Consider the following 56,801-nt stretch of genomic DNA (forward strand, 5'->3'; position numbering starts at 1 on the left):
ACTTCGGGCCCTCCCAGTGCTGCCAGGTCTGCCCGGCGACCTGCTGCGTGCGCCCGGTGTTCTTCGCGTCCTGGCTGACCTCGGCGACGTACTTCCTCGCCGGGGACGTGGACTGCTCCACCGCGACGTACCCCCCGTCCGGGTCGAGGAAGCCCAGGTGCCAGCTGGCGCCCGCCTGGCCCTCGTAACTGACCGAGGTCGGCTTCCACTTCTGCGTCAGACCACTGGGGGCGGCCACCGGGTACGGAGCCGCACGCCGCGCGGTCAGGAGCTCGACGCGGTAGTCGACCGCCTTGACCGGGTCGGCCTTGTCGTCGTGCGGAACGAAGATGTAGACGACGCCCGCCACGGCGGCGATCACCGCCATCGACAGGAACATGTCCCGCACTGTCTGCTTGCCTCGCTTGCTTGCCACGGGACCATCGTCGCATCAGCTCCGGCGGGACAGAATCGGGGGCGGCCGCTCATCCGTGACCCGGTCTGCTCATTTTGTCGACCTGACGATAGAGTCACAGCACCCTCATCCGGTCGTCGTCGTACAGAAAGGTGCGCTCCGATGTCCGAGCATCATCTGCCGTCTCAGCTGGAGGTCTCCCCGGAGGCCCCCGACCGCAACCTTGCCCTGGAACTGGTCCGGGTCACCGAGGCCGCCGCCATGGCCGCCGGGCGCTGGGTCGGCCGCGGGGACAAGATCGGCGCCGATGGCGCCGCCGTGAAGGCCATGCGCACCCTCGTCTCCACCGTTTCGATGAACGGCATCGTCGTCATCGGCGAGGGCGAGAAGGACGAAGCCCCCATGCTGTTCAACGGCGAGCGGGTCGGTGACGGCACCGGCCCCGAGGTCGACATCGCCGTCGACCCGATCGACGGCACCACCCTGAACGCCAAGGGCATGCCGAACGCGATCGCCGTGCTGGCCGCCGCCGACCGTGGCGCGATGTTCGACCCGTCCGCGGTCTTCTACATGGACAAGCTGGTCACCGGCCCCGAGGCCGCCGACTTCGTCGACATCAACGCCCCCGTCTCGGTGAACATCCGCCGGGTCGCGAAGGCGAAGAACTCCATGCCCGAGGACGTCACCGTCGTCATCCTGGACCGCCCCCGCCACGAGGGCATCGTCAAGGAGATCCGGGAGACCGGCGCCCGGATCAAGTTCATCTCCGACGGCGATGTCGCGGGCTCGATCATGGCCGCCCGCGAGGGCACCGGCGTCGACCTGCTCATGGGGATCGGCGGCACGCCGGAAGGCATCATCTCGGCCTGCGCCATAAAGTGCCTCGGCGGTGTCATCCAGGGCAAGCTCTGGCCGAAGGACGCGGCCGAGCGGCAGCGCGCGCTGGACGCCGGGCACGACCTGGACCGGGTGCTGTCCACGGACGACCTGGTCAGCGGTGACAACGTGTTCTTCGTGGCGACCGGCATCACGGACGGCGAGCTGATGCGCGGCGTGCGGTACCGCGCGGAGACGGCGACCACCGAGTCGATCGTCATGCGGTCCAAGTCGGGCACCATCCGGAAGATCGACTCGACCCACCGGCTCTCGAAGCTGCGTGCCTACAGCGCGATCGACTTCGACCGCGCGAAGTAGTGAGGTAGGCACGTCCGTACGAAGAGGCGCCCCCCGTGTGCGGTGGGGGCGCCTCTTCGCACAGGGGGGTACGGTCCGGCCCACGGCAGAAGCGGGTGCGAGCCAACGGGCTGTCCCGCAGTCCTTGGAGTATCAGCGCGCGGCGACAGGGAACGGGTCGGAGCGAGGGCGCGGCGACAAGAGCACATGCGCGCGAGAGCGCGGCGGCAGGTGGTGCGGACTCAGCCGGCCGCGGCGATGTGGCCGGCCGCGCCGGATGCCTTGAGCTCCACCTCGCGCCGCCGGCGGCGGGCGAGCGCCACCCGGCGTTCGGCAGCGGTGAGGCCGCCCCACACTCCGTAGGGTTCGGGCTGCATCAAGGCGTGTTCGCGGCACTCGACCATCACCGGACAGCGCGCGCAGACCCGCTTCGCGGACTCCTCACGCGAGAGCCGGGCAGCAGTCGGCTCCTTCGACGGAGCGAAGAACAGCCCGGCTTCGTCCCGGCGGCACACCGCCTCCGAATGCCAGGGACCTGCCTGGTCCTCCCGAGCGGGTATCCGCTGGGAAGGAACGGCGGCGACCTGCAGGGGCTGATGCGGCATTTGCAGCACGGTCCACTCCTGACGACGGCTTCGCGGGCGAGAAGACGATGCAGCACTCCCTACCCGCTGTGCGCGCGCCTATGCACTGAGTGGCACTCAGGTCCGGGCTGCGGAATTACGGTCGAGCGCGATTTCGGCCTGAATCAGCGCCTCCCGCTTCCTCCGCCGTCAGTGGCCGAGGTGTTTACGCAGCCGGTCCTGGAGATCCTCGATGAACGAGCCGCGCTTCGGCTTTGCTTCGACGCTGCCGAACGCCGAATAGCCGTTGACCACCACCACGGGCGCCTCGGGATCCCCGGATTCCAGTGTGACGACTTCGAAATTGCCGAAGATGCCCGTTCCGCTGCCGCGCAGCGAGATGTTCTCGGGAACCCTGATCTCGACGCTGCCGAAGATGGCGGTCGCGTTGATCACGGTGAGACGCTGACCGAAAAGCGCCTCGGTCAGATCGATCTCCACACTGCCGAAGAGTGAGAACGCGTTCGTGCGCCCGCCGACCCGCCAACGTCCCTTGCGGGTGGAACTGCTGAAGACCGCCACCATGTTCTCCGCCGGGCCCGTCGGACCCGCCGGCGTCTCGGGGGCGTAGGCGTACGGCGCCGAGGCGGCTCTGGTCGCTCCGCCCGATGCGGGCAGGTCCCGTACCAGCGGTTCGAGTTCGCCGACCGTCTTGGCGCGGTAGACCGCGTCGACCCGCTCGCCGTGCTCCTCGGCGGTGAGCCGGCCCTCGGCCATGGCTTCCCGCAGGATGTCCGCGATCCGGTCACGATCGGCGTCGGAGGCACGGATGACGTCGGGTTCCGCCCGTGCGGTGGGCTGCTGGGGGTGCTTTTCGAGGTCCACCGGCCCAGCGTACCCAAACGCGATAGATCGCGACCAGGGGCTGGGCGTCGGCGGCGGGGCGCAATATCGGGTGGGCGGGGGCCCGGGAGGCGTCCGCGCCCGGCCGGGTCGGGTGAGCCTTACCTCACAGACTCACCACCCCTGCGGGGTCCTACCCTGGTGGGTGCGCTGCCCAAGGGTGGTCAGCCGCCGTCACCGAGTGAGGAATGGCCGTAATGCCAGAGTTTGCGTACTCCGATCTGCTCCCCCTGGGAGAGGACACCACGCCGTATCGTCTGGTCACCGCCGAGGGTGTTTCCACCTTCGAGGCCGACGGCCGTACGTTCCTCAAGGTCGATCCGGAGGCGCTGCGCACCCTGGCCGCCGAGGCCATGCACGACATCTCGCACTACCTGCGGCCCGCACACCTGGCTCAGCTGCGACGGATCATCGACGACCCCGAGGCGTCGTCCAACGACAAGTTCGTCGCGCTCGACCTGCTGAAGAACGCGAACATCGCCGCCGCGGGCGTGCTGCCGATGTGCCAGGACACCGGCACCGCGATCGTCATGGGCAAGCGCGGGCAGAACGTGCTCACCGAGGGCGGTGACGAGGAGGCCCTGTCGCACGGCATCTTCGACGCGTACACCAAGCTCAATCTGCGCTACTCGCAGATGGCCCCGCTGAACATGTGGGACGAGAAGAACACCGGCTCGAACCTCCCGGCCCAGATCGAGCTGTACGCCACCGACGGCGGCGCCTACAAGTTCCTCTTCATGGCGAAGGGCGGCGGCTCGGCCAACAAGTCGTTCCTCTTCCAGGAGACCAAGGCCGTCCTGAACGAGGCCTCCATGATGAAGTTCCTGGAGGAGAAGATCCGTTCACTGGGGACGGCCGCCTGCCCGCCGTACCACCTGGCGATCGTCGTCGGCGGCACGTCGGCCGAGTTCGCGATGAAGACCGCGAAGTACGCCTCCGCGCACTACCTGGACGAGCTGCCCGCCGAGGGCTCCCCCACCGGCCACGGCTTCCGTGACAAGGAGCTGGAGGAGAAGGTCTTCGAGCTGACGCAGAAGATCGGCATCGGGGCGCAGTTCGGCGGCAAGTACTTCTGCCACGACGTGCGCGTGGTCCGCCTCCCCCGCCATGGCGCCTCGCTGCCCGTCGCGATCGCCGTGTCCTGCTCGGCCGACCGCCAGGCCACCGCGAAGATCACCGCCGAGGGCGTCTTCCTGGAGCAGTTGGAGAAGGACCCGGCACGCTTCCTGCCCGACACCACGGACGAGCACCTCGACGAGGCGGGTGACGTCGTGAGGATCGACCTGAACCGCCCCATGGACGACGTCCTCGCCGAGCTGACCAAGTACCCGGTCAAGACCCGGCTCTCGCTGACCGGCCCGCTGGTCGTGGCGCGCGACATCGCGCACGCCAAGATCAAGGAGCGGCTGGACGCGGGCGAGGAGATGCCGCAGTACCTCAAGGACCACCCGGTCTACTACGCGGGTCCGGCGAAGACCCCCGAGGGCTACGCCTCCGGTTCCTTCGGCCCGACGACCGCCGGCCGGATGGACAGCTACGTCGCACAGTTCCAGGCGGCGGGCGGCTCCAAGGTGATGCTCGCCAAGGGCAACCGGTCCAAGCAGGTCACCGACGCGTGCGACGCGCACGGCGGTTTCTACCTCGGCTCGATCGGCGGCCCGGCGGCGCGGCTGGCGCAGGACTGCATCAAGAAGGTCGAGGTCGTCGAGTACGAGGAGCTCGGCATGGAGGCGGTCTGGAAGATCGAGGTCGAGGACTTCCCGGCGTTCGTCGTCGTGGACGACAAGGGCAACGACTTCTTCACCGAGCCCGCCCCGGCACCCACGTTCACCAGCATCCCGGTGCGCGGCCCCGGCCTCGGCTGACGGGGCGAAGCACCTCGGCGAGGGGCGCCTCGGCCGGGCGGAAGCAAGGGTCCTGCCCCCTCGCCCGGTCTCGGGCGAGGGCGGGCGGCACCCGCTCCGGTCCAGGCCGGAGGCGCCTCACCGCGCTTGCGGCCGCCGCCGTCGAGCGGACCCCGTCGGGGCGCCTGCCCTCACCCGTCGAGCAGACCCGAGGTCGCCACCAGATAGCCGAGTTGGGCCCTGCTGTTGCTGCCCAGCTGCTCGGAGACCTTCCGCATGTGCTCGGCGACGCTGCGCCGGCTCATCCCGATCCGCCGGGCTATCGAGGCGTCCGTCTCGCCGTTGACGACCGCCTGCAGGATGGCGCGCTGCAGGTCGGACGTGATGACCGGGGTGCGCAGCGGCGCCCGTTCGGGGCGGACCGGCACCGCGCGGGACCACGCCTCGTCGAAGTCGCGGGCCAGGAATCGCACCAGTGACGGATGCTGGATGCGCAGCGCGTGGTGGGGCTCGTCGGAGAAGGGGACGAACGCGAGGTTCCGGTCGAACACGATCACCCGGTCGACCACCTCGGCAAGCGTCCTGACCTCCGCTCCCGCCGCGGTCACCTGCTCGATGTACGCGAGGGTCGTACGGTCCGAGCGGACCGTGTGCTGGTAGATCGTCCGCTGCCGGATCCCGCGCCGCAGATTCCCCAGGTCGCGGCTCAGGGCCTCCTGGAGCACGAGGGCCGGGCGACCGCCCCCGGGGTGCGCGGTGCGCATCTCCTCCCGGCAGCCGGCCGCGCCCGCCTCCAGCGCCTTGCTGATGACGGTCTCGCCGGAGAGCCGGGTGAGCACGGGCTGTTCGAGCCGGTGCACATCCGCGTACAGGGCCTCGAAGACGGAGAGTGTGGCGCGGGTGGCGCGCAGCGTGCGGCGGCGGTCGGCGATGGCCTCCTGGAGCGGGGCCAGCGCTGCGTACGATGCCGTCTCCGGGGGCACGGGCATCATGAATCCGGGTGAGTCACGGTCCGCCACCATCAGATGCAGTGCCCGCAGGCAGCCGGCGACCTCGTCCTGCGGAAGGCTGCCCGCCGTCAGCGCGTGCCGATAGGTCGCGAGCGCCGTCTCGCACGGCTGCTCCGGCAGCGGGCGGGACCGCCCGGAGCTGTCCGACGACGATTCGCGGCAATCACATACCGGTGGGCTGGAATGATCGTCCTTCACAAGTATGCAGATCACCTTTGTACATAGGGGATGACGGCGGATAGTCCGACGCCTCGGCGACTATGAACAGGTGACGCCCGGCACCGACCGCACCCTCAGTCAACCGAACGGCGAATCGGTCAACTCGCTTCGAAGCGAACGGCGTTACCGATTCCTCGTGACCGGCTACGCCATCTCTTCGTACGGCACCTTCCTGAATATGGTGGCGCTCAATCTGTTCGTCTACGAGACGACGGGCCGGGCCCTCGCCATGGGGGCGTTCATGGCGGTGCGGCTGGCGTCCGGATTCGCCGCCGGACTGACGGCGGGCGCGCTGCTCGCCCGTTTCACGGCGAAGGGCGTCATGCTCTGGACGAATATCGCGCAGGCGGCCGTGATGCTGCTGCTGGTGCTCGCGCCGGACGGGCTGCGCACGACCGCGTTGGTCGCCGTGTCCGTGGTGGTCGGTTCCTGCGGGACCCTGTTCATGGTGTCCCTGCGCAGCTCCATTCCCGAGATGGTCGGCGAGGACCGGCGCTCCTGGGCCAACTCACTCTCGATCACGGGCCGTTCGATGGCGATGGTGGCCGGTTTCGCATCGGCGGGCGTCGTCGTCTCGCTTGTCGGTTACACCGCCGCCTTCGTGGTGGACACGGCCACCTTCGTGGTCTGCGCGGCGACGGTGGCCCTGCTCGCCGTCCCGGGCGGGGGAACGGGCGTGCGCGGCGGGGAGCCGGCCGCGGTGTCCGGCGCCGGGCCGGCTGCGCAGGCGTCGGAAGTCAGGGCGGCCGGGCGGCGCCGGCCCGTCGCGCTCGCCGCTCTGGCCGCCGCACCCGGTCTCGGTCTGATGGTGGCGCTGCGCGGCGTGGACGCGCTCGGTTCGTCCTCGCACAACGCAGCGTTGCCGGTCCACTCCAGCAGGCTCGACGCCTCGCACCCCGCCGTGTTCGTCAGCGCCTTCTGGTGCCTGTGGGCGCTCGGCAACATCGTCGCGCAGCAGGTGATCCAGCGGTACGCGCGCCGCACCGGCCGGTCCGTCGGCGCGCTGGGCTTCGGCGTCGGCACGTGTTTCATGTCCGCGGCCTTCATCCTGGCGTTCGCGGGGTTCCCGCTGGTGGCCACGGCGGGGATCGCCCTGGTCGCGGGGGCCGCCGACGGGCTCACGGAGGTCTCGTACACCTCGCATCTGCAGACCCTGCCGGCCGGGCTGCGCGCACACGCCTTCGGGCTCTCCGCGACGGTGGAGAATCTCGGGTTCGGCGCCGGAATGATCCTCGTCGCGGCCGCGCTCGACCACTACAGCCCGCTGACGGTGGTCGGCTGGTCCCACGGGGCCGCCCTCGTGGTCGCCGCGGTGTTCCTGATCCGCGTGGCGGGCCCGCGCGGTGCGCCGGCGGGCGCGTCGGGTCCCTCGTCCCGGTGACCGGACCACGTGTCAGGACCGTTCGTGTACGACGGAATCCAGCCAATCCTGCGGAGGGGTCCGCGACGCCGCCGCGCCGGGTCCCGCGGAGGGTCCGCGGGGCGGGGGCGGGCGGCGGGCCGCAGGCGGCTCGGCCTACCGGTGCGGGCCGGGAGGTACGACCCCGGGCCGGGCAGGCCGTGAGTGCCCGTGGGCGTCGGCGCCGCACCGCCGCATTCGCGCAGCGGGCCGCCCACCGGGCTTGCGTGGTGCGCGGCCGATGCGGTGAGTTGTCCGTGTCGCCGGAGAACTCCGCCCCCGCCCGACCGCCCGGTCCGGATGCCGCCGCCGCACTCCAGGCCGCACCGTCCCCTCCGCTCCCGCCAGCCGCCCCTCACCCGCCGCCCTCACCCTCGTCCGCCCCGCGCGCTCCCGACGCGCATCCCCTCGCCGTCCGAACCCGGACCGCCCCTCACCCGCCGCCCTCACCCTCGTCCGCCCCGCGCCCGCGACGCGCGCCCCCTCGCCGCCCTCACACCCTCGCCGTCCGAACCCGGCCGGCCGCACACCCTCACCGTCCAACACCGGAAAGGCGGAGACCGCATGACGCCGGTCCACCACCGCAGCCACGTCGACGACCTGCTCTCCTTCATCAGGGCCAGCCCCTCCCCGTACCACGCCGTCGCGAGCGCCGCCCAGCGGCTGGAGAAGGCCGGCTTCCGTGAACTGCGGGGCACGGACGACTGGACGGGCACCACGGGCGGCAGCTTCGTCGTCCGCGGCGGCGCGCTGATCGCCTGGTACGCCCCCGAGGGCATGCCCGCCCACACGCCCTTCCGGATCATCGGCACCCACACTGACTCCCCCAACCTGCGGATCAAGCCCACCCCCGACACCGGTTCCGCGGGCTGGCGGCAGATCGCGGTGGAGATATACGGCGGGGTGCCGCTCAACACCTGGCTCGACCGCGACCTGGGCATCTCCGGCCGCCTCGCACTCCGCGGCCCCGGCGGCACCACCGACACCCGGCTCGTGCAGATCGACGAGCCGCTGCTGCGGGTGCCCCAGCTGGCGATCCACCTGGACCGCACCGTCAACGAGGGTCTCGCCCTGGACCCGCAGCGGCACGTCGCCCCGGTCTGGTCGCTCGGCGACGCCGAGGAGGGGGCGCTGCTGCGCCGGATCGCGGAGGCGGCGGAGACCGACCCTGCCGAGGTGCTGGGCTGGGACCTGATGCTCCACGACATCCAGCCGCCCGGGTATCTGGGCGCGGACCGGGAGTTCGTGGTCTCCTCCCGGCTGGACAACCTGGTGTCGGTGCACGCCGGCGTCACGGCCCTGGCCGGTGCGGCGACGGCGGCCGAGGAGTCCGCGTACATCCCCGTCCTGGCGGCCTTCGACCACGAGGAGGTCGGCAGCGGCTCGGACACGGGTGCGCAGAGCCCGATGCTGGAGCGGGTCCTGAGCCGTTCGGTCACGGCCCGCGGCGGGACGCAGGAGGACTGGTCGCGGGCGCTGGCCGGTGCGTTCTGCGTGTCCGCCGACATGGCGCACGCGGTGCACCCCAACTACGCGGAGCGGCACGACCCCGACCACCGGCCGCTGCCCAACGGCGGCCCCACGGTCAAGGTCAACGTCAATCAGCGCTACGCCACGGACTCGACCGGGATCGCGGTGTTCGCGTCGGCCTGCGAGCGGGCGGGCGCGCCGTGGCAGCCGTTCGTCTCCAACAACGCGATGCCGTGCGGTACCTCGATCGGTCCGCTCACCGCTGCCAGGCTGGGCGTGCAGACCGTGGACGTGGGGGTGCCGGGGCTCTCGATGCACTCTGCGCGCGAGCTGTGCGGGGCGGACGACCCGGGGCACCTGGCGGCGATCCTGGGCGCGTTCGTGACGTCCGGCTGACGGGGTGCGGGGAGGGGCGGCGTGCGCCCCTCCCCGCACGGACGGACAGGGCGGTCACGCGAAGCGCTGGTTCGCACTCCCGTCGCAGGGCTGCAGCCTCAGCGGGTCGTGGGCACCCGCCAGCGTCGCGCACAGCCCGGTGGAGGCGGCCGGGCGCAGGGTGCCCGACTGGCGGACGAACTGCTGGTTGGCCGCGCCCGAGCAGTTGTAGAGGATGAGGGCGGCGCCCGGTTCGTAGCCGGCGCCGGGTACGTCCAGGCAGCGGTCGTGGCTCAGTTCCGTGCGGAGGTTCTTCGTGCCGGAGTCGTACCACCAGCCCTGGTTGCGGCCGCCGTGGCAGTCCCAGCCGGTGATCCGGGTGTTGTTGCGGGTGACCGAGCCGGGGGCGTCCAGGCAGCTGTTGGTGGCCTCGCCCCGCAGCGGCTTGAAGACGTCGTCCCAGGCGGCGGCCTGCAGCACGGGCTTTCCGGTGCTCGCCGGGTCGGCGCAGCTCGCCTCGCGCAGGCCCGAGTTGTAGATCTGGGTCAGGCAGGCGGCGAAGGCGCCGTGACCGGCCGCGTTCGGGTGGAAGGACTGCCGGAGGGAGTTGGAGTCCGGCGGGAAGTGCGAGAGGTCGATGTAGAGGCCGCGGGCCCAGGTGGACTCGCTGCACACCTCGTGGCCGTGGAAGAGCCGCGAGTTGTCGAGGTAGAGCGCTCCGGTGTCGGCGGCGGCCTTGCGCATGCCGCGCTCGAAGGCGGGCACGGCGGCGTTGCGGCCCCAGGCGGCGTCGGAGTCGTATCCGGCGCAGCCGCCGGGAAGCTTGCCGGGGTATTTCGGGTTGTCGTAGAAGTCCGGGCCGATCGGGCTCGGGTAGCCCATGACCACGAGCTTGTAGTCGCCGGCGGCGTAGCCGGCGCCCGACATGACGGTGCGCAGGTCGCCCACCGTCTTCTCGACCTTGGGTACGAGTGCGTCGATGCGCCCCTGCCAGCCGCCCTCGTACTTGGACTGGCAGGCACCCTGGATGAGGACCCAGCGCTCGACGCAGTCCGTCATGACCGGACCGAACTGGAGGTCGTCGTTGGCACCCGCCACCAGCACGATCATCTTGATGCGGGTGTTGCGCGCCTTGATGGCGAGGTTGTCGCTCTGCACCAGTTCGTCGGCGTACTGCTTCGAACCGCCGATGACGATGTTCCCGGTGTACGCCCCGGAGCAGGAGACGTTGTACGTGACGTCGGCCGGGATGCCGGTGCGGTGGATGGCGGAGTCGGGCGAGCGGTGGCACCAGTTGTCGGGGCCGTCGGTGCCCGCCTCGTACGTGCCGACGCCCTCGCCCGAGATCTCGCTGTCGCCGAGCGAGATGAGTCCGGTCTTCCGGTCGGCGAGCGGGCGCTCGGCGGGGCTGCCGTACAGGCGGGTGGCCTCGGCGGCGCGGATGGCCTCCAGTTCGGGCGGCAGAGCGGTGGATGCGGTACTGGTGGTACCGGGCTGGGCGGCGCCCGCCTGGCCGGCGGCGGCGGTCATGCCGCCCAGTGCAGCCGCCATGGCCGCGGCGGCCGCGACCGTACATCGGAGTCTGTGTCCCGTACGCCTCATTGCGCCTCCCGAGGTTGTGGTTACCCCCGGTATTTACTGGTCGGTAGGCAACTTGGGAATAGATAGAACAAGACAAGTGCTCATCTTTTTCAGGAGGTTGAACCGAGATGGACGGCACGCAGGTCCCGGCGGACGGCAACACGGCCGGGGAGAACTACCGCACGGAGCACGATTCGATGGGCGAGGTCAGGGTGCCCGCGGACGCGAAGTGGCGGGCCCAGACCCAGCGCGCCGTGGCGAACTTCCCGATCTCCGGACAGCGTCTGGAGCGGGCCCACATCGAGGCCCTGGCCCGCATCAAGGCCGCGGCGGCCAAGGTGAACGCCGAGCTCGAGGTGCTCGACCCGGAGATCGCGGAGGCCATCCAGGAAGCGGCGGCGGAGGTCGCCGAGGGGCGCTGGGACGCGCACTTCCCGATCGACGTCTTCCAGACCGGCTCCGGCACCTCGTCCAACATGAACACCAACGAGGTCGTGGCCACCCTCGCCACCGAGCGGCTGGGCCGCGAGGTCCATCCCAACGACCACGTCAACGCCTCGCAGTCCTCCAACGACGTCTTCCCCTCCTCCATCCACATCGCGGCGACGGGTGCGGTGACCGGCGAGCTGATCCCGGCCCTGGACCATCTGGCGGCCGCCCTGGAGCGCAAGTCCGTCGAGTTCGCGGCGGTCGTGAAGTCCGGCCGTACCCACCTGATGGACGCCACCCCGGTGACCCTGGGCCAGGAGTTCGGCGGGTACGCCGCACAGATCCGCTACGGCATCGAGCGGCTGTACGCCTCACTCCCGCGCCTCGCCGAGCTGCCGCTGGGCGGCACCGCCGTCGGCACCGGCATCAACACCCCGCCCGGCTTCTCGGCCGCCGTCATCGCCGAGGTCGCCCGCGTCACCGGGCTGCCGCTCACCGAGGCGCGGGACCACTTCGAGGCGCAGGGGGCGCGGGACGGGCTGGTGGAGACCTCGGGGCAGCTCCGCACCGTCGCGGTCTCGCTCACCAAGATCTCCAACGATCTGCGCTGGATGGCCTCGGGGCCGCGCACCGGACTGGCCGAGATCAGCCTCCCCGACCTCCAGCCGGGCTCGTCGATCATGCCGGGGAAGGTGAATCCGGTCATTCCCGAGGCGGTGCTGATGGTCGCCGCCCAGGTGATGGGGAACGACGCCACGGTCGCCGTCGCGGGTGCCGCGGGCAACTTCGAGCTGAACGTGATGCTCCCGGTCATCGCGAAGAACCTGCTGGAGTCGGTGCGCCTGCTGGCCAACGTCACCCGGCTGCTCGCGGACCGCACGGTCGACGGCATCACCGCGCACGTGGAGCGGGCCAGGGAGTACGCGGAGTCCTCGCCGTCCGTCGTCACCCCGCTCAACAAGTACATCGGGTACGAGGAGGCGGCGAAGGTCGCCAAGAAGTCACTCGCCGAGCGGCGGACGATCCGCGAGGTGGTGCTGGACTCGGGCTACGTCGAGCGCGGGGACCTCACCGAGGAGCAGCTCGACGAGGCGCTGGACGTGTTGCGTATGACCCGTCCGTGACGTCCGTCGCTGCGGTCGGGCCGCCCGCTCATTAAGATCTCTCCATGACAGGTACCGGAGAGATCGAGCGCTGGGCGCCGGGTGATCAGATCCTGTGGCGCTACCGCGGAAACGGACCGCTGCGGCACGGCCCCGGGCCCGACCGGACGCCCAACCCCGTGCACATCTGCCGCCCCGTCACCGTCGTCCAGGACACCGAGGACCTGCTCGCCGTCTGGGTGGCGCCCGGCACCGAGTGCGTGAAGCCGGTACTGACGGACGGCACCGACGTGCACGCCGAACCGCTGGCCACCCGGTACACCGCGCCGCGCACCACCGCCCGCTCGCCCTGGCTGGGCAACGGGGTGCTGAAGCTGGCCCGGCCGGGCGATCCCTGGTCGGTCTGGCTGTTCTGGGAGCGCGGCTGGCAGTTCCGCAGCTGGTACGTGAATCTGGAGGAGCCGCGTACCCGCTGGGCCGGCGGCATCGACTCCGAGGATCACTTTCTCGACATCTCCGTCTTCCCTGACCGCAGCTGGCTGTGGCGCGACGAGGACGAGTTCGCCCAGGCCCAGCAGGTCGGTCTGATGGCCCCCGACACCGCCCGGCGGGTGCGTGCGGCGGGGCGCGCGGCGGTCGGTGTGATCCGCGAGTGGGGGGCGCCGTTCCGGGACGGCTGGGAGGACTGGCGGCCGGATCCGCACTGGCGGGTGCCCGCACTTCCGGACGACTGGGACCGGCTGCCGGATGACTGGGACCGTACCCCGTCCCCTGTGCCGTCGTGAGACCCTTGATGCACCCCAGGGGGGCAACCGTAGGATCGTCCCGCGGAGGGCCGCTCCGCCCCAACCGACCTGCGCCGCACCCGAGCTGACCGTAGATCATCAAGCCATGGCACGAGTTGCACGCTTCATGAACCGCATCAGTCGTACGAGTCCCACGAGTTGCCCGAACCGCATGAGCCACTACGAGGGGGTGGAGACGTGCTCGCTGTCCGCCGCTCCCTCGCCGAAAACGTTGTCACCGATGCCGTCCGCGGACGGCCGGTTTCGGCCCGGTGTTCCGGGGCACGCGGTGTCAGCCGTTGTTATTGCCGCTCCTGCCGGGGCACAGTAGCGCCCCACAAGGTGATTGCCTCATACAACCGGCCCGGACGGACGGAACCCCAAGCGTGACGGAGCACCCCACCTCCCACGAAGGCCGGCAGCCCCTCGCCGCCCGGTCGCAGGAACGCACCCGGCCGCGGCAGCGGGACGCCGCGTCGGCTGCCGCCGCTGCCGCGGCCGCCACAGCGATCCCGGGACCGGCCAAGGGACCGAACCCCACCGCGTCCGGAGCGGGCACCGACCCGCAGGCGGCAGCCCGTCGCGAGGGGGACCGGCTGCGCTTCGTGGGCGCCGCGACCCGGCGGATCGCCCGCGGGATAGACCTGGACGAGATCGTGCTGGGTCTGTGCCGGGCCAGCGTGCCGACGTTCTCCGACGCCATACTCGTCTACCTCCGCGATCCGCTGCCGGTCGGCGACGAGCGCCCGGTCAACCCGTTCGTGCTGCGGCTGCGCCGCTCCGACCGGCTGCGGCTGAGCGACGAGAACACCGAGAACGCGCCGGACAACGAGCGGCTGCGGCCGGCCGCCATCGATCCGCAGACCGACCTGACGCCCGCCGCCGAACTCTGCGAGGTGCGCCCCGGCGGGGCGCTGGCCGAGGTGCTGCGCGGGGTGCGTCCGGTCTTCGGTGACTCCGCAGCGGCCCGCGCCGCCCTGCCCGAGCTGCTGGGCGCGGGCCGTACGGTGCCGTCCGGGCACCGCGCGATCCTGGCCCCGCTGCGCGGCCGGCGGCGGGTGATCGGCGCGGCCGTCTTCCTGCGCGGGACCGAACGCCCGCCGTTCGAGGCCAACGACCTGCTGGTCGCGGCCCAGCTGGCGACGCACACCGCGCTCGGCATCGACAAGGCCGTGCTGTACGGGCGCGAGGCCTACATCGCCGACGAGCTGCAGCGCACCATGCTGCCCGACTCGCTCCCCCAGCCCACCGGGGTCCGGCTCGCCTCCCGCTACCTCCCGGCGGCCGAGACCGCCCGGGTCGGCGGCGACTGGTACGACGCGATCCCGCTGCCCGGCAGCCGGGTCGCCCTGGTCGTCGGCGACGTCATGGGCCACTCCATGACCTCCGCCGCGATCATGGGCCAGCTGCGCACCACCGCCCAGACCCTGGCCGGTCTCGACCTGCCGCCGCAGGAGGTGCTGCACCACCTCGACGAGCAGGCGCAGCGGCTCGGCAGCGACCGCATGGCGACCTGCCTGTACGCCGTGTACGACCCCGTCGCGCACCGCATCACGATCGCCAACGCCGGCCATCCGCCGCCCGTGCTGCTCCACCTCGGCGGCCGCGCAGAAGTGCTGCGGGTACCGCCGGGCGCCCCGATCGGCGTCGGCGGTGTGGACTTCGAGGCCGTCGAGCTGGACGCGCCCGCGGGTGCCACCCTGCTCCTCTACACCGACGGTCTGGTGGAGTCCCGGCTGCGGGACGTGTGGACCGGCATCGAGCAGCTGCGCGAGCGGCTCGCCACCACGGCGCGGCTGACCGGCCCCGACCATTCGCCGCCGCTGGAGGCCCTCTGCGACGACGTGCTGGACATGCTCGGTCCGGGCGACCGGGACGACGACATCGCGCTGCTCGCCGCCCGCTTCGACGGGATCGCGCCGAGCGACGTCGCGTACTGGTTCCTGGAACCGGAGGACTCCGCACCGGGCCGGGCCCGCAGGCTGGCCCGCCGCGCCCTCAGCCGCTGGGGTCTGGACGACCTGTCGGACTCGGTGGAGCTGCTGGTCAGCGAGGTGGTGACCAACGCCGTGCGCTATGCGGAGCGGCCGGTGACCCTGCGGCTGCTGCGGACCGACATCCTGCGCTGCGAGGTCGGCGACGACGCCCCGCAGCTGCCGCGCCAGCGCCGCGCCCGGGACATGGACGAGGGCGGCCGCGGCCTGTTCCTGGTCAACCGGCTGGCCCGGCGGTGGGGTGCGACGCGGCTGTCGACGGGCAAGGTCGTCTGGTTCGAGATGCCGACCCGGGGTCAGTAACGGGTCAAGGCCGGCGACGGCTGCCGGAACACGGCGACGGGCGGTGTGCGAGGTTTCCCTCGCACACCGCCCGTCGCCGTGTTCCGCGCGCTCAGCGGATCAGTGCGTCACCGCGTTGTCGTTGCCCGGCCGCTTGTCGGCCCCGGGGTCCAGCGGGAGCTCGGGGCTGTCCGTGGGGCCCGGCTCGGTCGAAGGGTCGGTGGGCGGGTCGGTCGTCGGGTCTCCCGAGGGCGTGCCCGGAGGCGGCGTCTCGGGGGACTCGGTGTCCGTGGGCTGGTCGGACGACGGCTTCTCGCTGGGGGTGTCCTGCGAGGGCGAGGGGTCGTCGGACGGCTCGTCGCTCGGGCTCGGCGGGGTCGTGTCCGGCGGCGGGGTAACCGCCGCGCCCATGTCGGTGTCCAGGACGAAGTCGCCCGGGTCGCCCATCGCGTGCGAGGTGAAGTCCGCCCAGATCTCGGCCGGGAAGCCACCGCCGTTGACCCGGCCGCCACCGCCGGCGCCCTTGAGGGACACCTGGTCGTACTTGTGCACCTTCTTGCCGTCGGCACCTGTGCGGTCGTAGGCCGCTTCACCGAAGAGCCCCACCGAGGTGACCAGGTTGGGGGTGTAGCCGGTGAACCAGGCCGACTTGTTGTCGTCCGAGGTGCCGGTCTTGCCCGCGATCTGCTGGTCGGCCAGTCCTTCGGCGGTGCGCACCGCCGTATGGGCCGTGCCGTCGTCGACGACACCGGTCAGCACGGAGGTCACGGAGTCGGCGGCCTTGCGGTCGATCACCTGGTCGCCGATCGCGGCGGGCATCTCCAGCGGGGGGTCACCCTGCTTCTGCGCCGACTTCACGATCTGCGGCGTGACCTTCTTGCCGTGGTTGTCGAGGGTGGCGTAGATCCCGGCCATTTCCATCGGGCTCGCGCCCATCGAGCCGAGCGTCTGCGCCGGCACCGCCGGCAGCCCCTTCACGTTCATGCCGAGCTTGCCCGCGGTCTGCATCACGCGGTCCATGCCGACGTCCACGCCCATCTGCGCGAAGACGGAGTTGATGGACTTGTTCATCGCGGTCTGGACGGTGACCGAGCCGTAGTCGCGGTCGTCCTCGTTCTCCGGTGCGAAGGCCCTGTCGCTGCCCACGACGGGGCGCTTGCTGGTGCCGTCGTAGCGGGTGTTGGCGGTGATCTGCTGGTCGTCCTGCGTCAGCGACTCCTGGTCGAGGGCCGCGGCGAGGATGACCGGCTTGAAGGTGGAGGCGGGCTGGTAGTCGGTACGGCTGGCGTTGGAGCTGTACTTCTCGGCCTGGCCGCGTCCGCCGTACAGGGCGACCACCGCACCGTTCTTCGGATTCACCGAGACGGCGCCTGCCTGGATGTCCTGGTCGAGCTTGCGGTGCTTCCTGTCCAGCTTGGAGTTCAGCTTGGTCTGCACCGACTTCTCCAGCTGCTGCTGCTTCTTCCTGTCGATGTTGACCGTGACCGTGTAGCCGCCGAGGTCGAACTCCTGGCCGCTGATGTTCAGCTGGTCCAGCACCGCCGCGCGGGCGGTGTCGACGATGTAGCCCTTCTGGCCGGAGAGTCCGTCCAGCGGCTTGGGGGTCTTCGGTATCTCGAACTTCAGCCGCTGGCGCTCGCCGGCGTCCAGCCAGTGCTCGTCGACCATGTTGTCCAGCACGTAGTTCCAGCGCTCCTTGACGAGCGCCTTCCCGGTCGGGGTCGCGATGGCCCAGTCGTACTGGTTCGGCGCCTGGAGCAGGGCTGCGAGGTAGGCGCCCTCGGCGACGTCCAGCTTCTCGGCGTCCTTGTTGAAGTACGCCTGGGCGGCGGCCTGGATGCCGTAGGCACCGCGACCGTAGTAGCTGGTGTTGATGTACCCGGCGAGGATCTCGGGCTTGCTCTTCTTCTGGTCGACCTTCAGCGAGATGACCAGCTCTTTGAGCTTGCGGCTGACGGTCTGGTCCGCGTCGAGGTAGTAGTTCTTGACGTACTGCTGGGTGATGGTCGAGCCACCCTGCTTGCCCTTGCCGGAAACGGTGTTGATCAGGCCGCGCGCGGTTCCTTTGAAGTCGACGCCCTGGTCGTGGTAGAAGCTCTTGTTCTCGGCGGCGACGAAGGTGTTCTGCACTTCCTTCGGCACCTGGGCGAGGTCCACGATCTCCCGGTTGACCTTGCCGGTACGGGCCAGCACGGTGCCGTCGGAGTACTTGTAGACGTTGGACTGCAGCTTGGCCTGGGCGTTGCCCTCCGGCACGTCCACGACCATGTAGAGCACGGCGAAGGCGCCCATGCCCAGCAGGCAGATCCCGAAGACCGTGCCCAGTATTTTCCGCCAGGTGAAGAGTCTGCGTATGCCGCCGCTCTTCGTGGCCCGCCGCGCTCCGCGCCGCTGGGCTCGTCGCGCATCCGCTCGACCCATCGCTGTGTTGCTCCCGTTTCTCTGCTCGACCAGATCAGCTCGGACCTGCCAGCTAACACCGTAGGCAAGGACAAAAAGCGAGCTATCCGGGCTTTTTCGGACGTGACAATCAGCACCTGCTTCCAAGGGAACCGACTCATGAGGGGTGCGCAGGGTTGCGACATCAGCTAATGTGTAATCACATTGCTAGCGACAAGCTAGCCCGCACCACACGGGGGACCACATGACCGACCCACAGGTACCGACCACCGCGGCCACACCGTCGGCCGACCTCACTCCGGACACCCCGCAGATGCCGGAGCCGCAGGTCCGCGAGACGACGGCGCACAGCATCCCGGGCGGCATCGGCCTGCTGCTGACGGTGATCGGAGTGATCGTCGGCGTCGGGCTCGCCATCGTCGGCGGCGTCGTCGGCTCGAACGGGAACAACGCCGTCGGCATCCCGGTCTGCATCCTGGGCGTACTGCTCGCCATCGCCTCGTTCTTCTGCATGGGCGGTGTGAAGATGGTCGCACCGGGCGAGGCGCGCGTCATACAGCTCTTCGGCCGGTACGTGGGCACGATCCGCGCCGACGGCCTGCGCTGGATCAACCCGCTCACCTCCAGCCGCAAGATCTCCACCCGGGTCCGCAACCACGAGACCGCGGTCCTCAAGGTCAACGACGCCTACGGCAACCCGATCGAGCTCGCCGCGATCGTCGTCTGGAAGGTGGAGGACACCGCGCAGGCGCTCTTCGAGGTCGACGACTTCCTGGAGTTCGTCGCCACCCAGACCGAGTCGGCCGTCCGGCACATCGCGATCGAGTACCCCTACGACGCCCACGACGAGGGCGGCCTCTCACTGCGGGGCAACGCCGAGGAGATCACCGAGAAGCTGGCCGTCGAGCTGACGGCACGGGTGCAGGCCGCCGGCGTACGGATCATCGAATCGCGCTTCAGTCACCTCGCGTACGCCCCCGAGATCGCCTCCGCGATGCTCCAGCGCCAGCAGGCCGGCGCCGTGGTCGCGGCCCGGCAGCAGATCGTGGAGGGCGCCGTCGGCATGGTCGAGATGGCGCTGACCCGGATCGCCGAGCAGGACATCGTCGAGCTCGACCCGGAGCGCAAGGCCTCCATGGTGAGCAACCTGATGGTGGTGCTGTGCGGTGATCGCGCGGTGCAGCCGGTCCTCAACACGGGCACCCTCTACCAGTGACGGACGAGAGCCCTCGGCGCGAGCCGAAACAGCCCCGGCCGCAGCAGCGCAAGCAGATGCTGCTGCGGCTGGACCCCGCCGTGCACGACGCGCTGGCGCGCTGGGCGTCGGACGAGCTGCGCAGCGCCAACGCGCAGATCGAGTTCCTGCTGCGTCGCGCGCTCTCGGAGGCGGGACGGCTGCCGGGAAGCGCGGCGCCGATCCGGCGCCGGGGGCGGCCACCGAAGGCACCGGACCAGGAGTAAGGGCCGGGGGCACTTGCCCCCGGCCCTTCGACTGCGCCCCACCGGACGGGCCCGACAAGGGCGGGGTTCGCCCTCACCTCCCCGGTATACACGCCAGGTATACACCCCGTGTACAGTGCTCGGCATGTCTATCGGCCACACCCTGCTCGGACTCCTCGAATCCGGCCCCCGCCACGGCTACGACCTCAAGCGGACCTTCGACGAGAAGTTCGGCCACGACCGCCCCCTGCACTACGGGCAGGTCTACTCGACCATGTCCCGGCTCCTCAAGAACGGCCTCGTGGAGGTCGACGGCGTGGAGACCGGCGGCGGTCCCGAGCGCAAGCGCTACGCCATCACCGACGCCGGCATCACCGATGTGGCCGCCTGGCTGGCACAGCCCGAGAAGCCGGAGCCGTATCTCCAGTCGACCCTGTACACCAAGGTCGTCCTGGCCATGCTCACCGGCCGCAACGCCGCCGACGTACTGGACGCCCAGCGCTCCGAGCACCTGCGCCTGATGCGCATCCTCACCGACCGCAAGCGCCAGGGTGACCTCGCCGACCAGCTGATCTGCGACCACGCCCTGTTCCACCTCGAAGCCGACCTGCGCTGGCTCGAACTGACCGCCGCACGGCTCGACAAGCTCGCCGAGGTGGTGACCCCGTGATCCCCGCCGGCTCCCTGCTCGCCGCCCACGACCTGCGCAAGACCTACGGGTCGACCCCCGCACTCGACGGCGCCTCCTTCTCCGTCCACCCCGGCGAGGTCGTCGCCGTGATGGGCCCCTCCGGCTCCGGCAAGTCCACCCTGCTGCACTGCCTCGCCGGCATCATCACCCCCGACTCGGGCACCATCACCTACGCCGGCCGGGACCTGACCGCGATGTCCGACGCCGAGCGCAGCGCCCTGCGCCGCAACGAGTTCGGCTTCGTGTTCCAGTTCGGGCAGCTCGTCCCGGAGCTGACCTGCGTGGAGAACGTCGCCCTGCCGATGCGGCTGAACGGCACCCGCCGCAAGGCCGCCGAGCGCACCGCCCTGGAGTGGATGGAGCGCCTGGAGGTCGACGACATCGGCGCCAAGCGCCCCGGCGAGGTGTCCGGAGGCCAGGGCCAGCGCGTCGCCGTGGCCCGCGCCCTGGCCGCGTCCCCGAAGGTGATCTTCGCCGACGAGCCGACCGGCGCCCTGGACTCGCTCAACGGCGAGCGCGTCATGCGACTGCTCACCGACGCGGCCCGTTCCTCGCACGTCGCCGTGGTGCTCGTGACCCACGAGGCCCGCGTCGCCGCCTACTCCGACCGCGACATCACCGTCCGCGACGGCCGGGCCCGCGACCTGGAGCACGCCGTATGACACTGCTCGACCAGAAGCGGACCCCGGCCGGCCCGGCGCATCCTCCCGAACCCCCGTCACGTGCCGCCTCCTGGCTGCGCGACCTCGGACTCGGCATCCGGTTCGCCGCCGGCGGCGGCCGCGAGGGCTGGATCCGCACCCTGCTCACCGCGGTCGGCGTGGGCCTGGGCGTGGCGCTGCTGCTCACCGCCGCCTCCGTTCCGCACATGCTCGACGAGCGGTCCGCACGGGACCAGGCCCGCTCCGAGAGCAAGATTTCGGAATCCCCCGACGCCTCCGCGAAGAAGTCCGACAGCACCGTCCTGCGCATAGAGGCGAGCACCGAGTACCACGACCGCTCCATCACGGGCTTCCTGATGCGCGCGGACGGCGACCACCCGGTCATCCCCCCGGGTATCGCCTCCTTCCCCGCCCCCGGCGAGATGGTGGTCTCGCCCGCCCTCAAGGAGATCCTCGACTCCCCCGACAACGAGCTGCTCAGGGAGCGCCTCCCCTACAAGGTGACCGGCACGATCTCGGACGCGGGGCTGCGCTCGCCCGGCGAACTGTGGTTCTACGCCGGCAGTGACACCCTGACCAGCGCGGCAGGCGGCCACCGGATCGCCGAATACGGCAGGCCCGGCCCGACCGACCCGCTGCCACCGATGCTCATCGTGCTGACCATCATGGTCTGCGTGGTGCTGCTGGCCCCCGTGGCCATCTTCATCGCCACCGCCGTACGCTTCGGCGGCGACCGCCGCGACCGCCGGCTCGCCGCCCTGCGCCTGGTCGGTACGGACATCCGCATGACCCGCCGGATCGCGGCCGGAGAGGCCCTGTTCGGCGCGCTGCTCGGCCTCCTCATCGGACTGGCCGTGTTCCTGACGGGGCGCCGGTTCGTCGGCCTCGTCGAGATCTGGGACGTCAGCGCCTTCCCCTCCGACCTGACCCCCGACGCCCGGCTGTGCGCCCTGATCGCCCTCGCCGTTCCGCTCACCGCGGTGCTCGTCACCCTGGCAGCCATGCGGTCCGTGGTCATCGAGCCGCTCGGCGTCGTACGCCACAGCCGCAGCCGGGGGCGCCGCCTCTGGTGGCGCCTGCTGCTGCCGGTCGCCGGGCTCGCGGTCTTCGGACTCGGCGGCAAGATCGACGAGTACAGCCCCGTCAACCCGTATCCGGTCGCCGGAGGCGCGGTGCTCGTCCTCCTCGGGCTGGCTCTGCTCCTGCCCTGGCTGGTCGAGGCATGCGTCGGGCGGCTGCGCGGCGGCCCGGTCCCCTGGCAGCTGGCCACCCGCCGGCTCCAGCTGAGCAGTGGGGCGGCCTCCCGCGCGGTCAGCGGCGTCACCGTGGCCGTGGCCGGTGCGGTGGCCCTGCAGATGCTCTTCGCGGCGATGAACGACGACTTCAACAGGATGACCGGCCAGGACCCGTCCCGCGCCCAGTTCTACAGCCACTCCGAGATCGTCAGAGGCGACGCCGCCCTGCACACGATCAAGGAGTTCCGTGCCACCAAGGGCGTCATCCAGGTCATCGGCACGGTCGAGGCATACGCGACCAAGCCCGGAAAGTACACGGACGACGAGATGCAGCCCACCACCTCGTTCACCGTCGGGGACTGCGCGACCCTGCGCGAGCTCGCCCGGATCACGTCCTGCCGCGACGGCGACACCTTCGTCTCCCACCCCAAGGACAAGGGGCAGGCCGGGTGGGTCGACCAGACCGCCCGCAAGGGCAAGGTGATCGAGTTCGGCACCTACGGCAGCAGCAAGCCACTGCACTGGACGCTGCCGGCCGGTTCCCGGACCGTCGCTGCCCGGACCGATCCGTACGGCGAGGAGCGCTCAGGCATCCTGGTCACGCCCGGAGCGATCGACGCCCGGACCCTGCCGGGAGCCGAGACCATCTCGCAGATCCGCTTCGACGAAGACGTCCCGGACGCCGCCGAGTACGTACGCAACACAGCCGCGCGGCTCGACCCCGGCATGCGTCTGACGACCCTGAACTCGGTCGAGCGCGACCGGCAGTACGCGAGCATCCAGACCGGCCTCCAGGTCGGCGCGACCGCCACCCTGCTGCTCATCGCCGCGTCCATGCTGGTCTCCCAGCTGGAACAACTGCGCGAACGCAAGCGGCTGCTGTCCGTCCTGGTCGCCTACGGCACCCGGCGGGTCACCCTCGGCTGGTCGGTGCTGTGGCAGACCGCGATACCGGTGGCCATCGGGCTCGCGGTCGCGGTGGCCGGCGGCCTCGCCCTCGGCGCCACACTGTGCTGGATGGTCGGCAAGAAGGTGACCGCGTGGTGGCTGTTCCTGCCCATGGCGGGTGCGGGCGCCTCGCTCATCCTGCTGGTCACCCTGCTCTCCCTGCCACTGCTGTGGCGTCTGATGCGCCCCGACGGGCTGCGCACCGAGTAGCACCCGGGCCAGGGGCGGCCGGGCCTGTGATCAGGCCCGGCCGCCCGCCGCCACCCGCACCGGCAGCCCCTCCATCGCCCCGCGCAGCGCCGCCGCGAACTCCTCGAACTCCTCGTGCCGCGCCGCCCCCGTCCGCATCCCCAGCGCCACCTGCCGCGCGGGGCCGGATCCGCGAAGTACCCGGTGGTCAGGGCCTCGTTGCGGGCCGTCTCGACGGTCACCGCGGTACGCGGCAACAGCGTCACCCCCAGCCCGCCGGCCACCAGCTGCACCAGGGTGGAGAGCCCGGCCGCGGTCGTGGTGACCGGCGCACCCTCGGTACGCCCCGCCTCCCGGCAGATGTCGAGCGCCTGGTCACGCAGGCAGTGCCCCTCGTCGAGCAGCAGCAGCGGCAGCTCCCGCAACGCCTCACGCGGGATGTCGGCCCGCCCGCCGAGCCAGTGACTGCGCTCCATCACCAGCACGAAGTCCTCTTCGAAGAGCGGGAGTTCGCTCACCCCCGGCACCCCCAGCGGCACCGCGAGCAGCAGCAGATCGAGCCGCCCCGCCGCGAGCCCCTCCAGCAGCGAGGAGGTCTGCTCCTCGTGGACCTGGAGGTCGAGCTCCGGGTAGCGCTCATGGACCAGCCGCAGCACGGTCGGCAGCAGATACGGGGCGACGGTCGGAATCACACCGAGCCGCAGCACCCCGGTGAAGGGCGCCCGCACCGCCTCGGCCTCCTCCATCAGCTCACCGACGGCCTCCAGCACCCCCCGGGCCCGCACCGCGAGCCGCTCCCCGGCAGGCGAGAGCAGCACCTTGCGCGTCGTACGCTCGATGAGCTGGACACCCAGTGCCTCCTCCAGCGCCGACACGGCCCCGGAGAGCGCGGGCTGACTCATCCCGATTGCTGCCGCCGCGTCCCGGAAGTGCAGATGCTCCGCCACCGCGGCGAAGGCGCGAAGCTGCGAGAGGCTGGGCTGTTTGGGCCGGTTGCCCTGATTACCTTGCACCACTGATAGGTACCTCCGATCATCACGACCGAGTGTAGCTATTTCCGTGATCAATGCACTCTGTGCCAAGGTGGGGGCCGTCCAACCCTCAGGAACTCCCCCAAAAAGGGAATTCCTAAGCTGCAAGGAGAGCGCGTGCTCACTGTCGGTGACAAGTTCCCCGAGTTCGACCTGACCGCTTGTGTCTCGCTGGAGAGCGGTAAGGAGTTCGAGCAGATCAACCACAAGACCTACGAGGGTCAGTGGAAAGTCGTGTTCGCATGGCCCAAGGACTTCACCTTCGTGTGCCCCACCGAGATCGCCGCCTTCGGCAAGCTGAACGAGGAGTTCGCCGACCGTGACGCCCAGGTCCTCGGCTTCTCCGGTGACTCCGAGTTCGTGCACCACGCCTGGCGCAAGGACCACCCGGACCTGACCGACCTGCCGTTCCCGATGCTGGCCGACTCCAAGCACGAGCTGATGCGGGACCTCGGCATCGAGGGCGAGGACGGCTTCGCGCAGCGCGCCGTCTTCATCGTCGACCAGAACAACGAGATCCAGTTCACCATGGTGACCGCCGGTTCCGTGGGCCGTAACCCCAAGGAGGTCCTGCGGGTCCTCGACGCCCTGCAGACCGACGAGCTGTGCCCCTGCAACTGGACCAAGGGCGAGACCACCCTGGACCCGGTCGCGCTCCTCTCGGGCGAGTGAGCTGATACCGACATGGCACTCGACGAACTGAAGGCCGCCGTTCCGGACTTCGCCAAGGACCTGAAGCTGAACCTCGGTTCGGTCATCGGCAACAGCGAGCTCCCCCAGCAGCAGCTCTGGGGCACCGTCCTGGCCTGCGCGATCGCCTCGCGCTCGCCGAAGGTGCTGCGTGAGCTGGAGCCGGAGGCGAAGGCCAACCTCTCCGCGGAGGCGTACACCGCCGCGAAGTCGGCCGCCGCCGTCATGGCGATGAACAACGTCTTCTACCGGACCCGCCACCTGCTGTCGGACCCCGAGTACGGCAACCTCCGGGCCGGTCTGCGGATGAACGTGATCGGCAAGCCGGGCGTGGAGAAGGTCGACTTCGAGCTGTGGTCGCTCGCCGTCTCCGCGATCAACGGCTGCGGCCAGTGCCTGGACTCCCACGAGCAGGTGCTGCGCAAGGCCGGCGTGGACCGTGAGACCATTCAGGAAGCCGTCAAGATCGCCTCGGTGATCCAGGCGGTCGGTGTGACCCTCGACGCCGAGGCCGTCCTCGCCGAGTAGCACCCGCAGTACCCCTGATACGAGAAGGGCCCCGAGGACGACCGACCGTCCTCGGGGCCCTTCTTCATGCGTTGCGGGCCGTCCGCGCGTTCAGAGTGCCTTCGGCGCCTCCGGTACCGGCTCGGCGACGATGCCGTCGCCGGTCTCCCGCGGCGGCGATCCGGGTGCCGGGTTCGGTGCCGGGGTCGGCGCCGCGTCGAGCGAGGTCGAGCCGTGCGGTGGCGGCGAGTGGCGCCGGGACTGCTCCTGCCCGTACGTGCGCAGGTAGCCGACCACCGTGTTGGTCACCGCGACCAGCGGCACCGCGACGACCGCACCTCCGATGCCCGCGATCATGCCGCCCGCGGCGACCGAGAGCACCACGGCCAGCGGGTGCACGCGCACCGCGCGGCCCAGGATGAACGGCTGCAGGATGTGGCCCTCGATCTGCTGCACCGCCAGGACGACCACCAGCACCATCAGCGCGGTGAACACCCCGTCGGTGACCAGGGCGACGACCACGGCCAGCGCCCCGGAGACCACCGCTCCGACGAGCGGGATGAAGGCGAAGAGGAAGATGAAGACGGCCAGCGGTACGGCCATCGGCACGTTCAGGAAGTAGAGGCCGAGGCCGATGAAGATCGCGTCGATCATCGCGACTATGACCGTGCCGCGCACGTAGGCGGTCAGGGTCCGCCAGGCGCGCGGACCGGCGCCGGCGACGCCCGGCCGGGCCTGGGCGGGCACGAGCTTGAGCACCCAGTGCCAGATGCGCTTGCCGTCGTACAGCAGGAACAGCGTGGAGAACATCGCCAGCAGCATCCCGGTGAGGATCTCCACCATCACGGTGACGCCCTGCAGCCCGGCGGAGGTGATCGCCTCGGTGTTGGTGCCGACGGTGTCGCTGAGGTTCTTCGCTATGTCGTTGATCTGCTTGTCGGTGACGTGGAACGGGCTGTCCAGCAGCCAGTTCTTCAGGTCCTCGATACCCGTGCGCACCTTGTCGGAGAGGGTGTCGATGTTGTCCATCACCTGCCACACCACGAACCAGCCGACCAGGCCCATGATCACGAATCCGAGGATCGCCGTGACGGCGGTGGCCAGTCCGCGCGGCAGGCCGTGGCGCCTCAGCCGGGCGACGGTGGGCTGCAGCATCGCGGTGACGAGCAGCGCGGCGACGAAGGCCAGCACCACCAGTTGCACCGCGCTGATGACCCGCATGAGCACCCAGAGGGTGCCGGCGAGTACGAGCAGCCGCCAGCCGGCTTCGGCGGCGACGCGCATCCCCCAGGGGATCGCGGCGACCGGATCGGGGCGCGCGGCGACGGACGGGGCGTACGTGGGCGGCGGGGGTACGTGGTCGGCCTCCGCCGCGCCGTGTCCGTGACCCGGCGCGGATCCTTCGTGCGCGGCCTTGTCGTCCTCGGCTGCCGCCTCGGCGCGGCGTTCTTCCAGGCGCTCACCCATCCTGGTCAGTTCAGCACCCAGTTGTCCGAGCCATCCCGGCAGTTTCGACATAACGCTTCCTCTACCCCCGTCCACTCTCCCCACCGCTCCCCCCGGGAACGGCTCCGCACGACCGTACACGCGTGCAGCCCCGCACCGTAGGACGGTGCGGGGCTGCACGAGGTTGAGGCCGGGGCCTCGGATGTTCTAGTACCAGCTGTTGGCCTGCCAGAAGGACCAGGCACCGCACGGGCTGCCGTAGCGGCTGTCCATGTAGTTCAGGCCCCACTTGATCTGCGTGGCCGGGTTGGTCTGCCAGTCGGCGCCGGCGGACGCCATCTTCGAGCCGGGCAGCGCCTGGACGAGGCCGTAGGCACCGGAGGACGCGTTGCTCGCCCGGTAGTTCCAGCTCGACTCGTGGTTCACGATGTTGCTGAAGCACTGGAACTGGTCGCCAGGAATCATCTGACGGGCCATCGCCTGGACCTCGGCCACGGTGTACGAGCTCTGGGTGGCGAAGGAGGCGGTGCTGCGAACCTCGGAACGGCTGGCGCGCTCGGCGCGGTCCTGCTTCTCCTGGCGCTCCTTCTCCAGCCTGTCCTCGGCCGCCTGCTTCTTGGACTTGGCGTCCTTGGCGGCCTGGACGCGGGCTGATTCCTCCGCGGACTTCTTCGCCGTCGCGTCCGCGGCGGACGCCTGGGCGTCGGCCTGCTGCGTCAGCGATGCTGTCTGCACCTGGGCCTGCTGGCCCGCGGGAATGTCGGCGAGCAGCGTGGTGTCGGCTGCGGTCGCCTCGAAGTTGTTGTCGTCGACAGCAGGGGTGCTGCCCGATGCAACGCCAACGACGGCGCCTACGGTGGTTACGGCAGTGGCTGATGCCACGGCGAACCCCCGGACCGAGATCCGGCTCACACGGTGTCCTTCCAGCATCGCCCGCTTAGGTGACCTCGCGGGCGCAATCGTGCCCCTGAACGCTGGCCTCCCTACTGCTTGGGTCACGGGAGACACGGGCCCGGTGGGCGACTCCCCGGAGGGAGCGCCACGTGGTGCTCGCGGGCGGCATACGGACGGCGGCTGTTGAGTTGTGTGGTGCGCTGCACCTTTGGAGGTGCGGATGTGCCGTATGCGGGGCCTGACGGAAGCAAGACTCTGCCCGAACGGGACGCCGGGAAGCAATTCTCTGTTGCGTGTGAAAGCTCACACCCCGTTTGGCGCACATGAATTATGGAAAAGGCGCCGCAACGCGATGCCGCCCGGCTAAGCTCCTTGGCTCGCCGGGCGGCATCAACTGGTCTATCCCCTATCAGATCTGGCCTTCCTCCAGCATTTCGGTCACCAGTGCGGCGATGCGCGAGCGTTCGGACCGGGTGAGGGTGACGTGCGCGAAGAGCGGATGGCCCTTCAGCTTCTCGACCACGGCGACCACTCCGTCGTACCGGCCGACCCGGAGGTTGTCCCGCTGGGCCACGTCATGGGTGAGCACCACGCGCGAATTCGCCCCGATTCGGGACAACACGGTCAGCAGGACGTTCCGTTCGAGCGACTGGGCCTCGTCGACGATCACGAAGGCGTCGTGGAGCGACCGGCCCCGGATGTGGGTGAGCGGCAGGACCTCCAGCATGCCGCGTCCCAGGACCTCCTCGATGACCTCGCGCCCGGCGACCGCCGAGAGCGTGTCGAAGACGGCCTGTGCCCAGGGGCCCATCTTCTCGGCCTCGGAGCCGGGGAGATAGCCGAGGTCCTGGCCGCCGACCGCGTACAGCGGACGGAAGACCATCACCTTCTTGTGCTGCCCGCGCTCCAGGACGGCTTCCAGACCGGCGCAGAGCGCCAGTGCGGATTTACCGGTGCCGGCCCGGCCGCCGAGCGACACGATGCCGATGTCCTGGTCCAGGAGCAGATCCAGGGCGATGCGCTGCTCCGCGCTGCGGCCGTGGATGCCGAAGGCCTCCCGGTCGCCGCGGACGAGCCGCACATTGCCTTCCGGCGTCACCCGGCCGAGCGCCTTGCCGCGCTCGGACTGGAGGACCAGTCCGGTGTGCACGGGCAGTTCGGCCACCTCGGGGACGAACAGCGTCTCCTCCTCGAAGAGGAGGTCCACCTGTTCTGCGGAGAGGGGAAGTTCGGACATCCCCGTCCAGCCCGAGTCGCTGGCGGCGAGTTCGGCGCGGTACTCCTCGGCGAGGAGGCCGACCGATGATGCCTTGATGCGCAGCGGCAGGTCCTTGGAGACGACCGTGACGTCGTACCCCTCGGCCTGGAGATTGCGCGCAACCGCGAGAATCCGTGAGTCGTTGTCCCCCAACCGGTAGCCGGCGGGAAGGACGCCGGGATCGGAATGGTTGAGTTCGACGCGCAGCGTCCCGCCCAGGTCCCCGAGGGGGATCGGGGCATCCAGGCGGCCGTACCGGACCCGGAAGTCGTCCAGCAGGCGCAGGGCCTGCCGGGCGAAGTACCCGAGCTCCGGGTGGTGCCGTTTGGCCTCCAGTTCCGTGACCACGACGATCGGGAGCACGACTTCGTGCTCGTCGAAGCGGGACATGGCGTTCGGATCGGCCAGCAGGACGCTGGTGTCGAGAACATAGGTGCGCCTGTCGGGCATGCGGCGCTTTGTGCTGGTCACCACGGAAGGACGTACCCCCTCGGACGAGGTTGGGGTGCGACGACGTCGCGGAGCATCCCAAAGGGAGAGGACGGACCGGGCTGCGGCCACCTTGCGCGGGCCGAGCGCCGGCCCTCGACGTCAGCCGCACTGTATGTACGGTCCTTCGTGTGCAAAGGGCCTCCCGGGCGAGCGGACTCCATGCCGCTCACTTGGTGACGACGTCCGCCTGGTTCCTGACCGGACATCGACCTGTCAGGGGTATTCCCTCGAACACGCGAAGCCATGCCGCCCGAGCCCCTCAAGCAAGTCCGGCGTTCGGGGACGGAACCGGTGCGGTGGGGGGCGACGCCCCTGGCCGGTGGGTTCCGGCACATCACCCGAACGGCTCCGTCCGCGAACGCCGGACGGGCTTGGACGGCCTTGTGGTGCTCAGCCGCCGTAGCGGCGGTGGCGGGCCGCGTAGTCACGCAGGGCCCGCAGGAAGTCGACCCGGCGGAAGGCGGGCCAGAAGACCTCGCAGAAGTAGTACTCGGAGTGCGCGCTCTGCCAGAGCATGAAGCCCGAGAGCCGCTGTTCCCCGCTGGTCCGGATCACCAGGTCCGGATCGGGCTGGCCCCGGGTGTAGAGGTGCTCGGAGATCAGGTCGGTGGAGACGATCTCCGCGAGGTCCTCGAAGGACGTGCCCTTGGAGGAGTGGTCGAGCAGCAGTGAGCGGACGGCGTCCGCGATCTCCTGGCGGCCTCCGTAGCCGACGGCGACGTTGACCAGTATTCCGTCGATGCCGGCGGTGGCCTGCTCGGCCTCCTTGAGGACGGTCTGGGTGTGCGCGGGCAGCAGGTCGAGCGTGCCGACGTGGTGGACCCGCCAGCGCCCGTCCGCGGCCAGGCCGCGGACGGTGTTCTCGATGATGCCGAGGAGCGGGGTGAGCTCGGAGTCGGGACGGTCGAAGTTGTCGGTGGAGAGCAGCCAGAGGGTGACGACCTCGACATCGGTCTCGCTGCACCAGCCGAGGAGCTCCTGGATCTTGTCCGCACCGGCCTGGTGCCCCTCCGCGGCAGTGCCACCGGACGCCTTCGCCCAGCGCCGGTTGCCGTCGAGGATGACGCCGATGTGCTTGGGCACCTGGGCGTGATCGAGGCGGGCCTCCACCCGGCGTGCGTAGAGCCCGTACACCAGGTCGCGCAAGTTCACTGAGTCCACCTCTCGGTTCCATGCGGGCCCGCCCGCCGCCATGCCCGGGGCCGTCCCCCTGGGGCTCGCCGCACTGAGAGGGGGCGATCGCCCCGCCGTGCCGTGGCAGTCCCGAAGCGGCCACATTACTGCGCAGGCGCCGCACCGGCCCAACCCGCCCTGTCACAAGTCCGTGATAGGGAGAGAAACGTGACTGATTCCTCTTCTTCCTATCTGGCCGCCGGGTCGCGCTACGACTCCATGGAGTACCGGCGCAGCGGCCGCAGCGGCCTCAAGCTCCCCGCCGTCTCGCTCGGCCTCTGGCACAACTTCGGCGACGACCGCGCGCTCGGCTCGCAGCGGGCGATCCTGCGCCGCGCCTTCGACCTCGGAGTGACCCACTTCGACCTGGCCAACAACTACGGCCCGCCGCCCGGCTCCGCCGAGCTCAACTTCGGGAAGCTCTTCGCCCAGGACTTCGCCCCGTACCGCGACGAGCTGATCATCTCCACCAAGGCCGGGTACGACATGCATCCGGGTCCTTACGGGGAGTGGGGCTCGCGCAAGTACCTGCTGTCGTCGCTCGACGCCTCGCTGAAGCGGATGGGCCTCGATTACGTCGACATCTTCTACTCGCACCGCTTCGACCCGGACACTCCGCTGGAGGAGACGATGGGGGCCCTGGCCTCCGCCGTGCGACAGGGCAAGGCGCTGTACGTCGGGGTGTCCTCGTACAACTCGGAGCAGACCAGGGAGGCGGCCCGGCTGCTCCGGGAGATGGGCGTGCCGGCCCTGATCCACCAGCCGTCCTACTCGATGATCAACCGCTGGACCGAGGACGACGGCCTGCTGGACACCCTGGAGGCGGCCGGTATGGGCTGCATCTCCTTCGTGCCGCTCGCGCAGGGACTGCTGACCGGCAAGTACCTGAAGGGCATTCCGGAGGGTTCGCGCGCCACGCAGGGCAAGTCCCTCAACCCGGAGCTGCTCTCGGACGAGGTGGTCCGCCGGCTGAACGGGCTGAACGACATCGCGCGGGGCCGCGGCCAGTCGCTGGCCCAGCTGGCACTCAACTGGGTGCTGCGCGACAGCCGCATGACATCGGCTCTGATCGGCGCGTCGAGCGTGAAGCAGCTGGAGGAGAACGTCGCGGCGCTGGCGGCTCCGGCGCTGTCCGCAGCGGAACTGAAGGAGATCGACACCTTCGCCGTGGACACCGCCGGGACCAACATCTGGGCCGGACGGGCCTGACGGGCCTCGCGTCCGTGGGTGCGTGACGCCCCCGCCCGCACCGGGGCAGAAAAAAACGGGCCGGTCCGTGGGGGGGGTTACGGACCGGCCCGAGGGGGGGTTTCCACCATAACCCTTCGTAAGTGATGCCGCGTGCCACGCCACCAAATAATTACTCTCCGAATGTGCGGGACTCCGTTGCGGGCACGGAATCCGGGGCTCCGCAGGGCCTGGAGCTGCACGGACGCCGCGCGGCGCGGCCTTGACGCCGACACGCCCGCAGGACGTGCACAGGATGTGCACATTCCGGTCCCGGGCACCGACGCGTCAGGTCGCCGACGCCGCGCCCCGGTGGCCACGGGTGAACCGGATTCCCACGGTGTCGCCGCCGATGACCACGAAGCGGCCGCCCTCGCAGCGGATGACGGCCTCGTGCACCTCGCCCCGGTCGTCCCTGCGCTCCTGCGTGCTGAGCACCGTCCAGCCGCCCTCGGGCGGCTGCGGCAGGTTCGCCATCGCGGTGAACTCCCACTGCGCGGCCGGCACGCACCAGTCGGGCAGGTGCGGCCAGGTGCCGGCACCGACGTGCAGGGTGCCGTCGGAGGCGCAGGTCAGAAGCACCGACTGGCTGTCGGCCAGCAGGAATTCGACGGCTTCCGGCTCCCCCATCCGCCCTTCGGGGCGGTAGAAGATGCCGAGGACGCCGACGATCCGTGCGCCCCTGAGCCACTCGGAGTTCCCCTGCCGCGGGCTGCGCGTGGCTTCCTCGTCGCTGCCGACCCTCATGGCCCTGCTCCTTCCCCGTGCGCTCAGCGACCAGAGTGCCACTCTTCCGGCACGGGAAGGGCCCGGGGCCTCAGACCGGGCGGGCCGGTTTGCGGGCCTCGATCAGAAAGCGGGTGGTGTGTGCGAGGAACGGCCCCTCGGTCTCGATCCGGTGGTGCAGCGCGGCGAGTTGCGGCCGGTACTGCTCGACGGTGAAGCCGGGCACCATCCAGATCACCTTCCGCAGGAAGTAGACGACGGCGCCGATGTCGAGGAACTCGGTGCGCAGCCGCTCCAGTCGCAGGTCGACGACTTCGAGACCGGCCGCCTCGGCCGCGGCGCGCGCCTGCTCCGGGTCGCGGCCGCCACGCACCTCGGGCGGCTGCGGGCCGAGGAAGTACTCGACGAGTTCGAAGACGCTGGCCGGGCCGACCTGTTGCGAGAAGTACGTGCCGCCAGGTGTCAGTACCCGGGCGATCTCGTCCCACCAGGTGGTCACGGGATGCCGGCTGACGACGAGGTCGAAGGCCGCGTCGCCGAACGGCAGGGGCGGCTCGTCCGCATCCGCGACCACGGCTGCCCCGAGGGGGTGCAGCAGGGCGGTGGCGCGGGCGATGTTCGGCGGCCAGGACTCGGTGGCGACGGTCAGCGGCGGTAGCTTCGGCGCGGCGGCGAGGACCTCACCACCGCCGGTCTGGATGTCGAGCGCGGCGCTCGCCCTGCCCAGCCGCTCCCCCATGGCACGGGCGTAGCCCCAGGAAGGCCGCTCCTCGGTGGCCCGGCCCTCCAGCCAGGAGAAGTCCCAGCCGGCCACGGAGACGGTGTCCGCCTCGGTGACCAGGGCGTCGAACCGGGCGCGCTCCGCCGCCTGTGCCGCCTGCTCGTCTTCGGGCTTGTCTTCGGGCTTGTCTTCGGGCTTGTCTTCGGGCTTGTCTTCGGGTGTTCCGGCCATACGGGAATGGTCGCAGCAGGACACCGTCGGCCGCGACCGTAATAAGGAGTGGCCGCCCGACTGCTCGCGGACACGGGAGACGGCGGCCGACCGGGCACGCTGTCGTGCCCGAGGACCGCTGCGGGCCCGCCCCGGGTCAGGCGGCCAGGCCGCCGAAGAGGATGCCGAGCAGCGCGCCGGCGATCATGAACGGTCCGAACGGGATGCCCGTCTTGCGCCCGGCGCGCCGCATGAGCATCAGCCCGAGGCCGTACGCCGCGCCGAACAGGAAGCCCGCGAAGCCGCCGGCGAACACGACGGCCCAGCCGTACCAGCCGAGCGCCACGCCGAGCGAGACGGCGAGCTTGACGTCGCCGAAGCCCATTCCGTTCGGGTTGATGAGGAAGAGCAGGAAGTAGAAGGCGCCGAGAGCGGCTCCGCCGAGCAGGGCGGACAGCCAGGAGCCGCCGTGTTCCGGCAGCAGTGCGGCGATGCCGAGAAGTACGGCGGCCGCTCCGGCGGCGGGCAGCGTCAGCTCGTCGGGCAGCCGGTGGACGCGGCGGTCGATGGCCGCGAGGAGTACGGCGACGGGGGCGAGCAGCAGCCACACGGCGAGCTCGGGGCGGGCCCCGGTGGTCGCGGCGACCGCGGCGCAGCCGAGGGTGGAGGCGACGGTGACGAGGAGGGAGGGGGCGTAGCGCGGGCTGCCGCCGCGCGGGGTCGCGCCCGAAGCATCCGTACCCGTATCAGCGTCCGTGCCGGCACCCGGAGCCGAGTCCGTACCGGCTTCCGAAGGTGAGTCCGCACCGGCATCCGTGTCCGGCTGAGCCGCTCCCGATCCGGCTGCCGTGTGCACGGCGACGGCCGCGCCCGCCTCTGCGCAGGTCGCACAGCGCGTCGAGCCGGCCCAGCCGCGCAAGGGCCCGGTGAGGGCGTGGCCGGCGGGGCAGGCGACCCGCCATGCGTCCTCGGGCTCGACGGAGAACCGGTAGGCGGCGCGCGGGACCAGCAGTCCGGTCGCAGCACCCCAGAGGGCGGCGACGGCTATCAGCATGGCGTACACGTCACCGACCATAGGCGTCCGGTGCACACCGGTCATGGGCCCTGGGGCCCACTGCGGACGGTTACGGGCCCAGCGCCTGTCACGTGGCGCTACCGTCATGGCCATGGCTCGATGGCGCAATGGCACAGGGACACTCACCATCACGGACCGAGGGGGGAACGGCAGACGGAGATACCGCTGCGGATCGCGGCCTCGTACCGCCACCGCAGCCGTGGGCTGCTCGGGCAGGACGGCATCGACGGCGCGCTGATGATCACGCCGTGCGGGAGTGTGCACTCCTTCCGCATGCGGTTCACGATCGATGTGGCCTATCTGGACCGCAAGTTCAACGTCGTCGCGGTCCACACGATGAAGCCGGGACGACTGGGCCTGCCCCGGCTGCGGGCCCGGCACGTGATCGAGTCGGAGGCCGGCGCGATGGCGAAGTGGGGACTGCGGCCGGGAGTCCAGGTGGCGATCGCGCAGAGCGACGGGGCGCAGGGCTGAACCACCGCCGCTGAGCGCGGAGATGGGACCCAGGGCCCAAGACACCGGCGCGCCCGGCGCCTAGTGTCGAAAACATGTCACGGGTGGGGGAATTGCGTCGTCGAGTTCGTCGGTGGTCACGGAGGTCCGTGCCGCGGACGGATGTGCGGTTGCTGGGGTTGCGGGGCCGGGGCGGCGTCGTGGTCCGGGTGGGCGGCGTGACCGGGGTCAGGGTGCGCTGGAGTATCTGGGTCTGGTCCTGGTGGTGGTGGCGGTCGTCGGGGCGTTGGTCGCGACGGGGATCGGTGCGGATCTGTCGGAGAAGATCGGTGTGCAGGTCTGCCGTATCTCCGGTGGCGGGAACTGTGGCGGTGACAGCAACGCCGGGGCGCAGGACGGTTCGAACAGTCCGGGCAACGGTGATCCGGCGTCGGACAAGAACGCCGACGGTTCACCGAAGTCTCCGGCGCAGGTGGAGTACGACAAGGCGCTGAAGGACCTTCAGGACGCGCAGAAGGACGAGAAGTCCAACGGGGACAAGGCGATCGAGGCCGCGAAGGAACTCGCGAAGATCCTCGCCGACGAGCTGGGCATCACCGACGCGCTGGACTGCATCACCAAGGGCGACATGGGCGCCTGCACCGAAACCCTGATCAACATCCTGCTCAGCCTCATCGGCGGCGCGGTCGGGAAACTCGGGGCGAAGTACGGGGCGCCCTGGAAGTGGAAAAAGGCCTACAAACTCATCCAGGCCCTCAAGAAACACGGCACCGACCTCTACGACGGCCTCAAGGGACTCCTCAAGAGCCGCAAGAAGGTCAAGGAAGCCGAAGAGGCCCTGGAGAAGGCCGGCAAGAAAGTCGACGGCGAGAAGAAGGACCCGCCGAAGAAGGACGACAAACCCGACGAGAATCCGAACTGCAAGGTCAAGCACAGCTTCCCGCCCGGCACCCGGGTCCTCCTGGCCGACGGTCGTACGGTCTCCATCGAGACGGTCCGGGCCGGCGACCGGGTCGAGGCCACCGACCCGGACAGCGGCCTGACCCAGGCACGCCGCGTCGAACGGCCGATCACGACCAAGGACGACAAGGACTTCACCCGCCTGACCTTCCGCACGGCCGCCGGACCCGCGGTGATCACCGCGACCGACACCCACCCGTTCTGGATCACCGGCCAGCGCCGCTGGACCGACGCGGGCGACATCACCCCCGGCATGAAGCTCCGGACCCCCGACGGCTCCGTACTCGCCGTCGCCGCCGTCTCCCGCTACACCCAGCACCGGACCACCCACGACCTCACCGTCAACGGCATCCACACCTACTACGTGCTGGCCGGCGGCGTCCCCGTCCTGGTGCACAACAACTCCTGGTGCACCGACGAGGAGCGGATCGAGGACGCCGAGGACATCGCCAACGGTCACGCGGACGGCAAGCACGCCGGCGACTTCCCGGGGCTGTCGAAGAAGGAGCTGGGCGACCTCACCAAGGACGTCATGCAGAACCCGTCGCGGACCAAGGACCTGGGCAGCGGGCGGAAGGCGTACCTGGGCAAGGACGGCACGACTATCGTGATCCACGACCCGATGAGTCCGGACGGCGGAACCGTGTTCCGGCGGGACCCGGCCAAACTCGACAAGTACTGGGAAGAGCTGAACTGATGCCGGGAAGCGAAGCGGCGGCGAGCGAGCTGCTCACCGAGGACGAGACGCGGCTGCTGCGGCGGGCGCTCCTCGAATGGGGCGGCCCGGCCCGGTGCAGTGATCAGCTCGCCGTCGGCATCGGGTTCACGGACGCCCAGGATCTCGTCGACCGGACCGACCTGCTGCGCGACGCGCTCGGCGACGACACCCCGCTCTCACCGGCGGACTGGGCGCGCGTGCTGCTGGCCACGGAGATCGTCTTCGTCAGCGACCTCGCGGGTACGGGCGTCGAGTGGCCGACGACCACCGGACTTGCCGACGAACCGACCATCCGCCTGCTGCGGTCGGTCCAGCGGAAGCTGGGCAGGACCGTCAGGCCCTACTACGGGAAGACCCCGAGCGCCTGACACGGAGGGTGCACCGAGCGGATGCTCCGCTGCGGCGGAAGAAGCGGGAAGAAGCGGGAAGGACCGGCGAAGAGTGGTCGGCGTCGGTGCGGACAGCACGGACACCACCGGCTGATGAGGACCGTGTGACAAAGCCGATCGGCCCGGACGAAGCGCTGAGGCGCTGGCAGGACTTCGCCGATGACTGCCTTGCCGGTTTCCCCTGGGACGTCGAGGACTACAACAACGATCTGACACTGCGGAGCCGGATCGCCGAGTTCCTTGCCGAGTCGAAGGCGGCGGGGGACGACCGCACACGAGGTCTCGCGGCGCAGATCGAAGCAGCCGACTCGCGGGTGCGGAGTGTGCTGAGGGACGAGTCCTTCCTCCGCTTCCCCGAGGCGCAGTGGTGGCTCCGGAGATCGCCCGCGTACGCCTGCCGGAGATTCTGTGCCGACTATCACGAGGCCTACGGGATCGAGGTCGAGCCGCGGTCCCGCTTCGATGACGACGCGGACGAGCTGATCCGCCTGAACGGCACGGGCCTGCCCGTCTCCGATGTGCTGATCCACGCACGGGACGAGAGCATGTACGCCGCGGCCAGGCCCGGTCTTCTTCTCCGGGCGTTCCGGGAGGCGTTCCCCGCGGCGGCGCGGGCCAGGCCGACGAGGCAGCTCGTCCTGAGCTGGATCGCCGGCGGGACCGAGGACTCCGGGCTCCGTGCGGGTCTCGCCGGACAGTAGTGGACCGGGCAGGGGCAGAGCTCAGACCCTCTTACGGAACGGAGCCTTCATGGAGCGAACCCTTGCGGCGGCGGCCGCTCTCGGCCTTCGACGCGGATCCGGCCCGGGCGGCGGCCGGTGAACCGGGATGCGGGAGTGCAACTGGTGAACGACCTGGTGGCGCGTGTCCCCGGGTACCAGGACCTCTACGCAGCACATGTGTTCAACGAGGACGCGGTGCTGCCGCACGTGTTCTTCTGGGACGTCACGCAGGAGACCGTGCGGTCCTATCTGGGCGCCGATGCCGAGGCGCCGGACTGGCGCAGCACGCTGGAGTTCCTGGAGGAGCAGAGCGCACGGGGGATCGGCGAGATCGACGGGGTCGTCGTGACCTCGTTCCTGGAGTATCTGCCGTTCCCCGGAAGGCCGGGGCACGACATCGTGAAGGAGCTCGGTCCTGTCATGGCCGCGAAGTTCGCGCGGGTCCGCCCCGCGGGATGAGCCGACTCGCTCCGAAGCCCCCGACGGGGCTGCCGCCGCCGGTGCGCCCGGCACGGAGATAATCGGGCGTATGTCCGCAGATCCTTCGCCACACGCCACCCCCTCCCGGCCGGCCCCGCAGCCGTCGGACCGCAGGCCGGCCGGTGGACGCGTCGCCGCCGCCCTTGCCGCGGCCGCGCCGGCGCTCGGTGCCTACGCGGCCGTGCGGATCGTCGGGCTTGTCGTCTTCTGGGTGGCCGCCTCCGCCGCGAGGAAGGACGCCCTGCATCTGCTCAGCGAGCGCTGGGACTCGGTCTGGTACCAGCGGGTCGCCGAGCACGGCTATGGGTACACCGTCATCACCCTGGCGGATGGCGGCATCCACTCCGACCTGGCCTTCTTCCCGCTGCTGCCCGCGCTGGAGCGCGGCGTCGCGGAGGTGACCCCGCTCGGCCTCTCGGGCGCCGGGCTGCTGGTCGCCTGGGTGGCGGGCCTGCTCGCCGCCTGGGGGATCTTCGCCGTCGGCGCGCGGCTGTACGGGCGCCGGGCCGGGGTGGTGCTGGCCGCGCTGTGGGGGGTGTACCCGACGGCGTTCGTCCAGTCGATGGCGTACACCGAGACCCTGTTCACCGCACTCGCCGCCTGGTCGCTGTACGCGGTGCTGACCCGGCGCTGGATCGTGGCCGGCGCCCTGTGCGTACTCGCCGGGCTGACCCGCCCGTCCGCCGCCGCGCTCATCGCCGCCCTCGCGATCACCGCCGCCGCCACCCTCGTACGCGAGTACCGGGCAGGTGACACCGACGGCATCGTCCGCCGCAACGGCCGGATGCTGCTCGGGGTGGTCCTCGCGCCGCTGGGATGGCTCGCGTACGTGGTCTTCGTCGCGGTGCGCGAAGGCAGCCCGTTCGCCTACTTCGACGTCCAGGCGCAGTGGGGCAACAGCATCGACGGAGGCGCGGCCCTCGCCTCGTTCATCCTCGGCCTCCCGCTGCCCGGTGCGCTCGGGCTGTGCGCGGCCCTGGCCGGCCTCGGATGGCTGGTGTACCTGTGCGTACGGCAGCGCCAGCCGCTTCCCGTACTCGTCTACGGCATCGCCGTCGTCGTCATCTCGCTGATCGGCTCCGGGTACTTCGGCTCCCGGCCCGGCTGGTGATGCCCGCGTTCCCGCTCCTGCTGCCGCCCGCCGTCGCACTGCTGCGGCTACGCTCCACCGCCCGTACGGCGGGGATCCTCGCGGTACTCGCCGCTGCCTCGGCGGCCTACGGGGCGTGGACGCTGCTCGGCTCCGGCCCGCCGTGAGTTGGGCCCGTGGGCCCACGCATTCGCGCCGCCCGGGTTGTTAGCGTGCAGAGTCCGTATGCATGAGCGTCCGCGTCAGCGGTTCGCCGGTCAGGAGCGGTGAGAAATGAAGGCACGTACGGCAGCCATGGCGGCCACCACAGCAGTGCTCTGCCTTGCGGCCGTCGCCTGCGGGCCTTCCGACGACAAGCCGGAGAAGGACGGCAAGGCGGCCGGCACGTCCGCGAAGCCGAGCACCGGGGCCACCTCGGACCCCGCCGCCAGTGACTCCGCCGCACCGGCACCCTCCGCCACGCCCTCCAGCAGCGGCAAGGTCCTCAGCAAGGCCGAACTGGCCAAGGCCGCCCTCACCACCGGCGAGGTGGCGCACTACGAAGTCACGCCGATGCAGGGCGGGGACGAGACGGGCACCGAGAAGTCCGAGAACGAGGCCTGCCGCCCCTGGTCGCCGTGATCAACGGCGCGCCCGAGCCCGCCCCGGCCGCCACCGTCTTCCGTACCGTCATGGACAAGTCCGAAGAGGGCAAGGACAGCCAGACCGTCGTCACCGAGATCCTCACCTCACACCCCGAGGACTCCGCGCAGCAGCTCATGCGCGGTGTGCGGGACGCGATCCAGGCCTGCGCCGGCGGATTCCGTACGTCGAGCGAGGACGGCCCCTCCTCGTACACCGAGGTGAAGCAGCTGAACCTGCCCAGGGCGGGCCAAGAGAGCATCGCCTACCAGGTGACCGGGAGCATCGAGGGCGACAAGGTGCCGCTGGTCTTCCAGCTGGTGCGGACGGGTTCGACCGTCGTCACCTTCTACGTGGCCAACTTCCTCGACACGAAGACTCCGGAACTCCCGGCCGAGCTGGTCACCGCCCAGGCCGCGAAGCTGCCCTGACCGGGGGCTGGAGCCCACGGCCCCTCATACGGCGCCGAGTTCCACGGTGCGGGTGCGCCCGCCGCCGTTCAGCTTCAGCCAGTGCTGCTCGTCCGACCCGTTGCCGATCCTGATCCCGAACGTCCAGGCCGGATCGAGGAACAGGGTCTGCCCACCCTCGAAGTCGAGGGCGAGGCAGCTGCACACGGTGTCGTCGGTGCCCGGCGAGCGGTGGACGCGCAACTGCGTGCAGCGCAGTTCGTCGCGGCCGTCACCGAAGAGCTGCTCCCCGTACGAGGCGACGATCACCTCGTCCTCGGCCTCCGCGAGCAGGCCGATGTCCTCCCAGCCGACGCTCCGGACCACCGCGGCGTCCAGCCGGTCGTACGGGCCCACCGACTCGAACCTCAGCAGCCCCTCGTCCAGCCGCAGCCAGACGGCGAGCGGCTGCGGCCGGAACTCCGGCAGTTCGTCGTCCCGGTCGAGCCGGCCCGGGACGAGGACATCACGGACAGGGCGGTCACGCAGTGCCTGCTCGGCCTGCCACCAGCCACTCATGTCCGCACCTCCCGCTGCCACTCGGCCGGTCGTCGTCACCGCCTTGCCGTTACGCGGAATCGATACCGGGTTCCGTCAGCCGACCGACCCCCTGCTGCGACACCCAGGTGAACTCCCCCGGCCGGCACAGCTCGGCCCGTACACCGGGATCGGCACCGCGGACGGTCAGGTGATGGCCGGTACTGAACACCAGACGCAACGAACCACTCCTGAAGGCGACGGCGGACAGCACCGTCGCGCCCTTCAGCACACCGACCTCCTCGGCCGGCAGGACAACCGGCTCGGGAGCGGTGGCCGGGCCGTGCGTGATCCGCACGGGTCCGACGACCGTGAGCAGGGTCCCACCGTCCAGGGTGAGGTCGAGTCGTGAGCCGTCCGTTGCGCCGGAGACGGCCAGCACCGGTACGGATCTCAGACCGCGGAGGACCCAGCGGTCCGCGCTGCTGTCGATGGACGGTTCGCTCACGGTTCCTCCGGAAGATGATCGAAGATGTTACCGATGCTGTCACCGGGGGAGCCGTCGGGCATCTGCGGGTAGACCTCGCCGGTCTTCGGGTCGATGAGCATGTCCGGATTCCGGTTGGCGCCGTTGCCGCGCCAGCCACCCTGGGCCTTCACCTTGTGGATGGCCTCCTTGATCTGCTTGACCGTGTATCCGGTCTTCTGCGACAGGGCGTTCGGCTTGGACACCATCTCGCAGGGGTCGTCGTTGTGGACGAGTACCGACGTACCGCCGGCGACCACGTAGTAGGTGTGGATGCCGTTGACGGTGAGGTCGTGGGTGGTCCGGCGCTGGGTGTAGCGGGAGACGGCGGCGACGGCGAGTACGGAGCCGTCGGGGGTCCGGAGCTTCATGCCGGGGGTGATGTCGCCCGCGTCGGCCCAGCGTCGCTCGCCGCTCACCCAGAAGGGGTGGGTGTCCGTCGCGGTGATCACCGCGGGGCCGCCGCGGGTGCGGAAGACCAGCCGGGTGAAGTCCTTATCGTCGTACGTGGTGATGGCCTGGTCGACGCGCCGCGCCTGGGTCAGGCCGCTGTCCGGGTCGGTGGCCTCAACCAGGTCACCGACCCGGACGGCCTCGATGGAGACCGTACGTCCGTCGGCGAACAAGACCTGGGTACCGGGCAGGAAGCTGTGCTTGACCGGGCAGTTCGGCTTTTCGGGTTTGTCCTTCTTCGGCGGGTCCTTCTTCTCGCCGTCGACTTTCTTGTCGGCCTTCTCCAGGGCCTCTTCGGCTTCCTTGACCTTCTTGCGGCTCTTGAGGAGTCCCTTGAGGCCGTCGTAGAGGTCGGTGCCGTGTTTCTTGAGGGCCTGGATGAGTTTGTAGGCCTTCTTCCACTTCCAGGGCGCCCCGTACTTCGCGCCGAGTTTCCCGACCGCGCCGCCGATGAGGCTGAGCAGGATGTTGATCAGGGTTTCGGTGCAGGCGCCCATGTCGCCCTTGGTGATGCAGTCCAGCGCGTCGGTGATGCCCAGCTCGTCGGCGAGGATCTTCGCGAGTTCCTTCGCGGCCTCGATCGCCTTGTCCCCGTTGGACTTCTCGTCCTTCTGCGCGTCCTGAAGGTCCTTCAGCGCCTTGTCGTACTCCACCTGCGCCGGAGACTTCGGTGAACCGTCGGCGTTCTTGTCCGACGCCGGATCACCGTTGCCCGGACTGTTCGAACCGTCCTGCGCCCCGGCGTTGCTGTCACCGCCACAGTTCCCGCCACCGGAGATACGGCAGACCTGCACACCGATCTTCTCCGACAGATCCGCACCGATCCCCGTCGCGACCAACGCCCCGACGACCGCCACCACCACCAGGACCAGACCCAGATACTCCAGCGCACCCTGACCCCGGTCACGCCGCCCACCAGGACCACGACGCCGCCCCGGCCCCGCAACCCCAGCAACCGCACATCCGTCCGCGGCACGGACCTCCGTGACCACCGACGAACTCGACGACGCAATTCCCCCACCCGTGACATACAACGACGTTAACCACCAAGGCATCCGGGCGTCTTGGGCCCCCGGACCCAACCTGACCGAACGCCGGAAGCAGCTGGAGCCGGCGCCGGGACCGGTGTCCGGTGTCCCACTTGGGCCCGGCATTGGGGCCAAGGGCCCAGGTCAGGCAGCGTCTCCAGCCGTACGCTCACGCCGTACCCGGGGTCAGACAGCGCGGGGCAGGCAGGTGAGCGAGCTTCGGAGAGGGAGAACCGTGAGTGGTGGCAGCGGCTGGGGAAGCGGGGGCACGGGCCACATATCCCCGGGCGCGGTCCCGGCGGAGCAGGCAGCGGTGGGAGATCCGCCGGGGGCGGCGGCGGTTGGTTCCTCCCGCTGACCCGTAGCTGGGCCGCCGGCGCCGTCGTCTACCTCGTCGCCGGGTATCTGATCTCGCGCGGGCTCATCGAGACGCTGGCCACCGACGAACGGCTGGAGGTCTTCACCTGGCGCCTCGCCCTGGTGCATGTGCCCGCCATCATCACCACCGTGGTCACGGTGCTGGCCGCGGCGCGTGTCCTGCCGGACGAGCAGCGTGTGTCCCGCCCGCTGTACCTGCTGGCCTCGCTCGGCGTGCCGGTGGTGGCGCTCGGCTACGGGTACGCGGTGTCGTGGCAGGTCGTGGGCGCCGAGGGCATGCTGATGCCCGTCGTCGCGCTGGTGACCGGCTCGGCCGTGGGGCTGGCCGTCGACCGGCTGATGGAGGACGACGGTACGCAGCCCTCCTCCCCGGCCGGTGGCTCGTACTCCTGGCGCGACAGCGGTGCCACCGCCATGGAGTACCTCGGGGTGATCATCCTCGTCGTGACGATGGTCGGCGGCATGGCCATGGCGGGGGTCGGCGGCAGCATCGGGGACCGGGTCCGGTGCGCGATCAGCTCCCTCGGCGGCGGCAGCGCCGGCTGTGCCAAGGGCGGGGACCCGACCGCGAAGCCGAAGACGGACGCCGACTACGAGCCCAAGCTCTGCCAGATCTCCAGCGTCTCCGACACGGTCGGCGACAAGGTGAAGATCGGCTGGTTCGAGTGGGGCAACGAGTACGGCTTCCAGCAGAAGGTCAGCCAGGCCAACACGGACGTGAACGAGGACGGCAAGGTCGACGGGAACGACAAGCTGGTCTACATGACGTTCACCGACGCCGCCTCGGTCGGAGTGAACGCCTCCACCCCCGGCGTGAAGCTCGGCAAGCTCGGCAAGGCGGATGTGGACGTCGGCGGCGGCGTCAAGATCACCAACGGTGACACCTGGGTCTTCAAGAGCGAGGACGACGCCAAGAAGATGCGGGACGACATCGAGGAAATGAAGATGTGGGAGACCTCGACCAAGTACAGCGGCGGCTACGGCGGCGGCTGGTACTCGGCCACGAAGTGGGCCGACAAGAAGGAGGACGTCGAGAAGCAGATCGGTGACAAGAAGATCTCCTACTCGACCGTCGGCCTCAACGTGTACGCGGACGGCGGCCTGTCCATCAGCGCGGGTGACGAGGCCAAGCTCGGTGCCAAGCTCGGCGGCAAGGCCAAGTTCTCCCCCGACGTGACCGTCACCAAGGACGACGTCAACGGCAACGAGTCGTACACCTACACCGCCAAGCTGGAGATCGAGGGGAAGGTCGGCGGCACGGCGGGACCGCTCGGCGGCACCGCCGGTGCGAAGGACAGCCGGACCGGGGCCGTCACCGTCACCCGCGACCAGAAGACCGGCAAGATCGTCCGGATCGACATGACCCAGACCGTCGAGACCGGCTCGACGTCCGACAAGGGCGAGGCGGGCAAGGACAACGGCGAGAAGGGCAAGGACAAGCGCGGCGGCAAGGTCAGCGGCACCGACTCCTCCGGCGAGACCGGCATCGAGGTCAAGACGAACTCGGTCGTCTTCGGCAAGGACACGGACAAGGCCACCGAGGACAAGCGGGCCGTCGCCGAGCAGTGGCTGGACGGGTCCGGCAACAACACCGCCCCGTTCGAGTACATGTTTGGCGACCACTCACTGGAGAAGAAGCCCACCGGCGGCGACCCCTTCGACCAGATGATGTTCCAGGACGGTCTGTCGAGCAGCATGCAGTACCACGGTGAGACGGACGCCCAGGAATTCGGCTTCGAGGTCTCGCTGGGCATGAGCCTCGGCTTCTCCATCTCGGACGAGCACAAGAAGGAGACACTGACCGACGCACAGTTCCTCGGGGCTCCGAAGGGCGACGCCCGCTCGTTCCTCCCGTACAGCTACTGCGCGAAGTAGGCCCGGACACGCATGACGAAGAGGCGGCAGACGATGACGACGATGACGACCAAGAGGTCCCGGGCAGCCGGCGCGGCCGCAGCCGCCGCCATCGGCCTGACCCTGCTCACCGGCTGCGGCGGCAGTGACGCGGCGGCCGTCCCGGACGGCTGGGGCACCCTCGACACGAAGAGCCTGTCCGTCGGCTACCCCGAGGAAAAGGGCTACAAGGAGCAGTCGGCGGCCGACCGGAGCAAGGGCAACGCCGCCGTCGCGCTCAAGGAGGAGTCGGGGCTGCGCACGGGCATGGTCTCGGTGCAGCTCGCCTTCGCCACGGGTGTCGACGACGCGGACGAGGCGGCTGCGGCGGCGGGCGCCGGCATCGGGCTCGGCACGACCCGCAAGGGCACCGCCGACGTGCGGCTCAAGGGCGAGGAGAGTGCGCGGGAGGCGCGTCGGATCGACTACGAGTTCACCTCGACCGGCAAGGAGCGGACGCCGGAGCAGGGCACCCGGATGACGGGCGTGGTGGTGGCGGGGGTCGACTCGAAGGACGTGCCGTTCGCCGTCCGGATCAATGCGGTGAAGGGCTCGCTGAGCAAGGACGACCTGGACTCGTTCGTCGGGTCGATCACGGTGAAGTAGCGTCGCCGGCCGGCGGGCGGTCGGCGACGCGTCGGTGCGTTGCCGGGCGGCTGCCGGGCCGTCGTCGACGCCTTGTCGAGTTGTGCAGTTGTCGAGCAGTCGTTTCGGAGCGTGCGTACATGCAGATTCTGCCCGGCGGGACAGCGACCTTCCTGCTGCTGTTCGGCCTCTTCCTCGGCGCCTTCGCCGTGCGCTCCGCGCTGCGTCTGAACCGCGTGCTGCACCTGGTCCGGCACGGCGAACACGCCGAGGGCCGGTGCGCGGACCGGCGCACGGTGGACCGGGGGCCGGGCATGGAGCGCAGCTACGCCACCGAGTACGTCTTCGCGTTCCGCACCCGCGACGGCCGCGACATCGAGTTCACCGACCATGCCCCCGGCCCGTTCGGCTTCGAGGTCGGCGCACCGGTCCGTGTCTCGTACGACCCGTCGGCACCGGGGAAGCGTGCCACGGTGGCCGGGCGCGGGGCGTGGGGGCCGGTGGTGATGCCGGCGGTGTTCGCGGGGGTGCTGGGGGTGTTCGCGGTGGGGCTCGTCCTCGGCTTCCTGGCGATGCGTGGGTGGGTCTGAGGTCCGTCCGGCACCTCCGCGGGAGTGTCCTGACCACCCGGGCAGCGGGAGCGTATCGAGACCGCGATCACCCACGCGGGTCCATGACAGCCCTTACTGTGATCGGGTGACTGAATTCAGCGTCCTCGGTGAACACACGCAATGGCAGAGGGACTTCGAGCTGCGGTCGGCCGCCTCGTACACGGCGGCCGGACTCGGGGCTGCCGCGGTGGAGCGCGTGCTCGAAGGCGTACGCCGCGACCTCGGCAGCTGGACCGTCGCCGGGATCACGGATGCCGGAACCCGGGTGGGGTACGTCGCCGTGGTCGTGACCGACGACGACAACGGGCGCGCCGGCCGTATCGGCGACCTCCGCGTCGACCCGCCGCACGCCGGCCGGGGGCACGAGCAGGCCGCCCGCGCCTGGGCCGAGGGATGGTGCGCCGAGCGCGGCGCGCGCAGGGTGGACGTACGGCTCACCGAGCCCGCCGGCGAGCTGTTCGACGCCTACGGCGTCCGTGGCCAGCTCAGGGCGCGGCACGTCGGCTCCCCGCCGGAGCCGGTCGGCGGCGTCACCGCGCGGCCGATGACAGCGGCCGAATATCCCGGGTGGGTCACCTCGGAGAAGGCCGCCTACGTCGACGACATCGTCCGGGCGGGAGCCCTCAGCCCGAAGGATGCCGCTCGCAAGTCCGACGACGACTTCGCGAAGCTGATCCCCGAGGGCCTGGCGACGCCTGACAACACCTTCCTCGTGCTGGAAGTGGCGGGCGAGCCGATCGGCACCGGCTGGTTGAAGCACGGGCACCTCCCGGGCGCCACCTACGGCTACTCGCTGCACATACACGAGAAGCATCGCGGCAACGGGTACGGCAGGGCCGCCATGGCGGCCGGCGAGCAGGCAACGCTCGCCGGAGGCGACTCGGTGCTGATGTTCACCGTGTGGGGCGGCAACGAGGTGGCGATGAACCTGTACACGGGCGCCGGCTACCAGGTCGTCGAAGAGAGCCGTTCCCTCGACCTTCCCCGCCCCGCGGCCTGACAGGCATCACTCAGGCCGACGGAGCCGCCGTCGGACGGAATCCACAGTCGGACAGAACTCGTCGTCAGACGGAACCCGCCCCCATCGCAGCAGCTACCTGCTCGGAACTTCGCTGCCGTACACGACCCACGGCGACTGCTCGAAGGAGCTCACCCCGGACAACTGCGGCTGCATGGAAGCCACTTCCTCCCGAACCGCCAATGTGTCGGGCCAGCAGTCGAAGTACACCGCACCCTTCACGATGAAGCCCCGCCAGTCCGTCGCCGCCGACGCACCCTCCCGGTCGAGCACGAAGCCGATACAGAGCACCGAGGCCCTGCCTATCGCCTCCCGGACCGCCCGGACGACCGTCTCCTGCTCGTCGCGGCTCAGCGCGCCGAGGCCGAACTGCAGCGCGACCGTCCCGTCCTCCGTGCGCCGGACCCGCGTCGGGATCTCGGCCCCGCTGCTCACCCAGAGCAGGAAGTCGACCTGGTCCAGCCGCTGCAGCCCGGCCAGGAGCACCAGCTGCTCCCGCGTCACCCAGGACTGGGTACCCGGGGGTTCGGCCCCTGGACTGAGGAGCGTGATGCGCCGGGTCACCGGATGGGCCGGCCGCACGCCCGCCGCCTCCAGGTCACCGATCAGCGACTCCGCGTCGGGGCGGTTCCAGCCCAGGTGGTACGAGTAGAAGAATCCGTCAGTCATGACACTTCACCCCCATAAAAAAAACCGGAGCACGCCTGATCAGCGGTCGGACGGCTCGCAGTTGGTCAATCATGAGCGTAATGAGACGCGCAGCCCGGTGCGTGGGCCCACGGACCCATGAGTGGACCCCAAGGTGCCGGAGGGTGTCGAAGCGGGCAGGCGGGCAGCTCGCCCCAGCCCGGCACGTACGACGGAGAGGCGGTAGCGCGTGGTGACCATGCGGGTCCAACCTGTGTGCGGCGAAGAGGTGTTGGCGTACGCGAACGGAATCCGGCAGACGTACGCGGAGGCCTTCGCCGGGCCACCCTGGCACGAGGACCCCGGCATGGCCGACGGTTATGTGGAGCGCTTGGCGGAGGATGCCGCACGCCCCGGATTCGTGGCCGCGGTCGCCCTGAGCCGCGACGACGACATGAGCCTCGGCAGGGACCGCGGCAGGGACGACGACGGCCGCTGCCGGAGCGGCGAGGGCGGTGGTGTCGAGTCCGTCGTGGGGTTCGCGACGGCCTGGACCACACCCGGTCCGTTCCCCGACGTGCGCAGCTACCCGCGCGTCAGTGCGGCGCTGGGTCCGGAGCGGACAGCCGCGTGGCTGGTCGGCGCGCTCGAAGTGGACGAGCTCGCCCTCGGCCCGCGGGCCCGGGGGTCCGGCCTCGCGGCCGCGCTGCTGGAATCCGTCACCGGGGCCGCGACGGACGGCCGTTGCTGGCTGCTCACCTCGATGCGCGCCGAGCCGGCGTTGCGCCTCTACCGGCGGCTCGGCTGGCGTCCGGCCTTCCCGCCGGCGGCAGGGTCCGACCTCGTGGCCCTCCTCGGGCCGCGCCATCCCGCTCCGCGAGACCCGGAGCCGCGCCCCTGACCGACCGCCGGAGGTCAGGGAGGGGGGACCCGCTCTCTTAAACGGTGGACAGCGCGGCGACCGGGCGGCGATGGTGTACGGCGATGACACGCACCGATTCGCCTTCCGCATGGGACGAGCGCTCCCAGCTGACCACCTTCCTCGACTACTCCCGCGCGACCGCGCTGGCCAAGTGCGAAGGCCTCGCGCAGGACGACGCCCGAAAGGCCCCGCTGCCCGGCTCGCCGCTGATGACGATCGCGGGTCTGATCAACCATCTCCGCTGGGTCGAGTACTACTGGTTCGAGGTCGTGTTCCTCGGCGGGGAGGACGAGGGCCCGTGGACGGACGAGGATCCCGACCGCGAGATGCGCATCGCCGTCGACCTGCCGCTCGCCGACGTACTGGCGGAGTACGAGGAGCAGAACTCCCGCTACCGGGAGCTCGTCGCCGCCCATGACCTGGACACCAAGTCCAAACTGCCGCGCCTGGAGGGAAGCCACCCCGATCTCCGCTGGATCGTGCTGCACCTCATCGAGGAGACCGCCCGGCACAACGGCCACATCGACATCATCCGGGAGATCGTCGACGGCACCACCGGGTCCTAGCCCGCACCACCGGGTCCTAGCCCGCGCGGCCGGGAAGCCCCGCCCGGCGACGGCCGGGCCGGGGCCCGTCATGGCCGCGCTGTGACCTCGTCATGACCGCCGGGCCGGGTGTCGGTGCCGTCGCACCGCGCCCGGCTCAGCTCCACGTTGAACTGGGCACCCGCCAGCAACGCCAGGTTGGTGAACCACACCCAGATCAGGAACACCACCAGCCCCGCCAGCGACCCGTACAGGCGGCTGTAGGAGCCGACGTACGTCGCGTACAGCGCGAATCCCGCCGAGGCCACCAGCCACAGCAGCGCGGCCAGCACCCCGCCGGGCAGTCCCTGCCGCGCCCCACGCGCCGACGCAGGTCCGGTCCGGAAGAGGACCATGATCAGGCAGGCGACCAGGCAGAGCAGGACGGGCCACTTCAGCAGCGTCCACACCGTGTCCCCCAGCTGTGCCAGCCCCAGCCGGTGCCCGAGCCAGCGGGCCAGCGGCCCGGAGAGCACGAGGGCGAACGCACTGGTCATCAGGAGCAGCAGCAGTCCGATCGCCGACGCGACGATGATGTGCGCCTGGCGCAGCGCGGGCCGGGTGTCGCGCACCCCGTGCATCGCGTGCAGTGCACGCCGGAACACGGCCAGATAACTGGACGCGGACCAGACCGCGCTGACGGTCCCGGTCGCCACCAGCAGCCAGACCGCGGTCCGCTGCTCCGTGGCCGCCTCCAGCGGCTGGCGCAGTGCGGCGCCGGACTCCGCCGGGGCGAAGGCGGTGATGTCGGCGATCAGCGCGTTCGTGGCCTGGGGATTGGCCAGTCCGATGACGGAGACCGTCACCAGGAGCGCCGGGAGCAGCGCGAGGATGGCGTAGTACGTCAGGGCCGCCGCCCAGTCCGAGAGGTCGTCGTTCCACAGGGAGACGGGCGTCCGCCGCAGCGCGACGGGCCAGCGCCGCGCGGCTCCGGTACGCCGGGCCGCCCGGGGCGGCGTCCCGGCGGCGGTGTCGCTGATCTTGCTGAACACGGGGGAGGCTCCGGGGACGTAGGAGGGTGAGCGGGGGCGGGGCGCCACCCCTTGGCTGCGGGGGCGTGGGGAGGCGGGGAGAGGAACGGGGACGCGGAACGGGCGGACGCGGGGTGACGCCGGGTGCTGCCCATCCTCTTCTGCTCCGGTTTGCCGCCGGTACACCGGTTCATCCGACCGGTTCGTTCCGCCGGTCCCTGCTGCCGTTCGGCCCGCGGTCCTCTCCGCCGGTTCCACCCGGTCGGCCCGCCAGTGCGCTCTGTCCGCCGGTGCATCCTGCCGTTCTATCCCGCCGGTTCGTCCCGCGGAGTCGTCCCGGCGTGCGAGTCGTCCCCCGCGCACGTCCGTCGGAGGGTCCGGGGGCGCCGCCCGCCTGCGCGCGGGGCCCCGCTGAGACGACCGCGGAGCGGGGTCCGCGGCGGCGATCGGGCCCGCCACCGCGTTCCTCAGTCGAGGAGGCGCTTGCGGAGCCGGTCGATCAGCTCCTCATCGACACGCAGGTGTCCGGTCGCGTACGCGTGCACCGACCCGTATTCGGCGGCCAGGTCGGCCAGGAACAGCCGCATGATCTCCTGTGGCGCCCGTCCGTAGCCGGGCCACTTCATGGTCCGGTCCGGGTGGGCCGCGTGCCAGTCCGCGAGCAGTCGCTCCGTGGCCAGTTCGGTGAGGGCGAAATCCTCGGCGATGACGTCCTCCTCGACCCCCAGGAGTGCGAGCACCAGGGCGGCCAGGAGGCCGGTGCGGTCCTTGCCCGAGGCGCAGTGGAAGACCTGCGGGGAGTCCTCGGCCGCGATGGTCTCCAGCGCCTGCCTGAGCTCCACGGCTCCGTCGAGGGCGACCTCCGCGTACCGGTCGGCGAGGAACCGCCAGGGGTCGAGAGCGGGGTCGATCTCCGCCTGGTCGTAAGGGCGGTGCTCGACGCTGAGATTGACGTACACGAGCCCGTCGGCGGCGGGCACCCGTCCCTTGGCCTCGATCTCCCACGGGTAGCGGAGATCGATCACGGTACGTATCCCCAGGGCGCGGAAGCGCTCCAGGTCGGCCCCCTGGAGCTTGGCCAGCGAGTCCGAGCGGTACAGCCGCCCCCGGCGCAGGGTGCGGCCGTCCCGGGTGCGATAACCGCCCAGGTCACGGAAGTTGTGCAGGCGCTCGAATTCCACGTGCCGTGTCATGCGGGCAACCCTATGGGCCCCTTCGTCAGTGGTGCCCGGTCATGTGGGCGAGGACCTGCTGGGCGGAGTCCGGGGCGAAGGCGCCGTCGAGCCCTTCGACGGCTCCGCCGGCTGCCTCCGCCGAGCGGGGCAGCATGACGTCCTCGTACGCGGCGACGGCCTCGTCGAGGGTCGGCTGCTTCGCGACGGCGTGCGCGAGGTCGGCGCCGTCCAGCATGGCCAGGTTGGCCCCCATGCCGGAGAACGGGGACATGAGGTGGGCGGCGTCGCCGAGGAGGGTGACCCCGGGGGTGTGCGGCCAGGTGTGGGGAACGGGCAGGGCGTACAGGGGGCGGTTGACGTAACCGCTGTCCGTGTCCGTGATCAGGCCGAGCAGGTCGGGGCTCCAGCCGGTGAACCGCGAGAGCAGGTACGCGCGCACGGCGTCGGTGTCGTCGAGGGCGACCCGGGACCGCTCGTGCCAGTCGCGGTCGGTGCGCAGTCCGACGTAGACGCGGATGTGCTGGTTGCTGTTGCGCTGGGCGACGAGGCCGAGGTTGTTGTCGAGCGCCATCATGGTGCCGTCGCCGGTGAGGGCGGCGAGCCGGGGATGGCGGGTGTCGGCGTCGTCGAGGCCGGCTTCGACGAAGGTGACGCCGGTGTAGACGGGCAGCGCGTCGGACAGCAGTCGCCGGACGCGTGACCAGGCGCCGTCGGCACCGATGACGAGGCGGGTTTCGCTGGTGGTCCGGTCGGCGAAGTGGAGGCGGTGGGTGCCGTCGCCGAGCGGCTCGGCCCGCTCCAGCTTGTGGCCCCACCGCACGGTCCCGGGGGTGAGGGAGCCCAGCAGCAGCTCACGGAGCCGGCCGCGGTCGATCTCGGGGTTGCCGTCACCGTCGACCGCCTCCGGAGGGACGGCGTCGAAGCGAACTGTGCCGTCCCGCCCGACCAGGCGCATCTGCTGCCCCTCGGGCCGGGACAGCGCCGCGAACTCCGCCAGCAGCCCGGCCGCCCGCAGCGCGGCCTGGCCGGAGTCCGGGTGCATGTCGAGGGTGCCGCCCTGGTCCCGGGCGAGCGGCGAGGCGTCGGCGTCATGGACGGTGACCGGGATGCCGTGGCGCTGAAGGATTCGCGCGCAGGTCAGGCCGCCGGGGCCGGCGCCGATGATCGCGATGGGGGGCGGGGTGGGAGAGGGGGTGTGGGGCGTGGTGTGCATGACGGTGCTCCGTTCCATGGAGGAATCGAGGGGTGCCGGGGTCGGTCCGAGGAGCCGCGGCGGTGTCCGCAGGCCGGATCGCACGCTGCCGCCATATGACGGTTCGTCTGCCGGTTCGCAGGTGGGTCCCGCCTCGGGTCCAGGTCCCGGCTCCCGTGCCGGCCGGGGCGTTGCCTCGCCGACCACCGCAATCAGAAAAGCACACCCGATATGAAAGTGCAACGAGTCAACTTATTCACTCGATCACTAAACTTGGTACGCTGCGCACATGACCGAGCCCATGGGACGCCGCGAGCGCAAGAAGGCCGCCACCCGCCAGTCCCTCGCCGACGCCGCCCTCCGTCTGTTCCTCGACCGCGGCTACGACCAGGTGTCCATCAGGGACATCGCCGAAGCCGCGGACGTGTCCACCACGACGCTGTTCAAGCACTTCACCGGCAAGGAGGCGCTCGTCTTCGACGAGGAGGACGACCAGGAGGCCGCCCTGGTCGCCGCCGTGCGCGACCGCGCCCCGGGCCTCTCCGTACCGCAGGCCCTGCGTGCGCACATCAAGCGGATACGGCTCGCCGCGGAGGACTCCGGCACCCCGTTCAGCGAGTTCGCCGGCCTCGTCAGGAGCACACCGGCCCTCTCCGCGTACGCCCACCGCATGTGGATGCGCCACCAGGACGCCCTCGCCCGCGCCATCGCGGATGCTGTCGGCGCCCCTGTCGGCGACCCGCACTGCGCCGCGCTGGCCCACTTCGCTCTCGAAGTTCCCGCGCTGGCCACCCGTACGGCCAACGCCCCGGACCGGAGCGACTGGGTCGCCGGGGCGGATGGGGCGGATGGGGCGGATGGGGCCGACGTACCGGAGCCGGATGCCGGGACCGGGCCGGCCTTCGACGCCGCGTTCGACCTGATCGAGGCGGGCTGGGCAGCCGTCCACCCCGGCCGGGAGGCCTGACGGCCTCGCCGGCCCGCGGTGACCCGGTCGTGGACAAGTACGTCAGGACTGCTGCCTGGCAGGGCAGGGCGGTCAGAACCACTGCCGGGCAAGGCCCGTCAGCAGTGCTGCTGGATGCGGGCGGTGACCAGGTTGGGGTCCTTCGCGGTGAGGTAGGCGGCCGAGGTCACGTACACGGTGTCGCCGCGCACCGCGAGCGCCGTGGGATTCTGCAGGCCGTCCTGGGCGCTGAGCACGATGGTGTGGGAGCCGTCGGGCTCCACCAGCGCGACCTGGTCGGACTGGTCGAGCGCGGCGAGGATCCGGTCGCCGCGTCCGACGAAGGCGAAGTCGTCGATTCCGGGCAGCTGTTCGGCCACGACCTCGACAGCGCCCGCCGAGCCGTTCCTCCTCACCGGGTAACGGAGCACGGTGCCCTGGTCCATGTTGGACACCCAGACGTCGCCGTTGTGCACCTTCAGGCCGTTGGCGCCCAGGAAGCCGGTGGAGGCCAGCTCGGCGCCGTCCGCCCAGACCTTCGGCGTGCCGCCGCGGGCCGGCACGCGCCAGATGACGCCGCGGACCGAGTCGGTGATGTACAGCTTGCCGGAATCCAGCGCCAGGCCGTTGGGCAGGCCGTCCGCCGGCAGCGCGGCGATGCGTTCCGGGGTGCCTCCCGGGGTGAGCCGCCAGACGCCGGTGAGGTCGGCGGTGCCGGTCGCGTACAGGAAGTACAGCGTGCCGTGGGCGTCCCTGACCAGGCCGGTGACCAGGGGGAAGCCGAGGGAGGGGGTGTGCACGCCGCCGTCGGCCGGGGCGGGCAGGGTCGCCAGCACACGGACCGTTCCGTCGCGGGTGATCCGGGCGATCCGGCGGGCGGCGGAGAAGGACAGGTCGATGCTGCCGTCCGGTTCCAGGACGATGTTCTCGGGCATCTGCCCGCCGGCCAGGTCGAAGTGCTCGGCGATGCGAGCGTGTGACAGCGGCGCTGCGGCAGCGGTTGCCGAACCGGGCCAGCCGACAGCGAGGGTGGCCGCGGTAATGGCGGCGACCAGTGCGTTCCTTGCGAACTTCGTTGACACGTCGGTTCCTTGCGTCGTGGATGGCTGTGACAGGCGGTCCTGCCGCTGGGCGGCCGGGGCTCGCCGAGGCCTCACTGTGTGTCCGGCCGGCCGTGGGCAACCAGCCCCGGCTCTGCCTATCCCCGGCAGGGGCAGGCTGTGTGTGCCCTCGGCGCCGGATACTCGGGGTCATGGACGCACACGGACAGCTCGGCGCCTTCCTGCAGGCGCGGCGGGCCCAGCTGAAGCCCGAGGACGTGGGGCTGCCGACCTACGGAGACCGCCGACGGGTTCCGGGACTACGGCGTGAGGAGCTGGCGCTGCTGGCGGGCGTCAGCTCCTCCTACTACACGCGCCTGGAGCAAGGGGCCTCCTGCCACGCCTCCGTGGAGGTGCTGGACGCGATCGCCCGGGCACTGAACCTGGAGGAGACCGAGCGGCTCCACCTGCGCGACCTGGCCACCGCCTGCCGCCACCGGGGCGCACCCCGCCGGCCCCCGGCGGAGCGGCTGGCTCCGGCCGTACGCGACCTGGTGCGGGCCCTGGACGAGGTGCCGGTCGTGGTGACCGGGCGGCGCAGTGACGTACTGGCCTGGAACACGGCGGGACACGCGCTGCTGGCCGGGCATGTCGACCCGACTGGCCCCGAACGCCCGGCGGACCGGCCGAACATGGCGCGGCTGGTCTTCCTGGACGCCCACATCCGTGAGCTGTACGTCGACTGGCCGGCGAAGGCACGAGCCGTGGTGGGCAATCTGCGGCTGGTCGCGGGACGGCATCCGCAGGACGCCCGGCTCACCTCGCTCATCGGTGAACTGACGACCCGTAGCGCCGAGTTCGCGGGCATGTGGGCCGACCACCGGGTGCGGGCCTGCGACACCGCCGAGTACGAGATGCGGCATCCGCTGGTCGGCTCGCTGACGGTCAGGCAGCAGACGCTGACGGCACCATCCGCGCCCGACCAGTCCCTCGTCATGGTCACCGCGGTCCCGGGTTCCGCCTCCCAGGCCGCGCTGAGGCTCCTCGTCCAGGCCACCGCGGCGGAGGCCGGGTCCGGACCCGGTCCACGGGCCGGGTCCGGACCCGGGGCGCCTACGTCGTGGCAGGACGCCGTCACCCGGCGGGGGTGAGGACCGGCGGCTTCACGCTCACTCACCCGTGAGCGTTCAGGCGCTGCTGTTCACCTCGCCGCATCCTCCCCCGCCGCCCCGCTGCCGCCGTCCGGGGCGGCGTTCGAGGGAGGAACCGGTGGCCAGGGGACGTCGGCCAGGAGCGGGAGAAGCGTCGCCTCCTCGTAGTCGAGGTGCGCGTTCAGCTCCTCCTCCATGGCCGACAGCTCGGCGCGGAAGCGCTGCGGTTCGGCGATGGCGATGTCGGCGAGCAGGTTCACGAGTGCTGCCTGGATGCGTGCGACGGTGCGGTGCTCGTCCAGCAGCCGGACGAAGGTGTCGCCCAGGTGGGGGTGGTGGCGCGCGATCCCGGGGAACAGGTGCCCGTCCTCGCTGGTGTGGTGGAACTCCAGGGCCTGGCAGAACGCCAGGCAGCGCTGCCTGATCTGCAGCCCGAGACCGGGCGCCGGCGGCTCACCCGGGCCCTGATGGACCGCGCGCCCGGCGAAGTGACTGTCGGCCTCGGACCTCACCTGACGCAACTGGCCGCGCAGCCAGGTATGAACCTCCATGAGCTTGTCGGCGAGCGTGGTCACTTCGCCGGGCGCGTCCCACCCGTCGGGCTCGGCGCGCTCCAGCACGACGACCGGCAGCAACCGCTCGGTCCGGGCCTGGTAGTCCGCGTATCCGGGGGCCGACCGCACCGCGTGCGCGAACAGCTCGTCGCGCCGGGCCCCTTCGGCGGGGACCGCGAGGGCCTGGAAGGTTCGGGTTCCGGTCTCGACCCGCACCACGGGGTGGGCAAGCAGGTTGTGGTACCAGCC

At 70.7% G+C, this 56,801-nt stretch carries 52 protein-coding genes and 2 pseudogenes (2 of these 54 cut by a window edge); 31 read left to right on the forward strand and 23 right to left on the reverse strand.

The genetic code is table 11. The annotated features are described in order from the left end of the window. Positions 1-415, reverse strand: partial view of a DUF4245 domain-containing protein gene (locus LNW71_RS09880; RefSeq protein WP_250967898.1) — the 5' portion only. It extends 104 nt beyond the left edge of the window; only the first 415 of its 519 coding nucleotides appear in the window; the start codon lies at positions 413-415; the stop codon falls past the left edge of the window. A gap of 141 nt (positions 416-556) precedes the next feature. On the opposite strand from LNW71_RS09880, the gene glpX reads away from it, so the two are divergent. Next, positions 557-1,588 carry a class II fructose-bisphosphatase gene (gene glpX / locus LNW71_RS09885; protein WP_250967899.1) on the forward strand — a complete coding sequence of 344 codons (1,032 nt, stop codon included), beginning with the start codon at positions 557-559 and terminating at the stop codon, positions 1,586-1,588. A gap of 221 nt (positions 1,589-1,809) precedes the next feature. On the opposite strand, the gene LNW71_RS09890 is transcribed toward glpX, so the two are convergent. Further along, on the reverse strand, positions 1,810-2,181 hold the full coding sequence (locus LNW71_RS09890) for a WhiB family transcriptional regulator (RefSeq protein WP_250967900.1): 372 nt from the start codon (positions 2,179-2,181) through the stop codon (positions 1,810-1,812). Between the two features lie 159 nt (positions 2,182-2,340). Further along, positions 2,341-3,015 (reverse strand): DUF1707 domain-containing protein, encoded by a 675-nt coding sequence (locus LNW71_RS09895; RefSeq protein ID WP_250967901.1) that lies wholly within the window; start codon positions 3,013-3,015, stop codon positions 2,341-2,343. 215 nt (positions 3,016-3,230) lie between these two features. On the opposite strand from LNW71_RS09895, the gene LNW71_RS09900 reads away from it, so the two are divergent. Beyond that, positions 3,231-4,898 (forward strand): fumarate hydratase, encoded by a 1,668-nt coding sequence (locus LNW71_RS09900; protein WP_250967902.1) that lies wholly within the window; start codon positions 3,231-3,233, stop codon positions 4,896-4,898. Between the two features lie 170 nt (positions 4,899-5,068). Here the strand turns inward: LNW71_RS09900 and LNW71_RS09905 are convergent, their stop codons facing one another. Continuing rightward, positions 5,069-6,085 carry a LuxR C-terminal-related transcriptional regulator gene (locus tag LNW71_RS09905; protein WP_250967903.1) on the reverse strand — a complete coding sequence of 339 codons (1,017 nt, stop codon included), beginning with the start codon at positions 6,083-6,085 and terminating at the stop codon, positions 5,069-5,071. Positions 6,086-6,242: 157 nt separating this feature from the next. Between LNW71_RS09905 and LNW71_RS09910 the strand changes: the two genes are divergently transcribed. Further along, positions 6,243-7,487 (forward strand): MFS transporter, encoded by a 1,245-nt coding sequence (locus LNW71_RS09910; RefSeq protein ID WP_250967904.1) that lies wholly within the window; start codon positions 6,243-6,245, stop codon positions 7,485-7,487. Between the two features lie 582 nt (positions 7,488-8,069). Further along, positions 8,070-9,371, forward strand: a complete 1,302-nt coding sequence (locus LNW71_RS09915) for a M18 family aminopeptidase (protein ID WP_250967905.1) — start codon at positions 8,070-8,072, stop codon at positions 9,369-9,371. Between the two features lie 54 nt (positions 9,372-9,425). Here the strand turns inward: LNW71_RS09915 and LNW71_RS09920 are convergent, their stop codons facing one another. Continuing rightward, entirely contained in the window at positions 9,426-10,952 is a 1,527-nt protein-coding gene (locus LNW71_RS09920; RefSeq protein WP_250967906.1) for a ricin-type beta-trefoil lectin domain protein, read from the reverse strand. A 107-nt stretch (positions 10,953-11,059) separates the two neighbouring features. On the opposite strand from LNW71_RS09920, the gene LNW71_RS09925 reads away from it, so the two are divergent. From LNW71_RS09925 to LNW71_RS09935, 3 genes are all read left to right on the forward strand, one after another. Further along, a complete protein-coding gene (locus LNW71_RS09925) occupies positions 11,060-12,484 on the forward strand; it encodes a class II fumarate hydratase (RefSeq protein ID WP_250967907.1) in 1,425 nt (474 codons plus the stop codon). A 44-nt stretch (positions 12,485-12,528) separates the two neighbouring features. Then, entirely contained in the window at positions 12,529-13,248 is a 720-nt protein-coding gene (locus LNW71_RS09930; RefSeq protein WP_250967908.1) for a DUF402 domain-containing protein, read from the forward strand. A gap of 386 nt (positions 13,249-13,634) precedes the next feature. Next, entirely contained in the window at positions 13,635-15,545 is a 1,911-nt protein-coding gene (locus tag LNW71_RS09935) for a SpoIIE family protein phosphatase (RefSeq protein WP_250967909.1), read from the forward strand. A 99-nt stretch (positions 15,546-15,644) separates the two neighbouring features. On the opposite strand, the gene LNW71_RS09940 is transcribed toward LNW71_RS09935, so the two are convergent. After that, on the reverse strand, positions 15,645-17,945 hold the full coding sequence (locus tag LNW71_RS09940) for a transglycosylase domain-containing protein (protein WP_250967910.1): 2,301 nt from the start codon (positions 17,943-17,945) through the stop codon (positions 15,645-15,647). Positions 17,946-18,168: 223 nt separating this feature from the next. On the opposite strand from LNW71_RS09940, the gene LNW71_RS09945 reads away from it, so the two are divergent. From LNW71_RS09945 to LNW71_RS09965, 5 genes are all read left to right on the forward strand, one after another. Beyond that, positions 18,169-19,140, forward strand: coding sequence for an SPFH domain-containing protein (locus LNW71_RS09945; protein WP_250967911.1), 972 nt, complete (start codon positions 18,169-18,171; stop codon positions 19,138-19,140). Further along, a complete protein-coding gene (locus LNW71_RS09950; protein WP_374119378.1) occupies positions 19,137-19,385 on the forward strand; it encodes a hypothetical protein in 249 nt (82 codons plus the stop codon). The genes LNW71_RS09945 and LNW71_RS09950 overlap by 4 nt, the downstream gene beginning before the upstream one ends. 124 nt (positions 19,386-19,509) lie before the next feature. Continuing rightward, positions 19,510-20,034, forward strand: a complete 525-nt coding sequence (locus LNW71_RS09955; protein ID WP_250967912.1) for a PadR family transcriptional regulator — start codon at positions 19,510-19,512, stop codon at positions 20,032-20,034. Further along, positions 20,031-20,717, forward strand: coding sequence for an ABC transporter ATP-binding protein (locus LNW71_RS09960; RefSeq protein WP_250967913.1), 687 nt, complete (start codon positions 20,031-20,033; stop codon positions 20,715-20,717). The genes LNW71_RS09955 and LNW71_RS09960 overlap by 4 nt, the downstream gene beginning before the upstream one ends. After that, on the forward strand, positions 20,714-23,110 hold the full coding sequence (locus LNW71_RS09965) for an FtsX-like permease family protein (RefSeq protein WP_250967914.1): 2,397 nt from the start codon (positions 20,714-20,716) through the stop codon (positions 23,108-23,110). The genes LNW71_RS09960 and LNW71_RS09965 overlap by 4 nt, the downstream gene beginning before the upstream one ends. Before the next feature lie 30 nt (positions 23,111-23,140). On the opposite strand, the pseudogene LNW71_RS09970 reads toward LNW71_RS09965, so the two are convergent. Then, a pseudogene (locus tag LNW71_RS09970) lies at positions 23,141-24,105 on the reverse strand (hydrogen peroxide-inducible genes activator). 132 nt (positions 24,106-24,237) lie between these two features. Between LNW71_RS09970 and LNW71_RS09975 the strand changes: the two are divergent. Further along, a complete protein-coding gene (locus tag LNW71_RS09975) occupies positions 24,238-24,792 on the forward strand; it encodes a peroxiredoxin (protein ID WP_250967915.1) in 555 nt (184 codons plus the stop codon). Between the two features lie 12 nt (positions 24,793-24,804). Beyond that, positions 24,805-25,338 carry an alkyl hydroperoxide reductase gene (locus tag LNW71_RS09980; RefSeq protein ID WP_250967916.1) on the forward strand — a complete coding sequence of 178 codons (534 nt, stop codon included), beginning with the start codon at positions 24,805-24,807 and terminating at the stop codon, positions 25,336-25,338. Between the two features lie 90 nt (positions 25,339-25,428). On the opposite strand, the gene LNW71_RS09985 is transcribed toward LNW71_RS09980, so the two are convergent. From LNW71_RS09985 to LNW71_RS10000, 4 genes are all read right to left on the reverse strand, one after another. Beyond that, the gene (locus LNW71_RS09985; RefSeq protein ID WP_250967917.1) at positions 25,429-26,835 is read right to left on the reverse strand and encodes an AI-2E family transporter; all 1,407 of its coding nucleotides are present in this window, start codon (positions 26,833-26,835) and stop codon (positions 25,429-25,431) included. Between the two features lie 135 nt (positions 26,836-26,970). Beyond that, on the reverse strand, positions 26,971-27,675 hold the full coding sequence (locus LNW71_RS09990; RefSeq protein ID WP_250967918.1) for a transglycosylase SLT domain-containing protein: 705 nt from the start codon (positions 27,673-27,675) through the stop codon (positions 26,971-26,973). 391 nt (positions 27,676-28,066) lie between these two features. After that, on the reverse strand, positions 28,067-29,389 hold the full coding sequence (locus tag LNW71_RS09995; protein WP_308294469.1) for a PhoH family protein: 1,323 nt from the start codon (positions 29,387-29,389) through the stop codon (positions 28,067-28,069). A gap of 408 nt (positions 29,390-29,797) precedes the next feature. After that, positions 29,798-30,559, reverse strand: coding sequence for an isoprenyl transferase (locus tag LNW71_RS10000; RefSeq protein WP_250967920.1), 762 nt, complete (start codon positions 30,557-30,559; stop codon positions 29,798-29,800). Between the two features lie 189 nt (positions 30,560-30,748). Here LNW71_RS10000 and mgrA point away from each other — a divergent pair, with 189 nt between their 5' ends. After that, positions 30,749-31,789 (forward strand): L-glyceraldehyde 3-phosphate reductase, encoded by a 1,041-nt coding sequence (gene mgrA, locus LNW71_RS10005; protein WP_308294470.1) that lies wholly within the window; start codon positions 30,749-30,751, stop codon positions 31,787-31,789. Between the two features lie 306 nt (positions 31,790-32,095). Here the strand turns inward: mgrA and LNW71_RS10010 are convergent, their stop codons facing one another. The 3 genes from LNW71_RS10010 to LNW71_RS10020 form a co-directional block, all read right to left on the reverse strand. Beyond that, positions 32,096-32,554 carry a hypothetical protein gene (locus LNW71_RS10010; RefSeq protein ID WP_250967921.1) on the reverse strand — a complete coding sequence of 153 codons (459 nt, stop codon included), beginning with the start codon at positions 32,552-32,554 and terminating at the stop codon, positions 32,096-32,098. 70 nt (positions 32,555-32,624) lie between these two features. Beyond that, entirely contained in the window at positions 32,625-33,485 is an 861-nt protein-coding gene (locus LNW71_RS10015; protein ID WP_250967922.1) for a class I SAM-dependent methyltransferase, read from the reverse strand. Positions 33,486-33,621: 136 nt separating this feature from the next. After that, positions 33,622-34,527 carry a prepilin peptidase gene (locus LNW71_RS10020; protein WP_250967923.1) on the reverse strand — a complete coding sequence of 302 codons (906 nt, stop codon included), beginning with the start codon at positions 34,525-34,527 and terminating at the stop codon, positions 33,622-33,624. Positions 34,528-34,638: 111 nt separating this feature from the next. On the opposite strand from LNW71_RS10020, the gene LNW71_RS10025 reads away from it, so the two are divergent. From LNW71_RS10025 to LNW71_RS10060, 8 genes and pseudogenes are all read left to right on the forward strand, one after another. Then, positions 34,639-35,013, forward strand: coding sequence for a DUF192 domain-containing protein (locus LNW71_RS10025; RefSeq protein WP_250967924.1), 375 nt, complete (start codon positions 34,639-34,641; stop codon positions 35,011-35,013). Positions 35,014-35,257: 244 nt separating this feature from the next. Beyond that, positions 35,258-36,649 (forward strand): Hint domain-containing protein, encoded by a 1,392-nt coding sequence (locus LNW71_RS10030; RefSeq protein WP_250967925.1) that lies wholly within the window; start codon positions 35,258-35,260, stop codon positions 36,647-36,649. Continuing rightward, on the forward strand, positions 36,649-37,038 hold the full coding sequence (locus LNW71_RS10035; RefSeq protein WP_250967926.1) for a hypothetical protein: 390 nt from the start codon (positions 36,649-36,651) through the stop codon (positions 37,036-37,038). Before LNW71_RS10030 ends, LNW71_RS10035 begins: the two co-directional genes overlap by 1 nt. Before the next feature lie 125 nt (positions 37,039-37,163). Then, on the forward strand, positions 37,164-37,760 hold the full coding sequence (locus LNW71_RS10040; protein WP_250967927.1) for a hypothetical protein: 597 nt from the start codon (positions 37,164-37,166) through the stop codon (positions 37,758-37,760). 135 nt (positions 37,761-37,895) lie between these two features. Then, positions 37,896-38,240 carry a hypothetical protein gene (locus LNW71_RS10045; RefSeq protein ID WP_250967928.1) on the forward strand — a complete coding sequence of 115 codons (345 nt, stop codon included), beginning with the start codon at positions 37,896-37,898 and terminating at the stop codon, positions 38,238-38,240. A 70-nt stretch (positions 38,241-38,310) separates the two neighbouring features. Continuing rightward, a pseudogene (locus tag LNW71_RS10050) lies at positions 38,311-39,518 on the forward strand (hypothetical protein). 106 nt (positions 39,519-39,624) lie between these two features. Next, positions 39,625-39,972 carry a hypothetical protein gene (locus LNW71_RS10055; protein WP_250967929.1) on the forward strand — a complete coding sequence of 116 codons (348 nt, stop codon included), beginning with the start codon at positions 39,625-39,627 and terminating at the stop codon, positions 39,970-39,972. Beyond that, positions 39,969-40,403, forward strand: coding sequence for a hypothetical protein (locus tag LNW71_RS10060; RefSeq protein WP_250967930.1), 435 nt, complete (start codon positions 39,969-39,971; stop codon positions 40,401-40,403). Before LNW71_RS10055 ends, LNW71_RS10060 begins: the two co-directional genes overlap by 4 nt. A 24-nt stretch (positions 40,404-40,427) precedes the next feature. Here the strand turns inward: LNW71_RS10060 and LNW71_RS10065 are convergent, their stop codons facing one another. The 3 genes from LNW71_RS10065 to LNW71_RS10075 are packed head-to-tail and all read right to left on the reverse strand — an operon-like array spanning position 40,428 to position 42,737. Beyond that, positions 40,428-40,940, reverse strand: coding sequence for a hypothetical protein (locus LNW71_RS10065; protein WP_250967931.1), 513 nt, complete (start codon positions 40,938-40,940; stop codon positions 40,428-40,430). A gap of 49 nt (positions 40,941-40,989) precedes the next feature. After that, the gene (locus LNW71_RS10070; RefSeq protein ID WP_250967932.1) at positions 40,990-41,406 is read right to left on the reverse strand and encodes a DUF6188 family protein; all 417 of its coding nucleotides are present in this window, start codon (positions 41,404-41,406) and stop codon (positions 40,990-40,992) included. Next, a complete protein-coding gene (locus LNW71_RS10075) occupies positions 41,403-42,737 on the reverse strand; it encodes a Hint domain-containing protein (RefSeq protein ID WP_250967933.1) in 1,335 nt (444 codons plus the stop codon). The genes LNW71_RS10070 and LNW71_RS10075 overlap by 4 nt, the downstream gene beginning before the upstream one ends. Before the next feature lie 654 nt (positions 42,738-43,391). On the opposite strand from LNW71_RS10075, the gene LNW71_RS10080 reads away from it, so the two are divergent. The 4 genes from LNW71_RS10080 to LNW71_RS10095 all read left to right on the forward strand — a co-directional run bounded on the left by LNW71_RS10080 (position 43,392) and on the right by LNW71_RS10095 (position 47,372). Then, positions 43,392-45,158, forward strand: a complete 1,767-nt coding sequence (locus tag LNW71_RS10080; protein WP_374119379.1) for a hypothetical protein — start codon at positions 43,392-43,394, stop codon at positions 45,156-45,158. Positions 45,159-45,200: 42 nt separating this feature from the next. Next, complete coding sequence (locus LNW71_RS10085; protein ID WP_250967934.1) at positions 45,201-45,782, forward strand: hypothetical protein; 582 nt, start codon at positions 45,201-45,203, stop codon at positions 45,780-45,782. 119 nt (positions 45,783-45,901) lie between these two features. Next, on the forward strand, positions 45,902-46,351 hold the full coding sequence (locus tag LNW71_RS10090; protein WP_250967935.1) for a DUF3592 domain-containing protein: 450 nt from the start codon (positions 45,902-45,904) through the stop codon (positions 46,349-46,351). Between the two features lie 106 nt (positions 46,352-46,457). Further along, complete coding sequence (locus LNW71_RS10095) at positions 46,458-47,372, forward strand: GNAT family N-acetyltransferase (protein ID WP_250967936.1); 915 nt, start codon at positions 46,458-46,460, stop codon at positions 47,370-47,372. A gap of 93 nt (positions 47,373-47,465) precedes the next feature. Here the strand turns inward: LNW71_RS10095 and LNW71_RS10100 are convergent, their stop codons facing one another. Then, positions 47,466-48,059: a hypothetical protein gene (locus LNW71_RS10100; protein WP_250967937.1), complete on the reverse strand. Its 594-nt coding sequence runs from the start codon at positions 48,057-48,059 to the stop codon at positions 47,466-47,468. A gap of 211 nt (positions 48,060-48,270) precedes the next feature. On the opposite strand from LNW71_RS10100, the gene LNW71_RS10105 reads away from it, so the two are divergent. Further along, the gene (locus tag LNW71_RS10105; protein ID WP_374119519.1) at positions 48,271-48,918 is read left to right on the forward strand and encodes a GNAT family N-acetyltransferase; all 648 of its coding nucleotides are present in this window, start codon (positions 48,271-48,273) and stop codon (positions 48,916-48,918) included. An 83-nt stretch (positions 48,919-49,001) separates the two neighbouring features. Further along, positions 49,002-49,505 (forward strand): DinB family protein, encoded by a 504-nt coding sequence (locus tag LNW71_RS10110; RefSeq protein WP_250967939.1) that lies wholly within the window; start codon positions 49,002-49,004, stop codon positions 49,503-49,505. Positions 49,506-49,573: 68 nt separating this feature from the next. On the opposite strand, the gene LNW71_RS10115 is transcribed toward LNW71_RS10110, so the two are convergent. From LNW71_RS10115 to LNW71_RS10125, 3 genes are all read right to left on the reverse strand, one after another. Then, a complete protein-coding gene (locus LNW71_RS10115) occupies positions 49,574-50,515 on the reverse strand; it encodes a YihY/virulence factor BrkB family protein (RefSeq protein WP_250967940.1) in 942 nt (313 codons plus the stop codon). A gap of 446 nt (positions 50,516-50,961) precedes the next feature. Then, entirely contained in the window at positions 50,962-51,687 is a 726-nt protein-coding gene (locus tag LNW71_RS10120; protein ID WP_250967941.1) for a tyrosine-protein phosphatase, read from the reverse strand. Positions 51,688-51,712: 25 nt separating this feature from the next. Beyond that, positions 51,713-52,882: an NAD(P)/FAD-dependent oxidoreductase gene (locus LNW71_RS10125; protein WP_250967942.1), complete on the reverse strand. Its 1,170-nt coding sequence runs from the start codon at positions 52,880-52,882 to the stop codon at positions 51,713-51,715. A gap of 268 nt (positions 52,883-53,150) precedes the next feature. Between LNW71_RS10125 and LNW71_RS10130 the strand changes: the two genes are divergently transcribed. Next, positions 53,151-53,828 carry a TetR/AcrR family transcriptional regulator gene (locus LNW71_RS10130; protein WP_250967943.1) on the forward strand — a complete coding sequence of 226 codons (678 nt, stop codon included), beginning with the start codon at positions 53,151-53,153 and terminating at the stop codon, positions 53,826-53,828. A gap of 98 nt (positions 53,829-53,926) precedes the next feature. Here LNW71_RS10130 and LNW71_RS10135 read toward each other — a convergent pair whose 3' ends face one another. After that, a complete protein-coding gene (locus LNW71_RS10135) occupies positions 53,927-54,889 on the reverse strand; it encodes a hypothetical protein (RefSeq protein ID WP_250967944.1) in 963 nt (320 codons plus the stop codon). Positions 54,890-55,059: 170 nt separating this feature from the next. Here LNW71_RS10135 and LNW71_RS10140 point away from each other — a divergent pair, with 170 nt between their 5' ends. Beyond that, positions 55,060-55,998: a helix-turn-helix transcriptional regulator gene (locus LNW71_RS10140; RefSeq protein ID WP_250967945.1), complete on the forward strand. Its 939-nt coding sequence runs from the start codon at positions 55,060-55,062 to the stop codon at positions 55,996-55,998. Between the two features lie 50 nt (positions 55,999-56,048). On the opposite strand, the gene LNW71_RS10145 is transcribed toward LNW71_RS10140, so the two are convergent. After that, a protein-coding gene (locus tag LNW71_RS10145) for a nitroreductase/quinone reductase family protein (protein WP_250967946.1) crosses the window boundary here: on the reverse strand, positions 56,049-56,801 show its 3' portion. 207 nt of this gene lie beyond the right edge of the window; the window shows 753 of its 960 coding nt (coding positions 208-960); its start codon lies off the right edge, out of view; the stop codon is at positions 56,049-56,051.

Source organism: Streptomyces sp. RKAG290, assembly GCF_023701695.1.
GTDB lineage: Bacteria > Actinomycetota > Actinomycetes > Streptomycetales > Streptomycetaceae > Streptomyces.

Excerpts from the sequence above, each read along its gene's own strand:
- LNW71_RS10010 (WP_250967921.1), bottom strand. The coding sequence starts at position 32,554 with ATGAGGGTCGGCAGCGACGAGGAAGCCACGCGCAGCCCGCGGCAGGGG.
- LNW71_RS09900 (WP_250967902.1), top strand. The coding sequence starts at position 3,231 with ATGCCAGAGTTTGCGTACTCCGATCTGCTCCCCCTGGGAGAGGACACC.
- LNW71_RS10085 (WP_250967934.1), top strand. The coding sequence starts at position 45,201 with ATGACGACCAAGAGGTCCCGGGCAGCCGGCGCGGCCGCAGCCGCCGCC.
- LNW71_RS09940 (WP_250967910.1), bottom strand. The coding sequence starts at position 17,945 with ATGGGTCGAGCGGATGCGCGACGAGCCCAGCGGCGCGGAGCGCGGCGG.
- glpX (WP_250967899.1), top strand. The coding sequence starts at position 557 with ATGTCCGAGCATCATCTGCCGTCTCAGCTGGAGGTCTCCCCGGAGGCC.
- LNW71_RS09915 (WP_250967905.1), top strand. The coding sequence starts at position 8,070 with ATGACGCCGGTCCACCACCGCAGCCACGTCGACGACCTGCTCTCCTTC.
- LNW71_RS10065 (WP_250967931.1), bottom strand. The coding sequence starts at position 40,940 with ATGAGTGGCTGGTGGCAGGCCGAGCAGGCACTGCGTGACCGCCCTGTC.
- LNW71_RS10130 (WP_250967943.1), top strand. The coding sequence starts at position 53,151 with ATGACCGAGCCCATGGGACGCCGCGAGCGCAAGAAGGCCGCCACCCGC.
- LNW71_RS09985 (WP_250967917.1), bottom strand. The coding sequence starts at position 26,835 with ATGTCGAAACTGCCGGGATGGCTCGGACAACTGGGTGCTGAACTGACC.
- LNW71_RS10110 (WP_250967939.1), top strand. The coding sequence starts at position 49,002 with ATGACACGCACCGATTCGCCTTCCGCATGGGACGAGCGCTCCCAGCTG.
- LNW71_RS10025 (WP_250967924.1), top strand. The coding sequence starts at position 34,639 with ATGGCGCAATGGCACAGGGACACTCACCATCACGGACCGAGGGGGGAA.
- LNW71_RS10015 (WP_250967922.1), bottom strand. The coding sequence starts at position 33,485 with ATGGCCGGAACACCCGAAGACAAGCCCGAAGACAAGCCCGAAGACAAG.
- LNW71_RS09980 (WP_250967916.1), top strand. The coding sequence starts at position 24,805 with ATGGCACTCGACGAACTGAAGGCCGCCGTTCCGGACTTCGCCAAGGAC.
- LNW71_RS09920 (WP_250967906.1), bottom strand. The coding sequence starts at position 10,952 with ATGAGGCGTACGGGACACAGACTCCGATGTACGGTCGCGGCCGCCGCG.
- LNW71_RS10140 (WP_250967945.1), top strand. The coding sequence starts at position 55,060 with ATGGACGCACACGGACAGCTCGGCGCCTTCCTGCAGGCGCGGCGGGCC.
- LNW71_RS09925 (WP_250967907.1), top strand. The coding sequence starts at position 11,060 with ATGGACGGCACGCAGGTCCCGGCGGACGGCAACACGGCCGGGGAGAAC.
- LNW71_RS10055 (WP_250967929.1), top strand. The coding sequence starts at position 39,625 with ATGAAGGCACGTACGGCAGCCATGGCGGCCACCACAGCAGTGCTCTGC.
- LNW71_RS09955 (WP_250967912.1), top strand. The coding sequence starts at position 19,510 with ATGTCTATCGGCCACACCCTGCTCGGACTCCTCGAATCCGGCCCCCGC.
- LNW71_RS09930 (WP_250967908.1), top strand. The coding sequence starts at position 12,529 with ATGACAGGTACCGGAGAGATCGAGCGCTGGGCGCCGGGTGATCAGATC.
- LNW71_RS09965 (WP_250967914.1), top strand. The coding sequence starts at position 20,714 with ATGACACTGCTCGACCAGAAGCGGACCCCGGCCGGCCCGGCGCATCCT.
- LNW71_RS10120 (WP_250967941.1), bottom strand. The coding sequence starts at position 51,687 with ATGACACGGCACGTGGAATTCGAGCGCCTGCACAACTTCCGTGACCTG.
- LNW71_RS10125 (WP_250967942.1), bottom strand. The coding sequence starts at position 52,882 with ATGCACACCACGCCCCACACCCCCTCTCCCACCCCGCCCCCCATCGCG.
- LNW71_RS10090 (WP_250967935.1), top strand. The coding sequence starts at position 45,902 with ATGCAGATTCTGCCCGGCGGGACAGCGACCTTCCTGCTGCTGTTCGGC.
- LNW71_RS09945 (WP_250967911.1), top strand. The coding sequence starts at position 18,169 with ATGACCGACCCACAGGTACCGACCACCGCGGCCACACCGTCGGCCGAC.
- LNW71_RS10100 (WP_250967937.1), bottom strand. The coding sequence starts at position 48,059 with ATGACTGACGGATTCTTCTACTCGTACCACCTGGGCTGGAACCGCCCC.
- LNW71_RS10035 (WP_250967926.1), top strand. The coding sequence starts at position 36,649 with ATGCCGGGAAGCGAAGCGGCGGCGAGCGAGCTGCTCACCGAGGACGAG.